The 54,350-nt window shown below is 71.8% G+C and carries 56 protein-coding genes, 1 other RNA gene and 2 pseudogenes (1 of these 59 running past the window's edge); 28 read left to right on the plus strand and 31 right to left on the minus strand.

The window, feature by feature from the left end; translation table 11 throughout:
- From D3273_RS16475 to ribD, 3 genes are all read right to left on the minus strand, one after another.
- A partial coding sequence (locus D3273_RS16475) for a GAF domain-containing protein (RefSeq protein WP_281011303.1) occupies positions 1–1,082 on the minus strand: 1,082 nt, incomplete at its 3' end.
- A gap of 32 nt (positions 1,083–1,114) precedes the next feature.
- On the minus strand, positions 1,115–2,179 hold the full coding sequence (gene ribA, locus D3273_RS16480) for a GTP cyclohydrolase II (protein WP_245501215.1): 1,065 nt from the start codon (positions 2,177–2,179) through the stop codon (positions 1,115–1,117).
- Positions 2,180–2,205: 26 nt separating this feature from the next.
- The gene (gene ribD / locus D3273_RS16485) at positions 2,206–3,225 is read right to left on the minus strand and encodes a bifunctional diaminohydroxyphosphoribosylaminopyrimidine deaminase/5-amino-6-(5-phosphoribosylamino)uracil reductase RibD (RefSeq protein ID WP_245501216.1); all 1,020 of its coding nucleotides are present in this window, start codon (positions 3,223–3,225) and stop codon (positions 2,206–2,208) included.
- 206 nt (positions 3,226–3,431) lie between these two features.
- Here ribD and hpf point away from each other — a divergent pair, with 206 nt between their 5' ends.
- Both hpf and D3273_RS16495 read left to right on the plus strand, forming a co-directional pair.
- Complete coding sequence (gene hpf / locus D3273_RS16490) at positions 3,432–4,061, plus strand: ribosome hibernation-promoting factor, HPF/YfiA family (RefSeq protein WP_129227992.1); 630 nt, start codon at positions 3,432–3,434, stop codon at positions 4,059–4,061.
- Positions 4,062–4,161: 100 nt separating this feature from the next.
- Positions 4,162–4,629, plus strand: coding sequence for a PTS sugar transporter subunit IIA (locus D3273_RS16495; RefSeq protein ID WP_129227993.1), 468 nt, complete (start codon positions 4,162–4,164; stop codon positions 4,627–4,629).
- Between the two features lie 78 nt (positions 4,630–4,707).
- Here the strand turns inward: D3273_RS16495 and D3273_RS16500 are convergent, their stop codons facing one another.
- Positions 4,708–5,592: a methyltransferase domain-containing protein gene (locus D3273_RS16500; protein WP_129227994.1), complete on the minus strand. Its 885-nt coding sequence runs from the start codon at positions 5,590–5,592 to the stop codon at positions 4,708–4,710.
- Between the two features lie 142 nt (positions 5,593–5,734).
- On the opposite strand from D3273_RS16500, the gene D3273_RS16505 reads away from it, so the two are divergent.
- From D3273_RS16505 to D3273_RS16515, 3 genes are all read left to right on the plus strand, one after another.
- Positions 5,735–6,886, plus strand: a complete 1,152-nt coding sequence (locus tag D3273_RS16505; protein WP_245501217.1) for an SPL family radical SAM protein — start codon at positions 5,735–5,737, stop codon at positions 6,884–6,886.
- A gap of 159 nt (positions 6,887–7,045) precedes the next feature.
- Complete coding sequence (purL, locus tag D3273_RS16510) at positions 7,046–9,274, plus strand: phosphoribosylformylglycinamidine synthase subunit PurL (protein WP_129227995.1); 2,229 nt, start codon at positions 7,046–7,048, stop codon at positions 9,272–9,274.
- 6 nt (positions 9,275–9,280) lie between these two features.
- Complete coding sequence (locus D3273_RS16515) at positions 9,281–9,511, plus strand: BolA family protein (protein ID WP_129227996.1); 231 nt, start codon at positions 9,281–9,283, stop codon at positions 9,509–9,511.
- A gap of 35 nt (positions 9,512–9,546) precedes the next feature.
- On the opposite strand, the gene D3273_RS16520 is transcribed toward D3273_RS16515, so the two are convergent.
- Positions 9,547–10,020 carry a hypothetical protein gene (locus D3273_RS16520; protein ID WP_129227997.1) on the minus strand — a complete coding sequence of 158 codons (474 nt, stop codon included), beginning with the start codon at positions 10,018–10,020 and terminating at the stop codon, positions 9,547–9,549.
- A gap of 241 nt (positions 10,021–10,261) precedes the next feature.
- Between D3273_RS16520 and grxD the strand changes: the two genes are divergently transcribed.
- The 3 genes from grxD to D3273_RS16535 all read left to right on the plus strand — a co-directional run bounded on the left by grxD (position 10,262) and on the right by D3273_RS16535 (position 14,088).
- Positions 10,262–10,603: a Grx4 family monothiol glutaredoxin gene (gene grxD, locus D3273_RS16525; RefSeq protein ID WP_129227998.1), complete on the plus strand. Its 342-nt coding sequence runs from the start codon at positions 10,262–10,264 to the stop codon at positions 10,601–10,603.
- A 161-nt stretch (positions 10,604–10,764) separates the two neighbouring features.
- A complete protein-coding gene (locus D3273_RS16530; protein ID WP_129227999.1) occupies positions 10,765–12,117 on the plus strand; it encodes an ABC1 kinase family protein in 1,353 nt (450 codons plus the stop codon).
- 129 nt (positions 12,118–12,246) lie between these two features.
- Positions 12,247–14,088 carry a glycoside hydrolase family 15 protein gene (locus D3273_RS16535; RefSeq protein WP_129228000.1) on the plus strand — a complete coding sequence of 614 codons (1,842 nt, stop codon included), beginning with the start codon at positions 12,247–12,249 and terminating at the stop codon, positions 14,086–14,088.
- A gap of 8 nt (positions 14,089–14,096) precedes the next feature.
- Here the strand turns inward: D3273_RS16535 and D3273_RS16540 are convergent, their stop codons facing one another.
- Positions 14,097–14,879, minus strand: a complete 783-nt coding sequence (locus D3273_RS16540) for an SDR family NAD(P)-dependent oxidoreductase (protein ID WP_129228001.1) — start codon at positions 14,877–14,879, stop codon at positions 14,097–14,099.
- A gap of 63 nt (positions 14,880–14,942) precedes the next feature.
- Positions 14,943–15,707, minus strand: a complete 765-nt coding sequence (locus D3273_RS16545; RefSeq protein ID WP_129228002.1) for an SDR family NAD(P)-dependent oxidoreductase — start codon at positions 15,705–15,707, stop codon at positions 14,943–14,945.
- 152 nt (positions 15,708–15,859) lie between these two features.
- Between D3273_RS16545 and D3273_RS16550 the strand changes: the two genes are divergently transcribed.
- From D3273_RS16550 to D3273_RS16560, 3 genes are all read left to right on the plus strand, one after another.
- On the plus strand, positions 15,860–16,516 hold the full coding sequence (locus tag D3273_RS16550; protein ID WP_129228003.1) for a thiamine phosphate synthase: 657 nt from the start codon (positions 15,860–15,862) through the stop codon (positions 16,514–16,516).
- Positions 16,513–17,532, plus strand: coding sequence for a tetratricopeptide repeat protein (locus D3273_RS16555; protein ID WP_129228004.1), 1,020 nt, complete (start codon positions 16,513–16,515; stop codon positions 17,530–17,532). The genes D3273_RS16550 and D3273_RS16555 overlap by 4 nt, the downstream gene beginning before the upstream one ends.
- Positions 17,533–17,693: 161 nt before the next feature.
- Entirely contained in the window at positions 17,694–18,488 is a 795-nt protein-coding gene (locus tag D3273_RS16560) for an inositol monophosphatase family protein (RefSeq protein ID WP_129228005.1), read from the plus strand.
- A 63-nt stretch (positions 18,489–18,551) separates the two neighbouring features.
- Here the strand turns inward: D3273_RS16560 and D3273_RS16565 are convergent, their stop codons facing one another.
- Positions 18,552–19,478: a flagellar motor switch protein FliM gene (locus tag D3273_RS16565; RefSeq protein ID WP_129228006.1), complete on the minus strand. Its 927-nt coding sequence runs from the start codon at positions 19,476–19,478 to the stop codon at positions 18,552–18,554.
- Between the two features lies 1 nt (position 19,479).
- A complete protein-coding gene (gene motA, locus D3273_RS16570; protein ID WP_129228007.1) occupies positions 19,480–20,361 on the minus strand; it encodes a flagellar motor stator protein MotA in 882 nt (293 codons plus the stop codon).
- A 232-nt stretch (positions 20,362–20,593) separates the two neighbouring features.
- On the opposite strand from motA, the gene D3273_RS16575 reads away from it, so the two are divergent.
- From D3273_RS16575 to D3273_RS29230, 4 genes are read left to right on the plus strand one after another with little or no spacing between them, the layout of a single operon-like run.
- Positions 20,594–21,460, plus strand: a complete 867-nt coding sequence (locus tag D3273_RS16575) for a DUF1217 domain-containing protein (RefSeq protein ID WP_245501218.1) — start codon at positions 20,594–20,596, stop codon at positions 21,458–21,460.
- Positions 21,461–21,467: 7 nt separating this feature from the next.
- Positions 21,468–22,193 carry a flagellar basal-body rod protein FlgF gene (gene flgF, locus D3273_RS16580; protein WP_129228008.1) on the plus strand — a complete coding sequence of 242 codons (726 nt, stop codon included), beginning with the start codon at positions 21,468–21,470 and terminating at the stop codon, positions 22,191–22,193.
- Positions 22,190–23,518 carry a flagellar protein export ATPase FliI gene (fliI, locus tag D3273_RS16585; RefSeq protein WP_129228009.1) on the plus strand — a complete coding sequence of 443 codons (1,329 nt, stop codon included), beginning with the start codon at positions 22,190–22,192 and terminating at the stop codon, positions 23,516–23,518. The genes flgF and fliI overlap by 4 nt, the downstream gene beginning before the upstream one ends.
- A gap of 8 nt (positions 23,519–23,526) precedes the next feature.
- The gene (locus D3273_RS29230; protein WP_245501228.1) at positions 23,527–24,162 is read left to right on the plus strand and encodes a hypothetical protein; all 636 of its coding nucleotides are present in this window, start codon (positions 23,527–23,529) and stop codon (positions 24,160–24,162) included.
- 14 nt (positions 24,163–24,176) lie between these two features.
- Here D3273_RS29230 and D3273_RS29235 read toward each other — a convergent pair.
- Positions 24,177–24,917 (minus strand): annotated as a pseudogene (locus tag D3273_RS29235) (transposase); the annotation flags it as partial.
- A gap of 162 nt (positions 24,918–25,079) precedes the next feature.
- Between D3273_RS29235 and D3273_RS16600 the strand changes: the two are divergent.
- Positions 25,080–26,099: a helix-turn-helix transcriptional regulator gene (locus D3273_RS16600; protein WP_129228012.1), complete on the plus strand. Its 1,020-nt coding sequence runs from the start codon at positions 25,080–25,082 to the stop codon at positions 26,097–26,099.
- Positions 26,100–26,122: 23 nt separating this feature from the next.
- Here the strand turns inward: D3273_RS16600 and D3273_RS29240 are convergent.
- The 4 genes and pseudogenes from D3273_RS29240 to D3273_RS16615 form a co-directional block, all read right to left on the minus strand.
- Positions 26,123–26,259: pseudogene (locus D3273_RS29240) on the minus strand (IS630 family transposase); the annotation flags it as partial.
- Between the two features lie 46 nt (positions 26,260–26,305).
- Positions 26,306–26,734 carry a GNAT family N-acetyltransferase gene (locus tag D3273_RS16605; protein ID WP_207210799.1) on the minus strand — a complete coding sequence of 143 codons (429 nt, stop codon included), beginning with the start codon at positions 26,732–26,734 and terminating at the stop codon, positions 26,306–26,308.
- Positions 26,735–26,739: 5 nt separating this feature from the next.
- A complete protein-coding gene (locus tag D3273_RS16610) occupies positions 26,740–27,399 on the minus strand; it encodes a DsbA family protein (protein ID WP_129228013.1) in 660 nt (219 codons plus the stop codon).
- 138 nt (positions 27,400–27,537) lie between these two features.
- Positions 27,538–28,074, minus strand: a complete 537-nt coding sequence (locus D3273_RS16615; RefSeq protein ID WP_129228014.1) for a DUF721 domain-containing protein — start codon at positions 28,072–28,074, stop codon at positions 27,538–27,540.
- Positions 28,075–28,146: 72 nt separating this feature from the next.
- Between D3273_RS16615 and mutY the strand changes: the two genes are divergently transcribed.
- Complete coding sequence (gene mutY, locus D3273_RS16620; protein ID WP_129228015.1) at positions 28,147–29,247, plus strand: A/G-specific adenine glycosylase; 1,101 nt, start codon at positions 28,147–28,149, stop codon at positions 29,245–29,247.
- Here the strand turns inward: mutY and D3273_RS16625 are convergent.
- The 5 genes from D3273_RS16625 to D3273_RS28310 all read right to left on the minus strand — a co-directional run bounded on the left by D3273_RS16625 (position 29,194) and on the right by D3273_RS28310 (position 34,300).
- Positions 29,194–29,388 (minus strand): hypothetical protein, encoded by a 195-nt coding sequence (locus tag D3273_RS16625; protein ID WP_129228016.1) that lies wholly within the window; start codon positions 29,386–29,388, stop codon positions 29,194–29,196. The two genes, mutY and D3273_RS16625, sit on opposite strands and share 54 nt — an antisense overlap.
- Before the next feature lie 322 nt (positions 29,389–29,710).
- The gene (locus tag D3273_RS16630; RefSeq protein ID WP_245501219.1) at positions 29,711–30,550 is read right to left on the minus strand and encodes an RMD1 family protein; all 840 of its coding nucleotides are present in this window, start codon (positions 30,548–30,550) and stop codon (positions 29,711–29,713) included.
- A gap of 141 nt (positions 30,551–30,691) precedes the next feature.
- Positions 30,692–31,654 carry a bifunctional riboflavin kinase/FAD synthetase gene (locus D3273_RS16635; RefSeq protein ID WP_129228018.1) on the minus strand — a complete coding sequence of 321 codons (963 nt, stop codon included), beginning with the start codon at positions 31,652–31,654 and terminating at the stop codon, positions 30,692–30,694.
- 119 nt (positions 31,655–31,773) lie between these two features.
- Positions 31,774–34,083, minus strand: coding sequence for a putative bifunctional diguanylate cyclase/phosphodiesterase (locus tag D3273_RS16640; RefSeq protein WP_245501220.1), 2,310 nt, complete (start codon positions 34,081–34,083; stop codon positions 31,774–31,776).
- 52 nt (positions 34,084–34,135) lie between these two features.
- On the minus strand, positions 34,136–34,300 hold the full coding sequence (locus tag D3273_RS28310; protein ID WP_165359528.1) for a hypothetical protein: 165 nt from the start codon (positions 34,298–34,300) through the stop codon (positions 34,136–34,138).
- Positions 34,301–34,530: 230 nt separating this feature from the next.
- On the opposite strand from D3273_RS28310, the gene selD reads away from it, so the two are divergent.
- The 4 genes from selD to D3273_RS28315 all read left to right on the plus strand — a co-directional run bounded on the left by selD (position 34,531) and on the right by D3273_RS28315 (position 38,792).
- Complete coding sequence (gene selD / locus D3273_RS16645; protein WP_129228019.1) at positions 34,531–35,574, plus strand: selenide, water dikinase SelD; 1,044 nt, start codon at positions 34,531–34,533, stop codon at positions 35,572–35,574.
- Between the two features lie 21 nt (positions 35,575–35,595).
- On the plus strand, positions 35,596–36,477 hold the full coding sequence (locus D3273_RS16650) for a putative selenate ABC transporter substrate-binding protein (RefSeq protein ID WP_129228020.1): 882 nt from the start codon (positions 35,596–35,598) through the stop codon (positions 36,475–36,477).
- Between the two features lie 5 nt (positions 36,478–36,482).
- A complete protein-coding gene (locus tag D3273_RS16655) occupies positions 36,483–37,145 on the plus strand; it encodes an ATP-binding cassette domain-containing protein (RefSeq protein WP_129228021.1) in 663 nt (220 codons plus the stop codon).
- Between the two features lie 72 nt (positions 37,146–37,217).
- A complete protein-coding gene (locus tag D3273_RS28315; RefSeq protein ID WP_165359529.1) occupies positions 37,218–38,792 on the plus strand; it encodes a PhnE/PtxC family ABC transporter permease in 1,575 nt (524 codons plus the stop codon).
- A 172-nt stretch (positions 38,793–38,964) separates the two neighbouring features.
- Here D3273_RS28315 and D3273_RS16665 read toward each other — a convergent pair whose 3' ends face one another.
- Positions 38,965–39,255, minus strand: a complete 291-nt coding sequence (locus D3273_RS16665) for a hypothetical protein (protein WP_129228022.1) — start codon at positions 39,253–39,255, stop codon at positions 38,965–38,967.
- Between the two features lie 99 nt (positions 39,256–39,354).
- Between D3273_RS16665 and D3273_RS16670 the strand changes: the two genes are divergently transcribed.
- Positions 39,355–39,546 (plus strand): hypothetical protein, encoded by a 192-nt coding sequence (locus tag D3273_RS16670; protein ID WP_129228023.1) that lies wholly within the window; start codon positions 39,355–39,357, stop codon positions 39,544–39,546.
- A gap of 54 nt (positions 39,547–39,600) precedes the next feature.
- Here the strand turns inward: D3273_RS16670 and recR are convergent, their stop codons facing one another.
- The 4 genes from recR to ffs all read right to left on the minus strand — a co-directional run bounded on the left by recR (position 39,601) and on the right by ffs (position 42,687).
- Positions 39,601–40,206: a recombination mediator RecR gene (gene recR / locus D3273_RS16675; RefSeq protein ID WP_129228024.1), complete on the minus strand. Its 606-nt coding sequence runs from the start codon at positions 40,204–40,206 to the stop codon at positions 39,601–39,603.
- A 129-nt stretch (positions 40,207–40,335) separates the two neighbouring features.
- Positions 40,336–40,659 carry a YbaB/EbfC family nucleoid-associated protein gene (locus tag D3273_RS16680; RefSeq protein WP_129228025.1) on the minus strand — a complete coding sequence of 108 codons (324 nt, stop codon included), beginning with the start codon at positions 40,657–40,659 and terminating at the stop codon, positions 40,336–40,338.
- A 13-nt stretch (positions 40,660–40,672) separates the two neighbouring features.
- Positions 40,673–42,514, minus strand: a complete 1,842-nt coding sequence (locus D3273_RS16685; RefSeq protein ID WP_428977787.1) for a DNA polymerase III subunit gamma/tau — start codon at positions 42,512–42,514, stop codon at positions 40,673–40,675.
- Between the two features lie 76 nt (positions 42,515–42,590).
- An RNA gene (gene ffs, locus D3273_RS16690) (signal recognition particle sRNA small type) lies at positions 42,591–42,687 on the minus strand.
- A gap of 527 nt (positions 42,688–43,214) precedes the next feature.
- On the opposite strand from ffs, the gene D3273_RS16695 reads away from it, so the two are divergent.
- On the plus strand, positions 43,215–43,688 hold the full coding sequence (locus D3273_RS16695; RefSeq protein WP_129228026.1) for a hypothetical protein: 474 nt from the start codon (positions 43,215–43,217) through the stop codon (positions 43,686–43,688).
- Between the two features lie 37 nt (positions 43,689–43,725).
- Here D3273_RS16695 and D3273_RS16700 read toward each other — a convergent pair whose 3' ends face one another.
- Entirely contained in the window at positions 43,726–44,412 is a 687-nt protein-coding gene (locus tag D3273_RS16700; protein ID WP_129228027.1) for a hypothetical protein, read from the minus strand.
- A 448-nt stretch (positions 44,413–44,860) separates the two neighbouring features.
- Between D3273_RS16700 and D3273_RS16705 the strand changes: the two genes are divergently transcribed.
- Together D3273_RS16705 and D3273_RS16710 are read left to right on the plus strand one after the other, a co-directional pair.
- On the plus strand, positions 44,861–45,607 hold the full coding sequence (locus tag D3273_RS16705) for an SDR family oxidoreductase (RefSeq protein ID WP_129228028.1): 747 nt from the start codon (positions 44,861–44,863) through the stop codon (positions 45,605–45,607).
- Positions 45,608–45,626: 19 nt separating this feature from the next.
- Entirely contained in the window at positions 45,627–46,628 is a 1,002-nt protein-coding gene (locus tag D3273_RS16710) for a WD40 repeat domain-containing protein (protein ID WP_129228029.1), read from the plus strand.
- A 60-nt stretch (positions 46,629–46,688) separates the two neighbouring features.
- Here D3273_RS16710 and D3273_RS28810 read toward each other — a convergent pair whose 3' ends face one another.
- Positions 46,689–47,216: a hypothetical protein gene (locus D3273_RS28810; protein WP_207210800.1), complete on the minus strand. Its 528-nt coding sequence runs from the start codon at positions 47,214–47,216 to the stop codon at positions 46,689–46,691.
- Positions 47,217–47,419: 203 nt separating this feature from the next.
- On the opposite strand from D3273_RS28810, the gene D3273_RS16720 reads away from it, so the two are divergent.
- Complete coding sequence (locus D3273_RS16720) at positions 47,420–48,157, plus strand: aspartate/glutamate racemase family protein (RefSeq protein WP_129228030.1); 738 nt, start codon at positions 47,420–47,422, stop codon at positions 48,155–48,157.
- 16 nt (positions 48,158–48,173) lie between these two features.
- On the opposite strand, the gene D3273_RS16725 is transcribed toward D3273_RS16720, so the two are convergent.
- Together D3273_RS16725 and gluQRS are read right to left on the minus strand one after the other, a co-directional pair.
- The gene (locus D3273_RS16725; protein ID WP_129228031.1) at positions 48,174–48,872 is read right to left on the minus strand and encodes a 4'-phosphopantetheinyl transferase family protein; all 699 of its coding nucleotides are present in this window, start codon (positions 48,870–48,872) and stop codon (positions 48,174–48,176) included.
- 16 nt (positions 48,873–48,888) lie between these two features.
- Positions 48,889–49,803: a tRNA glutamyl-Q(34) synthetase GluQRS gene (gene gluQRS, locus D3273_RS16730; RefSeq protein ID WP_129228032.1), complete on the minus strand. Its 915-nt coding sequence runs from the start codon at positions 49,801–49,803 to the stop codon at positions 48,889–48,891.
- A gap of 69 nt (positions 49,804–49,872) precedes the next feature.
- Here gluQRS and D3273_RS16735 point away from each other — a divergent pair, with 69 nt between their 5' ends.
- On the plus strand, positions 49,873–50,565 hold the full coding sequence (locus D3273_RS16735; protein ID WP_129228033.1) for a DNA-3-methyladenine glycosylase family protein: 693 nt from the start codon (positions 49,873–49,875) through the stop codon (positions 50,563–50,565).
- Between the two features lie 123 nt (positions 50,566–50,688).
- Complete coding sequence (locus D3273_RS16740) at positions 50,689–51,366, plus strand: alpha/beta hydrolase (RefSeq protein ID WP_129228034.1); 678 nt, start codon at positions 50,689–50,691, stop codon at positions 51,364–51,366.
- Between the two features lie 64 nt (positions 51,367–51,430).
- On the opposite strand, the gene D3273_RS16745 is transcribed toward D3273_RS16740, so the two are convergent.
- The 3 genes from D3273_RS16745 to D3273_RS16755 all read right to left on the minus strand — a co-directional run.
- Positions 51,431–52,879, minus strand: a complete 1,449-nt coding sequence (locus D3273_RS16745; protein WP_165359530.1) for a porin — start codon at positions 52,877–52,879, stop codon at positions 51,431–51,433.
- Between the two features lie 564 nt (positions 52,880–53,443).
- Entirely contained in the window at positions 53,444–54,004 is a 561-nt protein-coding gene (locus D3273_RS16750; protein WP_129228036.1) for a type 1 glutamine amidotransferase domain-containing protein, read from the minus strand.
- Positions 54,005–54,163: 159 nt separating this feature from the next.
- Positions 54,164–54,350: the 3' portion of a DUF427 domain-containing protein gene (locus D3273_RS16755; protein ID WP_129228037.1), read on the minus strand. It continues 167 nt past the right edge of the window; the window shows 187 of its 354 coding nt (coding positions 168–354); its start codon lies beyond the right edge, outside the window; the stop codon is at positions 54,164–54,166.

Genomic DNA, 54,350 nt, shown 5'->3' on the forward strand with positions numbered 1-54,350 from the left:
TAGCCGATCACGGCGGACAGCGGCGTGCGCAGCTCGTGGCTCATGTTGGCGATGAACTGGCTCTTGGCGCGGTTGGCGCCTTCGGCGGCCTCGCGCGCCGCTTCGAGCCGCGCTTCGGCGGCGCGCTGCTCGGTGATGTCGGTGTGGACGCCGACCCATTCGCGCACCGCGCCCGTGGTCTCGTCGACGACCGGCACGGCGCGGATCGCGAAGGTGCGGTAAAGCCCGGAGCGCACCCGCACCCTGTGCTCGAACACGAAGGTTTTGCGCTCCGCCAGGGACTCGCGCCACGCGTCCACCGTGGGCTGGGCGTCGTCGGGCAGAAGCGCCGCCGCCCAGCCGTCGCCCTCGTATTCGGCGAAGGTTTGGCCGGTGAGCCCTTCCCAGCCCTCCTGCGGGTCGACCATGCGGCCGTCGGCGTCGGTGGTCCACAGCACCCCCTGCACGGCCGCGATGGCGGCGCGGAAGCGCGCTTCCGAGCGGCGGCGCTCGCGGTTCTCCGCGTCGAGCGAGCGGAACAGGCGGGCGTTGTCGATCGCCACGGCGGTCTGGGCGGCGAAGCCGACGATGAAGCGCTCCTCGCGCTCGGTGAAGCGCGCCGGCTCGGGGTGGCCGAAGAGCAGCGCCCCGGTGATGCCCGCCGTGCGCGACACCACCGACACCGCCATGTAGCTGCGCACCGGCAGATGGCCCTTCGGCATGCCGCCCATCGAGCCGTAGCGGGGGTCGTTCGGCACGTCGTCGGAGCGGACCACGCCCTCGTTGCGGAAGCTCGGGCGGAACAGCGACGTTTCGCGCGGCAGGCCGAAGCGCGTGAAGGCGGTCAGCGGCGCCCCCGTCAGGCTCGCGAGCTTCCACAGCTCGGGCTCGCCGGGTGCGGTCGCCACGCGCTCGAAGAAGGAGCCGTATTTGGCGCCCGTCAGCCGCGTCCCGGTGTCGATGATCGACTGGGTGAGGGTGTCGAGGTCGAGGTCCGCCGCCAGCGTGATGTTGAGCTGGCTCAGCTGCTCCATCTCGTAGGCGAGCCGTTCGGGGGACGCGTCGGGCGACGCGGGAGCGCTGTTCAGGTCGACGTCGGACACGCTGGCTCCTGCGGGATGATCCGCTCGCGGTTTCACTGTTCGGACACGGCCTTCACACCCGCGAGGTCGTGCCCGAGCTTGATGCGCTTGGTTTCGAGATAGGTCGCGTTATGGGGGTTCGGGCCGATGCGCAGCGCGCGGCGCTCCGCCACGGCGACGCCGTATCGCTCCAGGGCCGAGCGCTTGCGGGGGTTGTTGGACAGGAGCCGCAGCCGCGCGATGCCCAGCGCGGCCAGGATCTGCACCGCGATGCCGTAGTCGCGCATGTCGGCGGGAAAGCCGAGCTCGGCGTTGGCTTCCACGGTGTCGAGGCCGCGCTCCTGCAGCGCATAGGCGCGGATTTTGTTGGCGAGGCCGATGCCGCGCCCCTCCTGGCCGCGGAGGTAGACCACGACGCCGCCCTGCGGGTCTTCGCCGATCTGCTTCAGGGCGCCCCGCAGCTGGTCGCCGCAGTCGCAGCGCAGCGACCCCAGCGCGTCGCCGGTCAGGCATTCGGAATGGAGCCGCACCAGCGGCTCGGGGCCGAACGGCCCGAGGCCGCCGGGGCGGCGCACCAGGGCCAGGTGCTCGGTGCCGTCGAGCAGCCCCCGGAACGCGTGCACCTCCAGGGGCTGGTCGGAATACAGCGACGGCAGCTGCGCCGACGCGACCTCCTCGACGATGGTTTCCGTGGCCAGGCGGTGCGCCACCACGTCCTGGATCGACAGGCGCGGCAGGCCGAGCCGCGCCGCGAAGGCCCGGGCCTCGCCGGCCCGCGCCAGCACGCCGCCGGGCAGCGCCGCGGCGCGCAGGACGGCCGGGCCGGCGACGCCCGCAGCCGCCACGAGGTCGTGCGCGGCCTCGACGGGCTCGGGAACCAGCAGCACCCCGCCGGTGCGGGGCGCGGCCCGGACGACCTCGATGCCCTGCGCCACCGGGCCGACGTCCGCGTGCGGTGCCACGGCGACCATGATGTCGCCGCGCCCGTGGCGCGACACCGCGTCGAGGTGCAGCGGCGACGGCGCGACGAGATGGGCCGCGCCGTCGCGCGCCTCGTCGGTCAACAGCACCGTGCCGCCCGCCCGCAGGCCGGCCACCGCGTCGTCCCAAGCCGCCATGAATCCTCCCGTGCCCCGACCGGCCATCACGCCAGCTCCAGGGTTTCGACCGCGCCGTCGGGCCGGCGGACCTCGGCCCGGTCCGGCGCCGAGCCTTCGCCCTTGCGGATCACCACCCACTCGTCCCAGAGCCCCGCCGCGGCGACGCTCGCCAGCACGGCGGGCCCGGCCTCGACCAGGACCTCGAGGGCGCCCGCGGCGCCGAGCCGGTCCAGCGCCGATCCGATGTCATCGACCGCGAAAGCGTCGAGGTTACGCGCCGCCGCGGCTTCGAGCCAGGCCGGGGGCACGCGGCCGCGGCGGTCCAGCACGGCGAGCTGGCGCCGGCGGCCGGGATGGTCCGGCACGCGGCGGACGTCGAAGCCCGGGTCGTCGCCGAGCACGGTGCCGGAACCAGTGAGGACCGCGTCGGCCCGCCGGCGCAGCGCGTGGGCGAGGCGCAGCGCCGGCTCGGACGTGAAGGTCTTGGCGCCCGGGGGCGGGATCATCGAGCCCGCGGGGTCGAGCGCCTGCTTCACGGTGACGAAGGGGCGGCCCGTGGTGGCGCGCTTGCCGAACGGGGCGACGAGGCTCCGGCACCGCGCGGCGAGGTCGGCGCAGCCGGGGACGTCGTCGGCCAGGGACACGTCGAGGCCGGCGCGGGCGAGGCGCCCGGCGCCGCCGCCCGCCACAGCGGGGTTGGGATCGACGGCGCCGATCACCACGCGGCGCGCGGGCGTCGACAGGATCGCTTCCGTGCAGGGCGGGGTGCGGCCGTGGTGGTCGCAGGGCTCCAGCGTCACCACCACGGTGTGGATGCGCCCCGCCGTGCCGGCGGCCCGCGCGGCCGCGATGGCGCCCGCTTCGGCATGGGCGGTGCCGGCCCGGCGGTGGGCGTCGAGCGCGAGCACGCGGCCTCCGGCATCGAGCAGGCAGCAGCCGACGGTGGGGTTGGGCGCCGTGGCGCCGCGGAACCGGCCCGCGGCATCGATCGCCAGCCGCAGCGCGGACGGGATGTCCTGCGGGGCGTCGGGCGGGGCGGGGATGAAGGGATCCGGGAACGGCAAGGGACGGGGCCCCAGGGGCGATGGAGGGATCCCGCGCCGGACGGCGGCCCGCGATGACGGTGCTGAACTAGTGCGCCCCCGACCGCGCCGCAACCCGGCGCCCCCCGGGCGGCCCGGAACCAATGCGGAGGGCCCGCCGTAGACTGCGACATCTCGGCACCTCCGGTGGAGGGCCGGGGGACGAGGCCATAGGGGGAGGACGGGTCATGGTGCTGCGCGTGTCGGGCAAGAACCTGGACATCGGCGAATCCCTGCAGGTCCACGCGCGGGAGCGCGTCGGCGCCGCCCTGGCCAAGTATTTCGACCGCGAGGCCACGGGCCACGTCACGCTGCAGCCGGACGGCTCCGCCTTTCGCGCCGACATGGTGCTCCACCTGCCCGCCGGCATCACGCTCCAGTCCGAAGGGCATGCCCACGACCCCTACGCCACGGTGAACCAGGCCGTGGAGCGGCTGGAAAAGCGCCTGCGCCGCCACAAGCGGCGCTTGAAGGACCGCAGCGCCCAGCGCGCCCGGCCGGACGCCACCCTGGTGGACGCGCCCGAGCCCGACGACCTCGCCGCGTCCGCGATGGTGAGCTACCGGACGCTCGAAGCCCCCGCCGGCGAGGAGGTGGAGGCCGACTTCAGCGCCACCGTGGTGGCGGAATCGGGCGTCGCCGTGAGGACGCTGTCGGTGTCGGCGGCGGTGCTGGAACTCGACATGTCGGGGGCCCAGGTGTTGATGTTCCGGCCGAGCGCCGCGGGCGAGCTCAACGTGGTGTATCGGCGCAGCGACGGGCATATCGGCTGGATCGATCCGTCGAAGCCCGCCGGGGGGTTGGCCGACCGCCCCTGACCCGTGCTATGCGGTGCCCCGCTCCGGCGGCGGGCCACCGTGCCGGGATGGCTGGCACGGAAGTTGCCGCGTGGTGGCACGCCGCCTACAGGTTCACGTGATGCCGCTCAACGATCTGATCACCGCCGATGCCATCCTGCCGGCGCTGCGCGTGAACACCAAGAAATCGGCCCTGCACGAGATGAGCGAGCGTGCCGCCGCCGTGTCGGGCCTGGGCGCGCGGGAAATCTACGACGCCGTGCTGCAGCGGGAGCGGCTGGGCTCGACGGGGGTCGGCAACGGCATCGCGATCCCCCATGGCAAGCTGGTCAACTGCGGCAGGATCGTCGGCGTCTTCGCCCGGCTGGAACGGCCGATCGAGTTCGAATCGCTCGACGGCGCGCCGGTGGACCTCGCCTTTCTCCTGGTGGCGCCGGAAGCCTCGGGCGCCGACCACCTCAAGGCGCTGGCCCGCATCGCCCGCGTGCTGCGCGAGCCCCGCATCGTGGCCAAGCTGCGCGCCACGCGCGACGCCGCGGGCCTGTACGGCGTCCTCACCCAGCAGCAGGCCTCCACCAACGCGGCCTGACGCCGCCCGGGCGGGCGGCAGTCGTGAACCACCGGCGACGGCTCCACCGGAGCCGTCGCCGGTGGTTCACGACGGTTTCTAGCCCTTCGCCTTCAGGGCGGCTTCGAGCGACATGGCGGCCGAGCCGGGCTTCAACGGCTTCTGCTGGCTGTCGTGCGGCGCCCAGCCGGACAGCCACACCGCGTCGAAGGTGGCGCGCAGCCGCCCGTCGGGGTCCGAGAAGCGCGTCGCGTAGACGTCGGCGGCCCGCGCCAGCACGGCGCGGGGCATCGGCCCGCGGTGGCGCAGCGCGAGGGCGTTGGTGGCCCCCATGGCGCGCAGGTCGCCGAACAGGCGGCCGAGGTCGCGGTAGCGCACCACGAGAGGCTCCGTGTCGGTCACGGGCAGCGCGAAGCCGGCCCTCTGCAGCAGGCCGCCGAGGTCGCGCAGGTCCGAGAAGGGCGCCACCCGCGGGCTCGCGCCGCCCCGCACCTCCGATTCCGCCACCGACAGCGCCGTGCGCAGCTCGTTGAGGGTGCCGCCGCCGAGGAGGCAGCACAGGAACAGGCCGTCGGGCTTCAGCGAGCGGCGCGCCTGCACGAGCGCGCCCGGCAAGTCGTTGACGGCGTGGAGCGACAGGCACGACACGACGAGGTCGAAGCTCGCGGGCCCGAAGGGCTGGCGCTCCTCGTCGCCCACGACGGCGGCGAAGCGCCCGACGCCCAGGGCGCCCGGCACGGGCGACAGGCGGACGATGTCGGCCCCCGGCAGCGCGGCGGCGAGCGCCAGGGCGACGTCCGGGCGCGGGCTGCCGAGGTCGAGCACGCGGCGGAAGTCGCGCTTCACCACGCTCAAGCGCTCGACGAGGTCCTCCGCCGCGCGGGCGACGAGGAAATCCTCGGCGCCCGAAGCCGCGGCGCGGGCGAGGCGGCGCCGGATCAGGGCGCGGTCGAAGATCGTCGGGGCTTGGGGCTGGGCGGACATGCCGTTTCCGTTGGATCGCTTCGCGATGCGGAAACGGGCTCCGCTCAGGCGCCGCGCGGGCTTGGTGACCCGATATGGCGCCCGGCTCGCCAGCGTCAAAGGGCTGCGGCGCCCGGCTCCGGCCGTCGCGCGTTGGCGCGGCATGGACACCGCCCCCACCGCCCCGGCGCCGCACCTGTTCGCGGGCGCCGCCGCTCCCCTGCTCCACCCGGACGCGCTGCCGCCGCTGCGCCACCACCGCCTGTGGCGGCCGAAGCGCGTGCTCGTGACGCGGGGCGCCAGGGCCTTCCCGCGGGCGCTCGCGATGGCGGAGCGCGCCGCCGCGCTCGGCGCCGAGGTGGTGGAACTGCCCAACGACCGGCTGACGGGCTTGGCGTCCGGCGAAAGCCCCGCCGCCGACTACCGGCTCGCCAAGAACACGATGGCGATCGTGGTGGCCTCGGCGGCGAAGCGCCGGCTGCAGCCGATCCCCCCTTCCGCCGACTGGCGCTTCGACCTCGCCGAGGGCTGCCCGGCGCATTGCCAGTATTGCTATCTCGCGGGCTCGCTGGCCGGCCCGCCCATCACCCGCGTCTACGCCAACGTCGAGGAGATCTTCGACGGGCTCGCCGCCTACGTGGGCCAGGGCACGGTCACGTCCGCGTCGGCGGAGCGCTCGGGCGAGGGCACGACCTTCGAAGCCTCCTGCTACGCCGATCCGCTCGGCGTCGAGCACCTGACGGGGTCGCTGTCGGAAGCGGTGAGCTTCTTCGGGCGGTGGGACGCGCCCGTGCAGCTCCGCTTCACCACCAAGTTCGCCGACGTGTCGCCCCTGCTCGGGCTGGAGCACCGCGGGCGGACGCGCGTGCGGATGTCGGTCAACGCCGCGCACCTCATCCGCTTCGAGGGCGGCACCAGCCCCCTGCCCGAGCGGCTGCGCGCGCTGGGGCAGCTCGCCCGCGCGGGATACAGGGTGGGGCTGACGGTGGCGCCGATCCAGCCCGTCGACGATTGGCGCACCGGCTACGCGGCGCTGTTCGCCGACGCGGCGCGGGAACTCGCGGGCGCGCCGGACCTGGACCTCACGGCCGAACTCATCACCCACCGCTTCACGCCGAAATCGAAGGGCGTGCTGCAGGGCTGGTACCCGGCCTCCAAGCTCGAGATGGACGAGGAGAAGCGCTCCCGCAAGCTGACCAAGTTCGGATCCGTCAAGCACGTCTACCCGGCCGCCACCATGAAGGAGATGCGGGCGGAGCTGACGGGGCTGCTCGGGCGGCACCTGCCGCAGGCGAAGGTGCTCTACTGGACGTGAGGGGGCATCCGGCCGCGACCGTCGACGGCCCGGAGTCAGCGTCCGAGAAGGTCGGGCTGGTCGCGGCGAAGCTGGCCGGCCGAGCCCGGCCGCCCATCGCCTTGCCTCGGGGGCGTCTCCGCCGTAACGCTCCCCCGAGCATCTCACGGAGACCACCCCTTGGCGCGCCCGGACCCCGCGATCACGCCCGACATCGTCGCGGCCCACGGCATCAAGCCCGACGAATACGAGCGGCTCGTCGCCCTGATCGGCGGCCGCACCCCGACCTGGACCGAGGTCGGCATCGTGTCGGCCATGTGGAACGAGCACTGCTCCTACAAGTCGTCGCGCCTGCACCTGCGCGGGCTGCCCACGGCGGGGCCGCGCGTCATCCAGGGCCCGGGCGAGAACGCCGGCGTGGTGGACATCGGCGACGGGCTCGCCTGCGTGTTCAAGATGGAAAGCCACAACCACCCCTCCTTCATCGAGCCCTACCAGGGCGCGGCGACCGGGGTGGGGGGCATCCTGCGCGACGTGTTCACCATGGGGGCGCGGCCGGTCGCCTGCCTGGACGTGCTGCGCTTCGGCTCGCCCGACCACCCGAAGACGCGCCACCTCGTGGCGGGCGTGGTGGCGGGCATCGGCGGCTACGGCAATTCCTTCGGCGTGCCGACGGTGGGCGGCGGCATCGCCTTCGACCCTTCGTATAACGGCAACATCCTCGTCAACGCCATGGCGGTGGGCCTCGCCCGCACGGACGGCATCTTCTATTCCAAGGCCACGGGGGTGGGGAAACCCATCGTCTACCTCGGCTCGAAGACGGGCCGCGACGGCATCGGCGGCGCCGCCATGGCGTCGGCGGCCTTCGACGACGACGCCCTGGCCAAGCGCCCGACCGTGCAGGTCGGCGACCCCTTCGCCGAGAAGCTGCTGCTCGAAGCCTGCCTCGAGCTGATGCGGACCGGCGCCGTCATCGCCATCCAGGACATGGGCGCCGCCGGCCTCACCTCCTCGGCGGTGGAGATGGGCGCGAAGGGCGACCTCGGCATCGAGCTCGACCTCGACGCCGTGCCGTGCCGCGAGCCCGGCATGACGGCCTACGAGATGATGCTGTCGGAAAGCCAGGAGCGCATGCTCATGGTGCTCGACCCGGCCAAGCAGGCCGAGGCCGAGGCGGTGTTCCGCAAGTGGGAACTCGACTTCGCCGTCATCGGCAGGACGACGGACACGCTGCGCTTCGTCATCAAGCACGGCGGGGAGGTGAAGGCCGACCTGCCCATCAAGGAGCTCGGCGATCAGGCGCCGCTCTACGACCGGCCCCACGTCGAGGCGCCGAAGCGCGCGGTGCTCGCCCCCTCCGACGTGCCGGCGCCGATGCGCGACGGCGCGGCGCTGCTCCACCTCCTCGGCACGCCCGACCTCGCGTCCAAGCGCTGGGCCTGGCAGCAATACGACCACCTCATCGGCGGCAACACGATCGTGGGCCCCGGCGGCGCCGACGCCGCGGTGGTGCGCGTCGAGGACGGGCCGAAGGGCCTGGCGCTGACCGCCGACGTGACGTCGCGCTATTGCGCGGCGGACCCGTTCGAGGGCGGCAAGCAGGCCGTGGCGGAAGCGTGGCGCAACCTGTCGGCCGTCGGCGCCCTGCCGCTGGCGCTCACCGACAACCTCAACTTCGGCAACCCCGAGAAGCCCGAAGCCATGGGCGAGCTCGTTGGCTGCATCCGCGGCATCGGGGAAGCCGCCCGCGCGCTCGACTTCCCCATCGTGTCGGGCAACGTGTCGCTCTACAACGAGACCGGCGGGCGCGGCATCCTGCCCACCCCCACCATCGGCGGCGTCGGCCTCGTCGACGACGTGGCGCGGGTCGCCCGCTCGGCCTTCGCGGCTGGCGGCGAAGCGGTGCTGCTCGTCGGCGAAACCCGCGGCTGGCTCGGCCAGTCGCTGTACCTGCGCGACGTGTGCGGCCGGGCCGAGGGCGCGCCCCCGCCCGTCGACCTCGCCGCGGAGCGCCGCCACGGCGATTTCGTCCGCGCCCTCGTGCGGGACGGCCGCGTGTCCGCGGTCCACGACCTGTCGGACGGCGGGCTCGCGGTGGGGCTCGCCGAGATGACGCTGGCGAACGGCATCGGGGTGAAGCTCGACACCGGCGCGCTCGGCGGCCTCCCGTCGCATGCGGCGCTGTTCGGCGAGGACCAGGGCCGCTACCTCGTGAGCTGCACCGAGGCGCAGGCCGACGCCATCCTGGAGCGGGCCGGGGACGTGCCGGTCGACCGCATCGGCACCACCGGCGGCGCGTCCTTGATCCTGCCCGGCGAGGCCGCCATACAGGTGAGCGAGATCCGGCGCGTGCGCGACGAATGGATGCCGCGCTTCATGGCGGGCGGCATGGCCCAGGCTGCGGAGTAGACCACGATGGCGATGGAAGCGGCCGAGATCGAGCGGCTCATCAAGGAATCCTTCCCCGACGCCCGCGTGGAGATCCGCGACCTCGCGGGCGACGGCGATCACTACGCCGCCACCGTGGTGTCGCCGTCCTTCAAGGGCATGAGCCGGGTGAAGCAGCACCAGGCCGTCTACGCGGCGCTGAAGGGCAACATGGGCGGCGTGCTCCACGCCCTGGCGCTGCAGACCGCGGCGGAATAGCCGCGGGGCGGAGGCGGGCCGGGCCCGCCTCGCCTTCAGTGGACGATCAGGATCTGCACCACCGTCCTCAGCAGCATCCTGACGTGCCGCTCCGACATGGCGAACGGGCGGTCTTCGCGGTTCAGGTTGTCCTGCCGCCACCCCTTCGTCTGCCGGACGCTGCAGAACGTGCGGCCGTCCCTGGCCATCCTGAAGAGCAGCTGCGTCCCCAGCGCCCCGTCGCCCCGGGCGATGTGGATCGACACTTCGGGGAGCCAGGCGCGGAGGCGGACCACGTCCTCGACCTCGACGGTGATGCCGAGCTCCACGGACCGCCGGGCATAATTCCCGGCCAGGCCCCGCAGCAGCGCCATGCAGGCGGGCCAGCGCGACCGCGCTTGCGATTGCATCAGGCCGAGGTCCATCGCCTGCGACCGCCGGTCTTCCCGGGCCCGCTGCGCCGCCAGGGCGGAGTCCCGGGTCGCCTTCATCCGGACGAGGGCGGCCACGTCGTGTTCCGCTCCTGCCATCTCACCCTCACCCGCCGCGGACTGGAGGGGGATGATCAGCGCGCCAACGGTGAAGTTTGCGTTATACCGGCGGCGGAGAGTTTCGACCGCCGGCGGCGCGAAAGCGCGCCGCCGCCCGGTACGGGCGGCGAAGCCGGTGGAGCGACCCGCCCATGCTCCCTGGTGCCGATATTCCGCCGGTCCTATATGATGCGGCAAAGCGGGGCGGCCGGGTCGCAACGCGAGGCGAAAGGACGACACCATGCCCAGCGCACACGAGACGATCGACGCCGAGGTCAAGAGCAACGACGTCGTGCTCTTCATGAAGGGCACGCCGCAGTTCCCCATGTGCGGGTTCTCGGGCCAGTGCGTGCAGATCCTCGACTACCTCGGCGTGCCCTACAAGGGCGTCAACGTGCTCGAGGACGCCGAGCTGCGCCAGGGGATCAAGGAATACACCAACTGGCCGACGATCCCGCAGCTCTACGTCAAGGGCGAGTTCGTGGGCGGCTGCGACATCGTCCGCGAGATGTTCCAGTCGGGCGAGCTCGCCACCCACATGGCCGACGCCGGCCTGCCGGTGAAGCAGGCCGCCGCCGGCTGACGACCGCCGCCGCTCCCCGCGGCGTGAACCCGACGGGCCGGCACCGGCCCGCCCGTCGGCGGCATGGCGGGCCCCGCGACACTTGGCGTGCCGCGCGGCCTCGACTTCCGGGGTGCGGCGCAACACATCTGGGATCCGTTTCCCTCCGGCTGCGAACCCCGATGACCGACCAGGAACAGAACCGCTTCTCCGCCCGCGCGGCCCGCTATGCCCGCGTGGGTGCCAACGTCGGCGGGGTGGCGGCGAGGATGGCCGGGTCGCGGTTCTTCGGCGGCGAGGGCGACGCCGCCAATGCGGTGGCGCTCACCAAGGCGCTCGGCGGCCTCAAGGGCCCGCTGATGAAGGTGGCGCAGCTCCTGTCCACCATCCCGGACGCGATCCCGGCCGAATATGCCGAGGAACTCGCCAAGCTCCAGAACGAGGCCCCCCCGATGGGGGCCGCCTTCGTGCGCCGCCGCATGGCCGCCGAACTCGGCCTCGACTGGCAGAACCGGTTCCAAAGCTTCGACTTCAAGCCAGCCGCCGCGGCGTCGCTCGGCCAGGTGCATCGCGCCGTGTCGCCCGACGGGCTGCCGCTCGCCTGCAAGCTGCAATATCCCGACATGGCCTCGGCCGTCGAGGCCGACCTGAAGCAGCTCGACCTGCTGCTGGCGATCCAGCGGCGCATGAGCCCCGCCATCGACGCGCGCGAAGCCATCAAGGAGATCGGCGCCCGCCTGCGCGAGGAGCTCGACTACAAGCGCGAAGCCAAGCACGCCGCCCTCTACGCGCTGATGCTCGACGGCGTCGACCAGGTCAGGGTGCCGAAGGTCGAGACGGAGCTGTCCACCGACCGCCTCCTCACCATGGAATGGCTCGACGGCCGCAAGCTCCTGTCCTTCAAGGACGAGCCGCTCGACGTGCGCAACCGCATCGCGATCGCGATGTTCAAGGCGTGGTGGGTGCCGTTCAGCCATTACGGCGTGATCCACGGCGACCCGCACCTCGGCAACTACACGGTGCGGACCGATGCGGCGACCGGCGAGGTCGCGGGCATGAACCTGCTCGACTACGGCTGCATCCGCGTGTTCCCGCCGAAGTTCGTCGGCGGGGTGGTCGACCTCTACGAGGGCCTGCGCCACGGCGACGGGGACCGCATCGTCCACGCCTACGAAACGTGGGGGTTCAAGAACCTCAGCCGGCCGCTCATCGACACGCTGAACATCTGGGCGGGCTTCATCTACGGGCCGATCCTCGACGACCGCGTCCGCACGGTGGCGGACGGCGTCGAGCCCGGCCAGTACGGCCGCAAGGAGGCCTTCCAGGTCCACCAAGCGCTGAAGCAGCACGGCGGCATCACGGTGCCGCGCGAGTTCGTCTTCATGGACCGGGCCGCGGTGGGCCTCGGCGCCGTATTCCTGCACCTGAAGGCCGAGCTGAACTTCTTCGCGCAGTTCAACGAGGCCATCGGCGGCTTCGACCAGAACGTCCTCGCCGACAAGCAGGCGGCGGCGCTCCGCACGGTCGGCCTGTGACGGGACGCGCCGCCTGCCGCGGCACGGCGCCAGCTTCCGGGGACGGGCGGGGGTCGAGCGCGGTGTCGCGGGGCGGAACCTCGGCGTCGCGCGACGTTTGACACCCGCCACCCTCCCGGACCTCGCCCCATGCCCGCCCAGACCGACGACCTCGACCCCGCCGAGGAGCGCCGCGCCTTCGCGCTGCAGGACTATGCGGCGCTGGGCGACGGCCGCTCGGTGGCGTTGCTGGCGCCGGACGGCGCCGTGGCCTGGTGGTGCGTGCCCAACATCGATTCCGCGCCGCTGTTCGACACGCTGCTCGACCCCGATGCGGGCGGCTCCTTCGTGTTTCAGCCGGCCGATCCGTTCAGCGCCGAGCGGCGATACCGCGAAGACAGCAACGTGCTGGACACGACCTTCACCTGCGCGTCCGGGGTGGCGCGGGTGACGGAATCCATGAACAGCACGCTGGCGGGCCGCCTGCCCTGGTGCGAGCTGGCGCGGCGGGTGGAGGTCGTCTCGGGCTCCGTGCGGATGCGGGCCAAGCTGGTCTTCGGCACGCGCGGCGACGAGGTGTCGCCGTGGCTGCAGCCGAACCCCAACGGCTGCATCTTCCACGTCGGGCCGGTGCTGGGCCTGTTCCGCGCCACCCCCAACATGGCGATCCTGCGCGAGGAGGACCGGACGATCGTGGCGGAAGGCACGCTCCACGCGGGCGAGCGGGGCCTGGTGGCGATCGTGGCGGGTGAGGACGAGCCGCTCGGCGTTCCGCCGACCGCCGACATGGACGCCCGCATCGACCTGTCGGACGAGGCGTGGCGCTCCTGGGCGCACGGGTTGCGCTACGACGGACCGCACCGCGAATCCGTGCGGCGCAGCGCCCTGATGCTGAAGCTGCTGCTGTTCTCGCCCTCCGGCGCCATCGCGGCGGCCGCCACGACGTCGCTGCCGGAGCGCATCGGCGGCCCCAAGAACTACGATTACCGCTACGCCTGGATCCGCGACGCCAGCTACACGCTGGCGGCCTTCCTGCGGCTCGGCGTCATCCCGGAAAGCAAGGCGGCCTTCACCTGGCTGATCCACCGGCTCGGCGAAACGGGCGCCAAGGTGTGCTACCGGCTCGACGGCGCCCCGGTGCCGCCCGTGCGTGAGATCGACCTGCCGGGCTACGGGGGATCCCGCCCCGTGGTCACCGGCAACCTCGCCGCCGACCAGCACCAGCACGGCATCTACGGCGACATCTTCGAGGCGGCCTCGCTGTTCGTCGGGGCCGGCAACGTGCTCGACGGGCCGAGCGGCTTCGTTCTGTCCCGGCTCGCCGACGAATGCGCCGACCGGTGGCGCCAGAAGGACGCCGGGATGTGGGAGCTGCAGGATCCGCAGCACTACACCATGTCCAAGGTGAGCTGCTGGCAGGCGCTGGCGCGGGCGGTGGAGCTGGCCGAGGCCGGCCACATCCCTTCGAGCTGCGTGCCGCGCTGGTCGCGCGAGCGCGACCGCGTCGCCGCCTGGGTGGACGAGCACTGCTGGTCCGAGCGGAAGCGGGCCTACACGTTCCACGCCGGCACGGAGCGCCTCGACGCTTCGCTGGCGCTGGCGGCACGGTTCGGCTTCGAGCGGCCCGAGCGCCTGTCCTCGACCCTCGACGCCATCCGGCGCGAGCTCGGCACCGGGCCGCACCTGTGGAGCCGGGGGCCGTGGCTCCACCGCTATTCGGGGGCCGAGAAGGAGGAAGGCGCCTTCCTGGCCTGCACGTTCTGGCTGGCGGAAGCCTATGCGGAGCTCGGGCGGCGCGACGAGGCCGTCGCGCTGATGGACGAGGCCTTGGCGGCCCTGCCGTCGGGCGTCGGCGTGCTCGCCGAGATGGTGGACCCGAAGACGGGCGACTTCCTCGGCAACCTGCCCCAGGGCCTCAGCCACCTAGCCCTCATCCACGCCGCCATCTCGCTCGACGGGGGGATCCGGCGCGGCGGCGATGGGCGGGGGTGAGGGGCGGCTCACGCCACCGTGTATCCCCCGTCGATCACCAGCACCTGCCCGGTGTGGTAGTCGGACGCGCGGCTCATCAGGTAGACCGCGATGCCGCCGAAGTCCTCCGGCCGGCCGAAGCGGCGGGCCGGGATGCGCGGCAGGCTGTTCGCCACGAACTTCGGGTTGGCCATCAGCCCCGCCGTCATGTCGCTCTCGATCCAGCCCGGCAGGATGGCGTTGGCGGTGACGCCGTGGCGCGCGAGCTCCACCGCCAGGGCCCGCACCAGCGCGTTCAGCGCCCCCTTGGTGGCGCCGTAATGCTCGTTGCGGGCGGCGCCGAGGATCGACGCCACGCTCGACGTCGCGACGAGCCGCCCGAAGGCGTCGCCGCCCGCGGCCCGCTCCGCCATGTGGCGGCCCGCCGCCCGGAAGGCGTTCACGACGCCGTCGAGGTTGACCGCGAAGGCGTCGCGCCATTCGGCGGGCTCGCGCTCCAGGAAGGAGCGCCGCCCCCCGCCCGAGATCCCGGCGTTGGCGAACACCCCGTCGACCCGGCCGAAGCGCGCCAGCACGGCGTCGAAGCCCTCCTGCACGGAACCGGGATCGGCCACGTCGCAGAGCCGCGCGTCGACCGAAGCGCCCCCGGCCGACAGAGCCGCCACCGCGGCGGCGTTCTTGCCCGCGTCGCGGCCCCACACCGACACGGCGCAGCCGGCCGTCACGAGCGCCCGCGCCATGCCGAGCCCGATGCCGCCGTTGCCGCCCGTCACGATCGCCACCCGGCCGCCGAGGTCGAAGGGTCCCGCCATGATGCTCTCCTCGCGGGGCTCCGCCCCACCCACGCCGAAGGCCGGAGGCCTCGAATCCGATGTTCAGATCGTCACGCCGCCGTCGATGACGATCGCCTGGCCGGTGCAGTAGCGCGACGCGTCGGAGGCCAGGAACACGGCCGCGCCGGCGATCTCGTCGGGCTCGCCGATGCGGCCGAGCGGCGTGCCCTTGAGCCGCTCCGCCAGCGCCGCCTCGTCTTCCCACAGCGCGCGGGCGAAATCGGTGCGGATCAGCCCGGGACAGATGCAGTTGACCCTGACGTTGCGCGCCCCGAACTCCACCGCGTAGTTGCGGGCGAGCTGCAGGTCGGCCGCCTTCGACACGTTGTAGGCGCCGATCACCGGCGAGCCGCGCAGCCCCCCGATCGACGACACGACCACGATGGAGCCGCCCCCGCGCGCCGCCATGCCGGGCGCCACGCGCTGGATCAGCCAATGGTTGGACAGCACGTTGTTGTCGAGGATCTTGCGGAACTGCGCGTCGCCGATCCCCGCGAGCGGCCCGTAATAGGGGTTCGAGGCCGCGTTGCAGACCAGCACGTCGACCGGCCCGAAACCCGCCTCCGTCTCGTCCACGAGGCGCGAAAGGTCGTCCTTCGACGAGATGCTGGCCTCGACCGCCAGGGCCCGGCCCGGCCCGCGGGCGGCTTCGACCTCGTCGACGACGGCCTGGCAGGCGTCTCGGTGGCGGGACGACACCACCACGCGGGCGCCGTGCTCGGCCAGCCGCAGCGCGACGGCGCGCCCGATCCCGCGGGACGCCCCCGTCACCACCGCGACCTTGCCGGTGAGATCGAACAGCGACATGGGGGCCTCCCGGGCGACGGGCTTCGGACGGCCCGCGATCCGGGGAGGATGCCCGCTCCCGCGCGCCGGGTCGAGGGCCCGGCCCGCGGGAGTCGCGGTTTCGCCGGAATCCGTGCAGATAAGCGCGTCGTCCTTTCGCGAAGCCCCGTCCCATGACCGAACCCCGCACCCGGCTCTTCCTCGTCACCGCACCGGCGTCCTCCGCCGAGGCCGCCCGGCCCGCGATCGAGGCCGCGCTCGGCGCCGGCGACGTCGCCTGCGTGCTGCTGCGCCTCGCCGCGTCCTCCGAGCGGGACCGCAAGGAGGTGGTGCGGGCGCTGGCCCCCCTGGTCCAGGACCGCGGGGCCGCGCTGCTGCTCGAGAACCCGCGCCTCGTCGCCCACACGGGCGCCGACGGCACCCACGCGGCGGGGGCCGACGACGCCCTCGCGGCGGCGCTCGACAGCATGAAGCCGGACCGCATCGCCGGCGCCGGGGGGCTCGGCTCGCGCGACGACGCCATGCGGGCCGGCGAAGCGGGCGCCGACTACGTGATGCTCGGCGACGCCGGCTTCGCCGCCGAGGGGCCCGCGCCCGCCGACGTCCTCGACGAGGTCGGCTGGTGGGCGGAGATCTTCAACGTGCCCTGCGTGGGCTTCGCCCGCTCGCTCGCCGAGGTCGAAGGCCTGGGCCTGACGGGGGCGGAGTTCGTGGCGCTCGGCGCGGCCGTTTGGGACGACCCGCGCGGCCCGGCGGCCGCCGTCGCCGAAGCCCGGGCCGCCCTCGACCGCGCCGAGGCCGCGCTCGCCGCCGAAGAGGTCGAGGCTTGAGCCGGCGCTCCTCCGCCCTGCTGATCCTCCTCGCGGCGTCGCCCGCCGCCGCGGCGCCGCCGCCGCTCTTCGCCGGGGGAGCCGCGGTCGCTCCGCCGGCCGCCGCCGCGGCGCCCGTCCCCTTCCTGCCTTCCACAACGAGCCCCGGCGCCGCTTCGGCCCCCGGCCGCCCGGGCGTGCCCGAATCCGACAAGCCGTACGGCGCCTTCCAGCGCGGCTACTTCGCCACCGCGCTGGCACAGGCGACCGAGCGCCTGGCCAAGGACCCGAAGGACGGGGCCGCCATGGAGCTGATCGGCGAAATCTACAGCCAGGGCCTCGCCGTGCGCGAGGACGCCGCCGAAGCGGACCGCTGGTTCAAGCTGGCCGCCGACAACGGCGACCGCCAGGGCAGCTTCTCCTACGGCCTCGCGCTGCTGCGCGGCACGGGCGTGCCGAAGAGCGTGCCGGCCGCCCTGCCCTACCTCGAGAAGGCGGCCGCGGCGGGCCATCCCGGCGCGCTCTACAACCTCGGCGTCGTGACGCTCCAGGCCGACGTGAACACGCGCGACTACGTCAAGGCCGCATCCTATTTCGCGCGCGCCGCCGACCTCGGCGACGTCGACGCCACCTACGCGCTCGGCAACCTGTACAAGGCCGGCGAGGGGGTGCCGCGCGAGCCCGCGCGCGCCGCGTCCCTGTTCAAGGCTGCGGCGGACCAGCGCGACGTCGCCGCCCAGCTCGACTACGGCATCGCGCTGTTCAACGGCGAGGGCGTGCCCCGGGACGAGGCCGCGGCCGCGCGCTACTTCCGCATGGCCGCCTATGCGGGGAACCCCGTGGCGGCGAACCGGCTGGCGCGGCTCTACGCGGCGGGCCGGGGCGTGCGCCGGGACGGCGTCGCGGCCGCGCGCTGGCACCTGCTCGCCCGCGCCGCCGGCGTGTCCGACCCCTGGCTCGACGGCGTGCTGGCGGGCCTCGCCCCGGCCGACCGGGCCAAGGTCGAGGACGGGCTGCACGACACGCTGGCGAACTGAGGCGAGGCCGGCGCTCCCGCGGGCCGCGGGCCGCCGGCCCCGGCGCCCGGCCGGGACGGGCTGGTCTGCGGCGCCGAGGCTTGCCCCACCGGCGCTTTCGGTCCACTTGCGGAGGCAAGGCGCACGACCCCACCCCCTCCTTTCCCCCCGCAGGCCCTTCGATGATCCGCTCCGCCCTGATGAACGTCATGACCGCCGCCGTGCTCAAGGCCGGGCGCGGGCTGAAGCGCGACCTCGGCGAGATCGAGAACCTGCAGGTGTCCGTGAAGGGGCCCGGCGATTTCGTCACCGCCGCCGACAAGCGCGCCGAGAAGACGATCTTCGAGGAGCTGTCCAGGGTCCGGCCCGGATACGGCTTCGTCATGGAGGAGGGCGGCCGCGTCGAGGGCACGGACCGCAGCCACACCTGGCACATCGACCCGCTCGACGGCACCACCAACTTCCTCCACGGCGTGCCGGTCTTCGCCGTGTCGGTGGGGCTCGAACGCGAAGGCCAGATCGTCGCCGGCGTGGTCTACAACCCCGCCACCGACGACATGTATTTCGCCGAGCGCGGCCAGGGCGCCTACCTCAACAACCGCCGCCTGCGCGTCGCGGCGCGCCGCGACATCGCCGAAGCGCTCGTGGGCTGCGGCATCCCGGCGCTCGGCCGGGCGTCGCTGCACCCGCGCTTCAAGGCCGAAATGGCCGAGGTGATGGCGCGGGCCGGGGTGCTGCGCCGCTTCGGCGCCGCGGCGCTCGACCTCGCCTACGTGGCGGCCGGCTCCTGCGACGCCTATTGGGAGCGGGGCGTGAAGTCCTGGGACGTGGCGGCGGGCGCGCTGCTGGTGCGCGAGGCCGGCGGCTTCGTGACCACGGTCGACGGCGGCGACGACCTGCTCGGCGCGGGCTCGATCCTCGCCGGCAACGAGCACATGCACCGCGTCATGCTCGACATCCTGCGCCGCGTGCGCTGACCCGCGGGCCGGTCGCCGGAGCGCGCCGCGACGGAGATGCGCCGGCATCTCCGCCGCCCGGCTTCAAAGCTCCGCCAGGGCCGCCGGCACGGGTTCGTCGATCCGCACCGTGTAATGGCCGCCGGATTGGCCGAGGTCGCAGCGGAACAGGTCCCGCCCCTCGCACACGAGCCGCACGTCCTGCGCGGCGTCGCGCGGCAGCGTCACCACTTGGCCGACCTTCAGCGCCGCCAGGGCGCCCAGCGTCATCCGGTCGAGCTCGACGAGGGCGGACAGCGTCATCGGCGCCCGTGACACCTGCCCTTCCAGCCGCTCCGACCAGCGCGGGTCCGTGTTCTCCGGCTCGTCGGCGGGCAGCACCGCCAGCCGCTCGGCGAAGCCGTCGAGCGCCGCGCGGGCGGCCACGAGGTCGATCTCGGCCGTCCGGCCGAGCGCCCGGAGCGTCAGCGTCGCCACCACCACGGCGGCGTTGGGGCGCCCCAGGAAGGCGAGGTCGGGTTTCTGCTGCACGCGCTCGAAGACGAAGGACGAGGGCAGGACGTCGGCGAAGCCGGCCTTGAGCGCGTCCGTCGCCTGCACGGCGATCACTTCCGCGATGCGCCGTTCGACCGCCGTCAGCGGCCCCGTCGGCGCGCCCTCCTCGTCGCCGTCGTCACCGCCGAACAGGGCTTCCACGACGGCGGACACGAAGGCCCGGTCGAACTGCAGCGCGATCTCCGTCCCCCAACCGGGCGCGTCGAGCACGGCGAACACGGGCTCGCGCCCGCGGCGCAGCGGCAGGGATGCCACCCGCGCCTCCGCCAGCCCCGAGAAAGCGAAGGCGGCCGGCGCCGCGGTGAGCGCCCCGAAGCCGTCCGTCCAGGCGGCGGCGACGAGGCTCATCGCTTCCCCGAACAGCGGCATGCGGGCGCCGAGGCTCGGGGCGGCCCGGTCGAACCAGCGCCGCGGCGCCTGGGAGGACGGGTCGAGCGGGGTCGAAAGCGCCGTCACGTCACGCCGCCTTCTTGGCGGGCTCGGCCGCGCCGCCGCCCATGGTCTCGTTCTCGACCTCGTCGATCGACGGCCGGCTGTAGGACGAGATGGTCTTGCGGCCGTGTTCCAGCGCGATCAGCGGCACCGCGCCGTTCATGAAGGCGAGCAGCGACTGCTTGATGATGACGTAGAGCCGGGCGCGCTTGTCGCGGTTGACCTTGACCATGGTGGCGAGCGGCCCGACCAGCCCGTAGGACAGGAAGATGCCCGCGAAGGTGCCGACCAGCGCCGCGCCGATCAGCTCGCCCAGCACCTCGGGGGGCTGGTCGAGCGACCCCATGGCGTGGACGATGCCGAGCACCGCCGCCACGATGCCGAGCGCCGGCAGGCCGTCGGCCGTGCCCTGCAGCGCCTGGTAGGGCTTCAGCTTGTCGCGCATGATGGTGTTGATCTCCTCGTCCATCAGCGACTCGATCTCGTGGCTGCGCGCGTTGCCGATCATGATGAGCCGGCAATAATCGCAGATGAAGGCGGTCAGGTCGGTGTCGGCCAGCACCTTCGGGTACTTCTGGAAGAAGGCCGATTCCTTCGGGTTGTCGATGTGGCCCTCGACCTCGTTGCGGGCGTTGCCGCGCAGCTCCTTCATCAGCGTGTACATGATGCCGAGCAGGTCGAGGTAGTCGCGGCTCTTGGGCGCCTTGCCCATGATGGACTGGCCGATGGCCTTGCCGGTGTCCTTGATGGTGTTGAGCGGGTTGGCGATGATGAAGGTGCCGAGCGCCATCCCGCAGATGATGATCAGCTCATAGGGCTGCCAGATCACACCCAGGTGGCCGCCGGCCGCGACGTAGCCGCCGATCATGCAGCCCAGGGCCACGACGATGCCGATGATGAAACTCAAGGGATGACCTCCGACGGCGCGCCGGAGCGGGCGCGGACCTCGTCGGGTCGAGGAAGCCCGAAGCCGCTTGCGCGGGGCTGGCACGAAGTCCGGGCCGGGCTCGCCGCGGGTCCGGCGTGGACACCCGCGCCCGGCCCCGCGCCAGCCTCGGGCAAGACGCCGGGGCGAGGTTGGCCGGAGAAGGCCGGCGCCCCGCGCGGGCCGCCGCCATCGGACCCCGGAGGGACGGACCGTGATCTCCACCACCGCCGCCTATCTCGCGGTTTCGAACAACCTCGGCCGCCAGCAGGCCGCCACGGCGGCGCAGGGCGACGTGAAGAGCGCCACGAACTACTACCTCGCCAACATCGGCAAGGTGACGAGCGTGTCCCAGTTCGTCAACAATTATCAGTTGTTTTCCTATGCCATGAAGGCCTTCGGCCTGTCCGACATGACCTATGCCAAGGGCCTGATGACCAAGGTGCTGAACGGCGGCGTGTCGAGCAGCACCGCCCTGGCCAACACGCTGAGCGACCCCCGCTACAAGGCCTTCGCCACCGCGTTCAACTTCGCCGCGAACGGCGCATCGGCCACCACGACGACGGCCGCCACGACCGGCACGACGGCGAAATACATCGAGCAGACCCTCGAGGACAACCAAGCCAAGACCAACCAGGGTGTTTCCAACGCCCTCTACTTTTCCCGCCACGCGTCGTCGATCACGTCGGTCTACGGCCTGCTCGCCGACTCGACCATGCTCGGCGTGGTCGAGACCGCCTTCGGCATCTCGTCGACGCTGGGCCAAAGCGACATCGACACCCAGGCGGCGCTGCTCACCAAGGTGGTGCCGATCGCCGACCTGCAGGATTCCACGAAGGTGGCGAAGATCATCAAGCGCTACACGGCCCAATACGACGTCGCCAACGCCACCACCGCCAGCAACGTGCTGCTGGCCGACACGTCGGACGCGACGACGTCGATCCTCGACGCCGCCAACGGCGTCGGCACCACCTATGCCGCAGATTCGGTGCTGAACCTGTTCGATTCGAGCTCGTCCACGCAGAGCGGGGTCAGTTCCAGCCTGCTGCTCAGCCTCGCCAAACTCAACAAGGGGGGCTGAGGGCGCCATGCAGTCGAGCTTCTACGTCGGCCTGTCGGGGCAGATGACGGTCGAGCGGCGCTTGACCACCATCGCGCAGAACATCGCCAACATGAACACCGCCGGCTACAAGGCCGAAGGCGTGACGTTCGACACCGTCCTGTCGCAGACGGGCGAAACCCCCGTGGCGTTCAGCGCCAACGGCGCCGACTACATCGACCGCTCGGGCGGCGAACGGGTGAAGACCGACAACCCGCTGGACGTGGCGGTGCAGGGCGACGCCTGGTTCGGGGTCAAGACCGCGCAGGGCACCGTCTACACCCACGACGGCCGCATGCAGATGTCGCCGACGGGCCAGCTCCTGACCGTCAACGGCGACGCCGTGCTCGACGCCGGCGGATCCGGCCTGATCCTCGATCCCGCGGGGGGCGCCCCCACCATCTCGTCCGACGGCATGATCACCCAGAACGGCGCGCAGATGGGCGCCATCGGCCTGTTCTCGATCGACCCCTCGGCCCACCTCACGCGGGCGGCGGGATCCGGGGTGATCCCCGACCAGGCGGCGACGCCGGTGCTCGACTTCGCCGCCACGGGCGTGCTGCAGGGCTTCGTCGAGAATTCCAACATCAACCCGGTGCTGGAGATCACCAAGCTCATCAACGTGCAGCACAACCTCGACGGCGTCACCCAGGCCAACCAGACCGCCGACACCAGCCTGCAGGACGCCATCAAGGCGCTGGGGAGCCAGTCGTGAACGCCGTCGCGCGCCTGGGCGCCGCGGTGCGGGGCGCCCTCGCCGAGGAGCCGCTCGTGCGGTGCTCGGGGGTCGTCGCCGACGTGGCGCCCACCGCCTACCGCGTCGCCGGCCTGTCGCCCTTCGTGCGCCTCGGCGACACCGTGGCGTTCGACGCGGGCGGCGGCGAGGAGCGGGGCGAGATCGTCCGCGTCGGCCGCACGGGCGCCACCGTGAAGCCCTTCGGGGCCGGGGCGGAAGCGCGGCTGGGGCTCAAGGTCCGCCGCACCGGGCCGCTGCGCTTCTCGCCCGACGTGTCGTGGCGCGGCCGCGTCATCGACGCCCTGTGCCGCCCGGTCGACGGCTTGGGCGAGCTCGTCACCGGCCGCACCCCCATGTCGGCCGACGCGGAGCCGCCGCCCGCGCTGAAGCGCGCCCGCGTCAAGGGCGCCCTGAAGACCGGCGTCAAGGCGCTCGACATCTTCTGCCCGATCTGTCCCGGCCAGCGCATCGGCATCTTCGCCGGCTCGGGCGTCGGCAAGTCGACGCTGCTGGCCATGCTGGCCGACGCCAAGGGCTTCGACACCGTGGTGATCGCGCTCGTGGGCGAGCGCGGGCGCGAGGTGCGCGAGTTCATCGAGGAAGCGCTGGGCGCCAACCGGCCCCGCGCCGTGACGGTGGTGGCGACCGGTGACGAGAGCCCGATGATGCGGCGCCTCGCCCCCAAGACGGCGATGAGCGTCGCGGAATGGTTCCGCGACCGGGGCGACGCCGTGCTGCTCATCGTCGACAGCGTGACGCGCTACGCCCATGCGGCGCGCGACGTGGCGCTGGCGGCGGGCGAGCCCGCGGTGGCGCGCGGCTACGCGCCGAGCGTCTTCTCCGACCTGCCGAAGCTGCTGGAGCGCGCCGGCCCCGGCCTCGAAGGCTCGGGGTCGATCACGGGCGTGTTCTCCGTGCTGGTCGACGGCGACGACCACAACGACCCCGTGGCCGACACGATCCGCGGCACGCTCGACGGCCACATCGTGCTGGACCGCAAGATCGCCGCCCAGGGGCGCTACCCCGCCATCGACCTCGGCGTGTCGCTGTCGCGCCTCGCCCATCAGGTGTGGACGCCCGAGCAGCGCGTGCTGGTCGGCAAGATGCGCGAGCTGATCACCCGGTTCGAGGACACGCGCGACCTGCGCGCCATGGGGGCCTATCGCGCCGGCTCGGACGGCGACCTCGACCAGGCCGTGCTGATGGTGCCGCGCATCTACGAAGCCCTGGTGCAGTCCCCCGGCACCAAGCCCAGCGAAGACGCCTTCCGCGACCTCGCCAACGCCCTCCAGAAGCAGAGATGAGCGTCCCCATGCCGTCCGCGAAGCCGCGTTCCGCCGACCACCTGCGCCTCGTGACACCCGCCACCGCCACGGCCGGGATGGCCGCCAAGCCCCAGGCCGTGGCGGCGGCCCCCATGACCGCCATCGCCCGCCCGCTCGGCGACTGGCTGTGGCACGGGCTCGGGATCGGCGCCGCGACGGCCTCGGCCGGCTTCGCCACCTACGCGCTGATCTTCTCGACCGGCGAGGTCGTGCCGTCGGGCAACTTCAACGTCTTCGCCCGCTACGACCGCCTGTACCAGGCCGCCGGCGCCCAGCACGCGGGACCGAAGTCCCCGGCGCCGGCCCCCACCGAAACCGCGGACAACGGCGGCGTAGACTTCGCCCCGACCGGATCCGTCGGGGCCGCTGCGGCGCCGGGCGGCGCCACGGGCTCCGCCGGGGCAGCCCGGCCCCGCCGGGCCCCCGACGGCCCGGCCCTGCCGAACTTCACGCTGCGCGACGTCTTCGACGGCAAGGCGCTCGTCGAGTCCCGCTCCAGCCTGTCGGTGGTCAAGCCGGGCTCGATGCTCGACGGCGCCGGCGAAGTGCTGTCCATCGAGAAGCGCGGCGAGCGCTGGGTGGTGCTGACCCAGAACGGCGTCATCGCCGGGCAGAAGCGCTGAGCGGGGGCCGACCCTGCCGCGGTGCGCAGCAGGGCTTCGAGCTTGGCGAAGGCTCGCTCGATCGGCTCGAAGTCGGGACTGCAGGCCGGAAGGTAGCGCAGCTGCGCTCCTGCCGCCTCGATCGTTTGGCGGACGCCGGCCACCTTGTGGGCGGCGCGGTCGTCCATCACCACCGTGTCGCCCCGTTCGTGGCACCGTCCATGAGATCGATCGCGAGGGGGCCGCTCGCCCGCAGCGCGGCCGTGACGGTGGTGGCCTTGTCGTGGCCGTGCGGCTACGCCCGGCCATAGCGCCGCTCCATGTTGGTGGCGGTCGCGTCGAGGAAGACGACGCGCTCGGGGGCGAGGTCGACTTGCCCCTCGAACCAGGCTTCGCGCGCCTCATCACGTCCGGACGGTTCTGCTCGGCGGCGTGCGGATCCCTCTTTTCCGGGTGATGCCGTGGCGCCGGAAGAAGCGCGGCAGCCCGCTCAGGCTCGCGGTAGCCCCGCTTTTACCCAACACGTCCCGCACCTCGCGCAGAAAGACCTGCGGCCGCGCCGCGCAGGCCTGCAGGATCAGCGCCGCATGGGCCTCGATCCGGTGCGAGTGCCGGTCGCCGCCCATCGGTTCGGCGGCGATCCCGCCCTCGGCCCGGAACCGCGCGTGCCAGCGGATCGCGCTCGCCTTGGCGACCCCGAACCGCTCCGCAGCCTGCCCGCACGAGGCGCCCGCCGCGATGGCGGCGATCCCCCGCTCGCGCAGGTCCAGCGACAAGGCTCGTGCCCTCCGTGGTCACGACACCATGAAACCCCACCGGCAGTCCGCCCGCTACTTCGGTCGACTCAGATCGAAAGGCAGCGGCTCTAGGTTAGATTTTTGCCTTTCGCGCGGTGAACACCTATACGACCTCTAGGGCCTGCTCATCGAAGTTTTATCATGCAAACATCAGACATCAACGCGCGTCGGAATATTCACCAGGTTTTCTCCTTCACTGCGAATACGCCCTTGCAGGTTGAGAAATTCAACAAAATTGTTGGTATTCCAGTCGAGTTTCGACCCCTAGAGGGTCTTATGCCGTCGTTCGTGATCGAAGGTGGGCAGACTGAAATAATGGGTCTTTGGCACACGTCATTTCAGACCGGCTTCCACGCGATTCCTAAATTTGATGCCGATGTCGTCACGATCCGCTTTGTGACTGATGGCGCTATGGTGTGCCGTGAGCAGCGCCTTGAGCATATTGGCCAACCCCATAAAGCCATGATGGTCATGCTTGATTGCATGCGGGATGCAGAATTTTCGTCTGGATTCGCCGCTATCAGTGCCTCCGTGACCCGATCTGCTCTCAACAAGGCGCATTTTGTAGTTGAGGGTGAAGACACCGATTTGCCCACGCCCGACTTTATTCCTTTGGTGGATGCAACTCTTGAGCCGCTTCAAAATCTAAAAACAACAATGGAACAGGTTTTTAGAAGGCTAAGAACTGGAGTCGAGATTACAGACCTCTTGTTTCCTCTCTTTGAGGAAGTTTTGATGTATCGTTTACTGACGATATGGCCACGGTCCAGCAAAAACCACTTATCAAATAATCCTAATTGCCCGAACAAAGCATTAAATATGACAGTTTTGTATATCGAGGAAAACCTTCATACAAAAATTTTATTATCGGATATATCTCGGTATGTCGGGGTTGGAGTTCGCAGCATACAGGGCTCGTTCAAGAAAGCATTTCAAAAAACTCCCATACAGTACATTACGGACAGACGTTTATATTGCGTCCGTATCGATCTACAAGCATCTCCCTTGAGTGATATATCTATCGCCGATATCGCATCTCGATGGGGCTTTGTCCATATGAGCGATTTCAGCCGTCGCTATCGCGTGCGTTTCGGGGAAGCTCCAAGCGATACAAGACGGCAGAGGCGTTTGAGCCGCTGCCTTTCGAACGGGGTTGGCTGAGGTGGCGGTCGCGGTCTCGTCGAGAAGACGACACGCTCCGGGTCGAGGTCGACTTGCCCCTCGAACCGGGCCTCGCGCGCCTCCATCACGTCCGGACGGTTCTGCTCGGCGGCGTGCAGATCCCTTTTTTCCGGGTGATGCCGTGGCGCCGGAAGACGCGCGACGGGCTCGCGCCCGATGAGGTCGCTCTGCCCTGAGCGGGCGCATCAGGCCGACAGGTCCTTCCGCATCCAGACCTGACGGTGGCCGGGCGGGTCGTCCTCCAGCGTGCCGAAGACCGTGTAGCCGTGCCGCTCGTAGAAACTCTGGGCCTGGAACGAGTAGGTGTAGAGGCGGGCGCGGCGGCAGCCGCGCGCGACCGCTTCCGCTTCGGCGGCGGCGAGCACCCGTCCGCCCCATCCGCCCTGCCGCAAGGCATCGGGCAGCCAGAAGCAGTCGAGGTACAGCCACCCCCAATTGGTGGATCCGGTGACGCCGCCCACGGCCCGGCCGGCGCCGTCCCGCAGGAAGACGCAGAGCGGCCGCCGGTCGTAGGGCAGCGACCGCTCGACGTTGAAGGCGACGAGCTCGCGCTCGATCAGCGCGACGTCGCCCGCGTCGGGCGCGTCGGTCGGGGCGAGGGCGAGGCCGTCCAAGGGGATCAGCTCTTGACGAGCGGCTCCAGGATCTTGTCGAGGTCCCCGACGCTCAGCTCGCCGGGATGCTTCACGCCGTTGATGAAGAAGGTCGGCGTGGCGTCGACGTGGAACTCCTTGCCGGCCGCGTCGCGCTCGGCGTTGACCTTGTTGTAGAGCGCCTGGTCCTTCAGGCAGGCTTCGAAGGCGTCGTGGGTGATGCCGGCCTGCTTGACGGTGTTCTCCAGCGCTTCCACGGGCTTGTCGACGAAGGCCCAGTTCTTCTGCTGGTCGAACAGCAGGTCGGTGATGGCGTTGCGCTTGTCCGGCCCGGCGCAGCGGCCCAGCATGAAGCCCGCCGTGGCGAGCGGGTCGAGCGGGAACTCGCGCAGCACGAACCGGACCTTGCCGGTGTCGATATATTTGGACTTCAGGGTCGGCCAGGATTCGGCGTGGAAGGCCGCGCAATGCGTGCAGGTCATGGACGCATATTCGATCATGGTGACGGGCGCGTCCTTCGAGCCCATCCACAGGTCGGGCAACGGCGGCTCGGCCATCAGCTGGGCGACCGGCACGGTCTGGTCGGCGGCGGAAGCGGGCGCCGCTGCGGCGAGGCCCGCCAGCCCGGTCAGGGCTGCGGCGAGGGCCAGGACGGCGCGACGGCGGGGAAGGACGGGACCGCGCATGGGAACCTTTCGAGGCTGGCGACGGCGCCGTCGCGGGAACTGAGCCGTCTTTAATGCAGATCGGGGCGGGAGGAAATCCGCCGCTCGCGCCGCATCCGCGCGACCGCCCCGCGAGGCGGCGTCCGGCGAAACGCGGCCTCAGCGCGCTTTCAGGCTGCGCGCCCCGAGCCGCACCAGCGCGTCGCGCAGGCCCTCGTCGTCGATGCCGCCCGTGAGGTCGCGCGCCGCCGCGATCGCGGCCGGCTTCGGCGGCGGGGTGGGCGCCGCCCGGGCGGGCCGGCCCGCCAGGGGCGCCTGGCGCAGCGCCAGCTTGCCGATGCAGCGCCAGCCGAGATGGGCGTTGATGCGTTCGATGAGCAGCGGCGCGAGGTGCTGCAGTTCGAGCGCGAAGGCACCCTCCACGCGCACCACCAGGGTGGCGGGCGGGCGCCCGCCGCCGGGCTCGGGCGGGTCGTCGGCGCCGGGTTTCGGCATCTTCGAGGACGCGCCCTTGCGGGGCCATTTGATCTCGACCGGCTCGGCGAAGGCGGCGACGCGGGGGCCGGCGATGTCGGCCCAGCCCGACACGATGTCGACCTCGCCGAAGCCGAACCGGGCCAGCGACGGCGCGATGCAGCCGTCGACCCAGTCGGCCAGCGGCCGCCCGCCGTATCTCGTCCGCCCCGCCCCGGCCATCCCCGCGCTTCCCTCGCCCAGTCGGGGCTGTTAGCCCTCGGGTCCCCGCCGCCCGGACCTTACCGGAAACCCATGCCCGCGTCCCCCGCCGTCACCGCCGCGCTGCTCAGCTGGTACGACCGCCACCGCCGCGCCCTGCCGTGGCGCGCGGTGGGCGGGGCCGAGCCCGACCCCTACGCGGTGTGGCTGTCCGAGGTGATGCTGCAGCAGACCACGGTGGCCGCCGTGAAGGGCTTCTACGCCCGCTTCCTCGCCCTGTGGCCGGACGTCGCCGCGCTGGCGGCGGCGCCGCGCGAAGCGGTGCTGAAGGAATGGGCCGGCCTCGGCTACTACGCCCGCGCCCGCAACCTCCACGATTGCGCGGCCGCCGTCGTCGAGCGCCACGGCGGGCGCTTCCCCCGGACGGAAACGGAGCTGCGCGCCCTGCCCGGCATCGGCGACTACACGGCCGCCGCGGTGGCGGCGATCGCGTTCGGCGAGGTCGCCACCGTGGTCGACGGCAACGTCGAGCGGGTGATGACGCGGCTGCACGCGGTCGAAACGCCGGTGCCGGCGGCCCGGCCGGAGATCCGGCGGCTGACGGCGGCGCTGGTGCCCCGCGCCCGGCCGGGCGACTTCGCCCAGGCGACGATGGACCTCGGCGCCACGATCTGCACGCCGCGGTCGCCGGCCTGCGCGATCTGCCCGCTGACGGCGTCCTGCGCCGCGCGCGCCGCCGGCACCCAGGCGCTCTACCCGCGCAAGCTGCCCAGGAAGGCGGTCCCGCGCCGCTTCGGCGCCATGGCGGTGGTGGAGCGGGCGGACGGGGCCGTGCTGGTTCGCACCCGGCCCTCGAAGGGGCTGCTCGGCGGCATGACGGAATTCTTCGGTTCGGACTGGGGGCCCGCCGCGCCGGCCGCGTCGGAGATGGCCGAGGCCAGCGGGGCCGCGCTGGAGCGCGTCGGGCAGGTCGAACACGTCTTCACGCATTTCGCGCTGACGCTCGACGTGTACCGGGGGCGCTCGCGGTCGGGGGCTGCGCCGGAAGGATGCCGGTGGGTGGGGCCGGCGCAACTCGCCCGCGAGCCGATCCCCAACGCCTTCGCGAAGGTGTGGGATGCCGCGGCGGGCGGGACGGCCTCAGCCGTCGTCCCGGTCGCGGCGGACGGCCTGGGTCTCGTAGGCCTCGAATGAACCGATCAGCAGCGTCGCCGACAGGGCGAAGACCGCGAGGCAGACGCCCGACAGCGTCCCGCTCATCGGCGTGACGTGGCCGAACCCCAACGCGGCGGAACCGACGCAGAGCGCCGCCAAGGCCATCATCCAACGCAGCATGGAAAGAACTCCGCGGGCCTCGCCCGTCGCGGTCTGTCCTATCCGCAATGCGGCTGATCGGACAGAGTTCCACGCGCTATACCTGGTTTTATCGTCTACGCGATGTTAAGCGGTCGCGTTCATACGGTTGTCATCGATTGCTTATAGAATTGGCAGAATGCCCGATCTCAGACAGGCCCGTCTGATCTGTCTTTCATCACACCCTGCCTGCCGAGGCGGCAGCATTTCGCGGCATCCGTCCGACGGCTCGGCCACGCGGATGTCGGCTTCGCCCGAACGCCGCGCGGGCTCGTGACCCGGCTCCATCGGTTCGCAGCGCGGATCAGGCGTGACGGAAGAAGACCATCTGGGCGAGGGTGAGCAGGATCTCGGTGACGATCAGCGCCACGACGGCGATCTCGAGCCCCGTGGTGCGGTCCGCCTCGATGACGTCGGTCAGCGCGCGGGCGGTCTCGACGATGACGTCGAGCTTGCGCTTCAGCGCGGTGGTGCGCTCCTTCAGCTCGTATTCGTCCTCGACGCGCGCGTAGAGCCGCTCGAGGTCGGGCCGGTCCCAAAGGACGTCGGGCTTCTCCTCCACGGCGACGCGGCCGGACAGGCGGTGCTGGACGAGCAGCGCCTGTCCGATCAGCCGCAGCATGGCGCGTCGCGTGCCGGGCGGGCGGCCGGTGCGCGACAGGCCCAGCGCGAAGGGCTCGATCACGTCGAGCACGGCGTTGACTTCGCGCTCGTCGCGCGCGAGCGACACCGACTTGGCGAGGGCGTCGGCGAGCACGAGCAGCCGCGCGGCCGACAGGTCGCGCACCTGGATGGGGCCGCCCGGCGACACCTGGTCCGCCCCCTCGGGCGCCACTTCGAGCACGGCCGTCTCGTCGTCGACGCGCTCGCGCTCGCCCGACACGCGCGGGCGGATCTGGCGCAGCACGTCGTCCTCCTCCAGCGGCGTCAGCCCCACCAGAACGGCGACGCCGAAGCGGTACAGCGCCACGAAGCCGGTGGGGCCGACCGAGAAGGCGAGCGGGTTGGTCGACAGCGTGTCGGGCCGCTCCAGCCCCGCGGCGTCGAGCCGGGCGCCGAGCGCCAGGGCGCGGAGCGTGACGCGATGGACGATGGGCTTCGGGACCGTGAGGGCGACGTCGGACATGGCGGGGTTGTAGCCCATCGGGCGACCCGGGGCACGCCCGGCGAAGCCGGCGGCTCGCGGGGCGCCCTAAGCAGGATCGCGTGGGCTCGCCCACGCGATCCTGCCATTTTTCCCTGTGAAGAGGAGCAGACATTCGTGGGCCAACCCACGAATGTCTGCTTAGCCCGCCAGCATCGACCGCGCTTCCGCGGCGTCGAGGTTCATGCGCACCACCAGCGCGTCGGCGGAGTCGAACCGTTCCTCGCCGCGGATCCAGCCGACGAAATCCACCTCGATGTCCTGCCCGTACAGGTCGCCGGAAAAGTCGAACAGGAAGGATTCCAGCAGCGGCGCGCCGTTGTCGAAGGTCGGGCGGCGGCCGTAGGACGCGACCCCGCCGTATTCGCCCGAGGAGGTGCGGACCTTCACGGCATAGATGCCGTGGGCGAGCCTGGCGGCAGGGTCGAGGCGGAGGTTGGCGGTCGGGAAGCCCAGCGTGCGGCCGAGCTTCTCGCCGTGCACCACCTGCCCCAGCACGAAATGGTGCCGGCCCAGCAGCGTCGCGGCGCGCGACACGTCGCCGGCTTCCAGCGCCCGGCGGACCGCGGTCGACGACACGGCGGCGAGGTCGCCCCGCGCGTCCGCCACGATCTTGTCGATCACCGCCACGGCGAAGCCGTGCCGCACCCCGGCGTCGACGAGGTAGGCCGGCGTGCCCGCCCGCCCCTTGCCGAAGTGGAAGTCGTAGCCCACCACGGCGGCCGCGATGCCGAGGCGGCGCACCAGCACGTCGGCGACGAAGTCCTCGGCGCCCAGCGACGCGAAGCCCGAATCGAAGCTGCGCACCACCATGCCGTCCACCGTGCCGAGCCGGCTTAGCGCCAACGCCTTGGCGGCCGGCGGCGTGATGCGGAAGATGGTCGGCACGCCGGCGAAATAGTCGCCCGGATGCGGCTCGAAGGTCAGCACCGCCGTGGGTCGCCCGAGTTCGGCCGCCAGCGCCCGCGCCCGCCCGATCACGGCCTGGTGGCCGCGATGCACGCCGTCGAAATTGCCGATCGCCACCACGGCCCCTGCGAGCCCCGCGGGCGGGCTCTCGGGATCCTCGGCGACGATGAAATGGGGAGGGAGCGGCGCGATCAATCGGTGAACCGGGACGGGGGCGACGCGTGGCTTCTACCGCATTTCCGCGCCCCGGCACCACCACCTTGCGGGCCGTCGCGGGTTCGTGGCCGGCCGGCCCTCCCGGTGACGGCCGCCCGTCAGGCGGCCCGGCCCGGCCCGGCCTCGCCGAGGCCGAGCTGGTCGGCCGCCAGCGGACGGCTGAACAGGTAGCCCTGCAGCTCCTCGCAGCCGGTCAGGCGGAGCTGTTCCGCCTGCTCGGTCGTTTCGACGCCCTCGGCCGTGATGGTCATGCCGAGCCCCTTGGCGATGTCGCGGATGGCGCGGACGATGACGCGGTTGTCGTCGCGCGACGTCAGGTCCTGGACGAAGGAGCGGTCGATCTTGATCTTGTTGAACGGGAAGCGGCGCAGGTAGCTCAGCGACGAATAGCCGGTGCCGAAGTCGTCGAGCGCCACCCGCACCCCCATGGCGCGGATCTGGCGCAGGATGTCGAGCGCCGCGTCGGCGTCGTCGATCAGCACCGTTTCGGTCACCTCCACTTCGAGCCGCCACGGCGCCAGGCCCGAGCGGGTCAGCGCTTCCAGGATGGTGCCCGGGAGCGAGCGGTCCCGGAACTGCAGCGGCGACACGTTGACGGACACGCGCTGCCCGGCCTCCCAGCGCGCCGCTTCGGCGCAGGCCCGCTCGATCACCCAGGCGCCGATCGGCCCGATGAGCCCCTGCTCCTCGGCGAGCGGGACGAAGTCGGCGGGCGACACCAGGCCGCGCACCGGGTGCCGCCAGCGGATCAGCGCCTCGCACCCCGTGACGGCGCCCCCTTCGGCGCTGACGTAGGGCTGGAAGTGCAGCACGAACTCGTCGCGGCCCAGCGCGCCGCGCAGGTCCTGCACGAGGCGCTCGCGCTCCTGCAGCTTGCGGTCCATCTCGGGCTCGAAGAACCGCACCGTGCCGCGCCCCTCGGCCTTGGCGCGGTAGAGCGCCGCGTCGGCGCTCTTGAGCAGGGCGTCCTCCGTGTCGCCGTCCGTCGGCGCGAAGGCCACGCCGACGCTGACGCCGACCGTCACGCCTTCGCCCAGTACCAGGAAGGGCTCGGCCAGCCGCGCGACGACCTGCCGGCACAGGGCCTCGACGGCCCCGAGCCCGGACGGCCGCTCGACCAGCACGACGAACTCGTCGCCGCCGAAGCGCGCCACCAGCGCGTCCGGCCCGACGGCCGCGCGCAGCCGCTCCGCCACCGCGACCAGCAGCGCGTCGCCGACGGGATGGCCGTAGCGGTCGTTGACGGGCTTGAACCCGTCGAGGTCGAGGGACACCACCGCGGCGCCGGCACGCTCGGGGCGGAGCAGCGCGCGGGCCAGCGCGGCACAGAACGACGCGCGGTTCGGCAGGTCGGTCAGGGCGTCGTGGTGGGCAAGGTGCTCCACCCGGGCCTGGGCGAGCCGCGTTTCGGTGATGTCCCCGGCGACGCCGCGGTATCCCGCGAAGGCGCCGCTCCCGTCGACGGTGGGCCGCCCGGACAGGGTCCACCAGCGCGGCTCGATCCCGGCGCGGAGCGGCACCACGAGGTCGCGGAAGGGGCGACGCGCGGCGACGTGGCGCCCGAGTTCCGCGAGCGCCACGGCGTTGCCGGGCGTCGCGGGATCGGCGAGCAGGTCGTCCAGCGCCCGGCCCGCGATGGCGTGCGCGGGACGGGCCAGGACCTGGGCGAAGCGCGCCGAAGGGTCGCGAAGCCGGGATCGCGCGTCGGTTTCCCACAGCCAGTCGCTCGTCTGCTCCTCGAAGTCCCGGAGGAGCAGGCCGATCAGGTCGCCCTGGCGCTCGAGATCGAGCCTCTGGCGCACCCCGGCGGCGAAGAGCCCGGCCTGCTGGCGCGCGTTGCGCAGGGCGAGCACGCAGCCCGAAGCGAACATGGCGGCGAGGCACAGGTGCCACAGGCTGTGCCCGCCGGCCAGGATCCCGCCGACCGACAGCGCGAGGGTGACGCCCACGAAGGCGACCGCGGCCGGGAACACGGCGGCGAAGACGATGCTGCCGCCCCAGAACACGCCGGTCAGCAGGCACACCACCGTGGCGAGCGCCAGGCCCGTGGCGTGGGCCAGGATCCACGCCAGGGCGCCGTTGAGGAGGAGGGCTGCGAGCACGGCATCGACGACGCTCCGGCGCGGCGAACGCCGGTTGAAGGGATGGTCGGGTTCCCGCATCGCGCGGTTCAGCAGCAGCACCCGGTGGAGGGACAGCACCAGCAGGACCGCGCACCACGCCACGAGCCCGACGCCGACCTCCCGCCACAGCGAAAGCGTCATCACCACCGCACAGGCGGCGTTGGCCCCGAGCATGGCCGGGCTGAAGCGGGTGACGGTGGCGAGCTGGAGGATGCGGACATGCTCCGCATCGGCATCGGCCGTGGGGTGGGCACCGGCATCGCTCGGGCGCATGGACTTCGGCATCGGCGGGATCGCTTCGGGCGGCAGGCGAAGGGCGGGCGGGCGGCGGGGTGCCTCAGGACTCGTGGTCGACGCCGGCCACGCGGACGCCGGTCGAGGTCGAGCGCGGCATCGGGGCTGCCCGGACAGGAGCCGGCGACGCCGGCTGCGGAAGGTCGGCCGCGGCGGCGGCCGAAGAGAAAGCGACGGCGACGAGGGCCACCAGCGACGAGCGCGACATCGAACAGGACCTTTGAGCGGAGCCACCGGGGCCGATGGCTCCACCCTGGGCGGAAACTCCATGACGTCGTATGAAGCCCGCGCCGCCCTGGCGCCCATGCCGCACCCGTGAACAGGGTGAAACTGCGCCATGCTGAATCGAGTCTGATCGACCCCGGCCGCCGCCGGCTTCACCGCCGCCCCGATCTCCCCTATTATCGCGTCCCGACTTCGCCTTTGGGGGAAAGCGCCATGGACGCCCCGTTCCGCCTGACGTCGCTCGCCCACGGCGGCGGCTGCGGCTGCAAGCTGGCCCCCTCCGTCCTGCGGGACATCCTGGCGAAGATGCCGGAGGCCAGGCCCTACGCCGCCATGATGGTCGGCATCGAGACCGGCGACGACGCCGCCGTGTACCGGCTGAACGACGCCCAGGCGCTCATCGCCACCACCGACTTCTTCACCCCCATCGTCGACGACCCGCGCGACTTCGGCCGCATCGCCGCGACCAACGCCCTGTCGGACGTCTACGCCATGGGCGGCACGCCCATCTTCGCCTTGGCGGTGGTGGGCATGCCGATCGACAAGCTGCCGGTCGAAACCATCCAGGAGATCCTCGGCGGCGGCGCCTCGGTCTGCGCCGACATCGGCATCCCGGTGGCGGGGGGGCATTCCATCGACACGCCCGAGCCCGTCTACGGCCTCGTGGCGCTGGGCCTGGTCCATCCGGACCGGGTGCTGCGCAACGTGGGCGCGAAGCCGGGCGACAGGCTGGTGCTCACCAAGGGGCTCGGCGTCGGCATCCAGGGCGCCGCGCTGAAGCGCGGCGCCCTGTCGGACGAGGGGTATGCCGCCATGGTGGCCTCCACCACGCAGGTCAACGTGCTGGGTGCCGACATGCCGGCGCTGCCCGGCGTCCGCGCCATGACGGACGTCACCGGCTTCGGCCTGCTCGGCCACGCGCTGGAGATGGTGCGCGGCTCCGGCCTCGGCCTGTCGATCGACTTCGCGGCCCTGCCGCTGCTCGACGGGGTCGCCGACCTCGCCGCCGCGGGGATCAGGACCGGAGCCTCGACGCGCAACTGGGCGAGCTTCGGCGCCGAGGTGAAGCTCGGGCCGGCCCTCCCCGCCTGGGGGCGCGACCTCCTGTGCGACCCGCAGACGAGCGGCGGCCTGCTCGTGGCGGTGTCGCCCGACGGCCTCGAGGCCGTGCTGGCCAAGGCCCGCGAGCGCGGCTTCGGCCGCGCGTCCGTCATCGGCACCTTCAACGCGGGCGACGCCACCGTCACGGTCGCCTGACACCCTGGGACACATGCCACGATGAAGCTCGCAGCCCAGTTCACGATCGCCGCCGCGCTGCTGGGCTTCGCCCAGGCGGCCGCGGCGGCACCGGCCGCCGACAAGCCGGCCTTCGTGTTCACCGCCATCCCCGACCAAGACGAGACGCGCCTCGCCGAACGCTTCGGCAAGGTCGCCGCCTACCTCGAAGGGAAGCTCGGCGTGCCGGTGCGCTACGTCCCGGTGAAGAGCTACCCGGCGGCGGTGACCAGCTTCGTCAACGGCGACGTGCAGCTCGCCTGGTTCGGCGGCATCACCGGCGTGCAGGCCCGCGCCAAGGTGCCGGGCTCCCAGGCCATCGCCCAGGGCGCCGAGGACACCGCCTTCAAGAGCTACATGATCGCCAACGCCGCCACCGGGCTGAAGAGCGCGCCCGACATCCAGAAGGCCATCGCGGGCCACACCTTCACGTTCGGCGCCCGCACGTCGACATCGGGCCGCGTGATGCCGGAATACTACCTTCGCCGGACGTTCGACGACAAGGCGCCCGAGCAGGTCTTCCCCCGCGTCGGCTTCTCGGGCGACCATTCGCGCACGATCCAGCTCGTGCAGTCCGGCGCCTACGACGTCGGCGTGGTCGACTATTCGGTGTGGGACCTCGACCGGAAGGCCGGGGTGGTCGACGAGTCCAAGGTGTCGGTGATCTGGCAGTCGCCGCCCTTCCCCGACTACCAGTGGACGATCCGCGGCGACGCGGACGCCACCTTCGGGGCCGGCTTTACCCAGAAGGTGAAGGACACGCTGGTCGGCATCGCCGATCCCGCCATCCTGGCCCCCTTCGGCCGTTCGAAGTTCGTCCCCGCCGACAACGCCGAATACGCCCCGGTCGAGGTGGTCGCCAAGGCAGCCGGCCTCCTGAACTGACCCCCATGGCCGAGGCCGCGATCCACCTCCGGGAACCGGCCGTCGGCTACGCGGGCCGCGTCGTGCTGCGCGACATCGACCTGACGATCCTGGCCGGCGAGCGTGTGGCGCTGCTCGGACGCTCGGGTGCCGGCAAGTCGACGCTGCTGAACCTCGTCTACGCCCGGGCGGGGGGCCGCGCCGCCCTGGTGCCGCAGGGCGCCGCCCTGGTGCGGACGCTGAGCGTGTTCCACAACGTCTACATGGGCCGGCTCGACCGCCACTCCGCCCTGTTCAACCTGCGCAACCTCGTGTGGCCCGTCGGGGCCGAGGTGGAAGCGGTGCGGGCCGTGCTGCGGGACGTGGACCTCGAGCCCGAAATCTTCCGCCCCGCCGGCGAACTGTCGGGGGGACAGCAGCAGCGCGTGTCGGTGGCGCGGGCCCTCCACAACGGCCGGCCCATCGCGGTCGGCGACGAGCCGGTGTCGGCGCTCGATCCCGTGCAGGGCGCGGCCGTGCTGGGGCGGCTCGCGGCACGGCACGAAACGCTGGTGCTGGCGCTGCACGACGTGCGCCTGGCGCTGGCCCACGCGACGCGCATCCTGGCCCTCGACGGCGGCGCCGTGGCGCTCGACGCCCCTGCGGCGGAGCTGACCCCCGCCGACCTCGCGCGGTTCTACGAGGGGTGACGCGATGGCTGTCGCGGCCGGCCGCGTCGCTCCCCATCCCGAGCGGGGGCCGGAGGTGAGGAGCACCGCGCCATGGTGTGGCGCGTGAGCGTCGCGCCGCTCCGCCCGCCCCTCGACGCGCTGCGCCTGCGCTTCGGCCGCGCGCGGCTCGGCTTCGCCAACACGAGCCTCGCCTTCCTGGTCGGCGGCGCCGTCGCGCTCGCTTGCGGCGACCTCGCCGTCACGGCTTCGCACCCCTGGGGCGAGATGCTGCGCCTGCTGCGCGGCCTCGCCACGCCGGACCTGCTGGCGGTGGACGGCCGGGCGCTGGCCGACACGGTGGCGTTCGCGGTGCTGGGCGTGGGCGCGGGAGGAGCGGCGGGCTTCCTCATGGCGCTGTTCTTTCCGCGGCGGCGCGCCGTGCGGGCGCTCTGCGCCGTCCTGCGCTCGATCCACGAGCTGTTCTGGGCGCTGCTCCTGATGCAGGTGCTGGGGCTCGGGCCGCTGACCGGCGTGCTCGCCATCGCGCTGCCCTACGCGGGCATCTTCGCCAAGGTGTTCTCCGAGATCATCGAGGAGGCGGACCTGTCGGCCCTGCGGGTGCTGCCCGAGCGCACCGGCACGGTGTCGGCCTTCCTGTTCGCCCGCCTGCCCGACCTCGCGGGGCAGTTCGGCCATTACGCGATGTACCGGCTCGAATGCGGGCTGCGCTCCACGCTGGTGCTGGGCTTCATCGGCCTGCCCACGATCGGCTTCGAGCTCGACACCGCCTTCAAGCGGGGCGAGTTCAGCCAGGCCGCGGCGCTGCTGTTCTGCTTCTACGGCCTCGTGGCGACGCGGCGCCTGTGGGCGCGGGGCTGGACCGTGCCGCCCCTCCTCGTCGGGGCCCTGCTGGTGATCCCCGCCGGCCTGCCGGCCGGGCACGTCCTGGACAACCTCGTCCGCTTCGCCACCCGGGATGTCGTGCCGGTGCCGCTGCGCGGGGCCGACCTGTCCACGGCGGCGCCCTGGGACGCCTTCGCCCGCTGGCTCGGCGACCTCCTCGTCCACCAGGTGCTGCCCGGCGCGCTCGACACGCTGATCCTGTCGCAGATCGCGCTCTGCGGCACCGCGATCCTGTCGCTCGTCCTGTTCCCTCTGGTGTGCCGCCGCTTCGCCGGGCGCTTCGGCCGGCCGGTCGGCCGCGCGCTGCTGGTGGTCGTGCGCTCGACGCCCGACTACATGCTGGCCTACGTGCTGCTGCAAACGCTGGGGCCGTCGATGCTGCCCGCCGTGATCGCTCTGACGCTGCACAACGGCGCCGTCGTGGCATACCTGATGGGGCGGCAGGCCGACGCCCTGCCCTACCGGAGCGACGCGCCGCGGGGGCCCGACCTCTATTTCTACGAGACGCTGCCGCGGCTCTACGGCCAGTTCCTCGCCTACGCGCTGTACCGCTGGGAGATCATCCTGCGGGAAAGCGCCATCTTCGGCATCCTCGGGGTGGCGACGCTCGGCTTCTACGTCGACGGCGCCATCTCGGAGCTGCGGCTCGACGTGGCGGTGGTCCTGATCCTGGCCACGGCCGGCCTGTCGATGGCGGTGGACGCGCTGTCGCGGGCGCTGCGCCGCGCGCTGCGCATCGGGACGCTGCCGGTGCGGCTGTCGGCGCCGCCGCGCGAACCGTGATCCGCCACGCGCCTCGGGTCCGACGGCTCCGGGCTGTCGCCGCGGGTCGCGTCACCGCCTCCCTCTCTCCGTCGTTGAAGGCGTCTTCACGCGGTCAGGTCCCTCGATCCGGTCGCGACCTGCCCCGGCGCGCGCAGGACGGCTCCGCCCGAACGCCGCGCCGGGTCGCGTGTCACGCCAGCTCGGCGGCGGCCGGCGCGGGCACCTCGGGCTTGTGCGGCGTTTCGCCGTGCGGGTCGATCCTGCCGAGATGCCCCTTCAGCAGTTCGGACGCTTCGCCCATGGCGCTCAGCGCGTTGCGCAGCGCTTCGATCTTCTGGTGCTCGGTCATGGGCTCTGAATGGCAGGCGGCCGGCACCACGATGCCGAACGTGCCGAAAGCGCCCACGATCTGCACCTTGGCACTGCCGTCGGCGTGGCGGCTGGTTTCGAAGACGGCGTGCTTGATGTTGGTGGGGGTCAAAAGGTCCTCCGTCGGCGGGCTGGCGTCGCGGCGGCCAACCCGGCATGACGGTGGGGAGTTCGCGTGCCGCGACCTCGAAACATTTCGGCAGGGCCGCGCGTGACCAGCAGCACCATCGTCGGCCTCGTGTTCGGCGTCTTCCTGATCGCCTTCGGGGCGGGGCACGCCAACGGGGCCCGGGGGCGGACCATGTTCCCGGCCGCCTGGATCGACGGGCTGGTGCTGGCCTTCGTCGGGCTGAACGTGCTGATCTTCGCCTATTTCGGCTTCGGGCCCGGCCCCGCGCCCTGAGGATCGCCCACGCGAGGATCGATCTGGGCCGGGCGCGAGCGCGCCCTGCCCGCCTCAGAACGCCGTCCGCGACCGGATCGCGGCCGCGAGCGTCCCCTCGTCGAGGTAGTCGAGCTCGCCGCCGACCGGCACGCCGTGGGCGAGGCGCGTGACCTTGACGCCGAGGTGGGACAGCATGTCGGTGACGTAGTGGGCCGTGGTCTGGCCGTCCACGGTGGCGTTGACGGCGATGATGACCTCCCGCACGTCGCCCCCGGCGACGCGCGACACGAGGCCGTGCAGGTTGAGGTCCGCGGGACCGACGCCGTCGAGCGGCGACAGGGTGCCGCCGAGGACGTGGTATCGCCCCTTCACGACGCCGGCCCGCTCCAGCGCCCACAGGTCGCCCACCGTTTCCACGATGACGAGCTGCGCGGCGTCGCGCCGGTTGTCGCCGCAGATCGAGCAGGGCGAGCGCGTGTCGACGGAACCGCAGCTTTCGCAGGTGACGATGCGCTCCTTGGCGACCCGCAGCGCGTCGGCGAGCGGGCTCAGCAGCTCCTCGCGCTTGCGCATGAGGTGCAGGGCCGCGCGACGCGCCGAGCGCGGGCCGTAGCCCGGCAGGCGCGCCAGGAGCTGGATCAGCCGCTCGATCTCGGGGCCGACGACGCGGTCGGGCATGCGGGGTCCTGAATAGCCGGGTGAGATCGGGTTCCGCCGAGCGGACACGCATGGGTCGACCCACGGGTGTCCGCTTCTCCTGGCAGGGAAGACGAGCCGGAGGGCGTGGGTGGGCCTACGCCATCCGGCTCAGAACGGCAGCTTGAAGCCGGGCGGCAAGGGCAGGCCCGCGGTGGCGCCCTTCATCTTCTCTTCCGCCGCGCGGTCGGCCTTGGCGCGCGCGTCCGCGTGGGCGGCGACGAGGAGGTCCTCGAGGATCTCCTTCTCGTCCGGCTTCAACAGCGAGTCGTCGATCGCCACGCCCTTCAGCGTCCCCTTGCCGGTGAGGGTGACGCGCACGAGCCCGCCGCCGGCGGCGCCCTCGACGTCCAGGGCTTCCAGCTCCTTCTGGATGTCGGCGACGCGGCCCTGAAGCTCCTGCGCCTTCTTCATCAGGCCCATGATGTCGGCCATAATCCCCTCCTCCTCAAAGGTCGTCGTCGGTGAAATCGTCCTCGGCATAGCCGATGTCGTCGTCCGGCGCATCGAGCGCCGCCGCGGCGACGGGCGCGGGCGCCACGGGCTCGATCAAGGACCGCACCGCCACGATCTCGGCGCCGGGAAAGGTGTCGAGCAGCAGGCGCACGGTGGGGTCGGCGGCGATGTCGTCCTTCTCGCTGCGGGCCTTGGCGTCGGCGGTTTCGCGGATGGTCGGCGCGCCGCCCCCCGACACCACCGACACCATCCAGCGCACGCCCGTCCATTCGGCGAGGCGGCGACCGAGGTTGGCGGCGGTGTCGCGCGAGCCTTCGGGCGCGAGCTCGAACTCGATGTGGCCGTCCTCGAAACGCACGAGGCGGACGTCGCGTTCGAGCGCGAGCTTGAGCTGGATGTCGCGCCGCGCCTGGGCCAGCGCCACCACGTCGGCGAAAGCGGCGAGCCCGGCGGAGGGCTGGGGCGCCGCGGCCGGCCGCGCCGACGCCATGGGGGCGCCGTGCGGCACCGGGCCGTGGCGCATCGGCGTGCCCACCGCGACGGCCGCGGCCGAGCCCCCGCCCATGCTGGCGATGCGGGGAACCCCGCCCCCGCCGCCGGGGGGCGGCAGCGACGGGGCGCCGTCGCCGGCCGGCAGGGACATCAGCCGCTTCAGCGCCTCGTCGGGCGTGGGCAGGTCGGCCGCGCAGGCGAGGCGCACCAGGACCATGTCGGCGGCCTGGATCGGGCGCGGCGCGTCCTTGACGTCCGCCAAGCCCTTGACGAGGAGCTGCCACGTCCGCGTTAGGATCGGCAGCGACAGCGCCTGCGCGAAGGCGCCGCCGCGGCGCCGCTCCTCCTCGGTCAGGGCCGGGTCCTTGGCGGCGTCCGGCACCAGCTTCAGCCGCGTCACGAGGTGGACGAAGTCGGCCAGGTCGGACACCACGTGGCCGGGGTCGGCGCCGCTGTCGTGCAGCAGCTTCAGCCCCGTCATGGCGTCGGGCAGGCGGCCGCCCATCACGGCCTCGAACAGGTCGATGATGCGGCCCCGGTCGGCCAGGCCCAGCATGGCGCGGACGCCGTCGGCCCCGACATGGGGGCGGCCGGTGGCGGCATGGGCGGCGCCGTGGGCGATGGCCTGGTCGAGCAGCGACAGCGCGTCGCGCACCGAGCCCTCCGCCGCGCGGGCGATGACCACCAGCGCCTCGTCGTCGATCTCGACGCCTTCGCGGGTGCAGATGGACTTCAGGTGCGCCATCATCACGTCGGCCTCGACGCGGCGGAGGTCGAAGCGCTGGCAGCGCGACCTGACCGTCACCGGGACCTTGTCGACCTCGGTGGTGGCGAACAGGAACTTGACGTGGTCCGGCGGCTCCTCGAGCGTCTTCAGCAGGCCGTTGAAGGCCGCCTTGGACAGCATGTGGACCTCGTCGATGATGTACACCTTGGTGCGCGCCATCACGGGGCGGTAGCGCGAGCCCTCGATCAGCTCGCGCACGTCGTCGATGCCGGTGTGGGACGCGGCGTCCATCTCCACGACGTCGACGTGGCGCGACTCGATGATGGCTTGGCAATGCGTGCCGAGGCCGGGCATGCGGATCGTCGGCGCGTCGATGAGGTCGGCGCCCTCGGCGGCGGGCCGGTGATAGTTCAGGGCGCGGGCCATGATGCGCGCCGTGGTGGTCTTGCCGACGCCGCGCACGCCCGACAAGAGGTAGGCCTGGTGGATGCGGCTGAGGTCGAAGGCGTTCGACAGCGTCCGGACCAGCGCCTCCTGGCCGATCAGGTCGTCGAAATGGGTCGGCCGGTACTTGCGGGCGAGGACGCGGTAGTTGTTGTCGGACGACAAGCGGATCCCCTTCGCGCGGACGGCTGACCTGGCCTTCGAGATGGGGACGGGGCCGGCCGAAGCGAAGCCTCGAGGCGGGCAGAGTAGGAGATTGGACGAAGACCCGCTCGGTCCCGTTAGGGCTGCTTCCTTCCGGATCTGACCCGGTTGGCGGGTGAAACGCCCTTCGCCAACCTCCCGGCGCCTATGTGGCAAAGATCGCGGGCGGGCGCAAGGGTGGGGGCTGGAGGCATGGCGCGACCGGGTGGAAGGTGGCCCGGATCGGTGGCCGCCGCGTCCGCCCTCCAACCCGAGCGCCCCGCGCGGGAGAACGGTGTGCCACTCCGGCCCCTCGGTGAGGACCTGCATCGGACTCGGAGCGGTTCGGCCGGTTCCGGGACGGGACCACCCTCCGGCGGACGATCACGGTGCCTCCGAGCGCTGGAGGACCCGGGGCGGGGTCCCTCATGCGTCTTCTTCGCTTTGGGTATACCAAAATCGAACCCTGTTGCAGGGCAGATTGAGGCTTCTATTGTGATTGAGGTGCTGTGGGATCGTCGATTTAATCCATGGTGCACCGACTCAGAAGGGGTAATGCCGCGAGCCGTCTCTAGGTGCTAAATTGCAACGCTAGGTGCATTATTTCCGACTGACTCGTTGAGCCCCTTGCAGTTTCGATCAACCTCCCGTTAGGCTTTTTATGCTCAACCGAGCATCAGAGATAAGCATGCCGAGGAAAGCCTTTCTGATCGCGGCCGCGATCGTATCCTTCTATGCCGGAGGCGCGATTGCTCAGACGGCGACGCAGACAACCGCTCGCATAACGATCATCAACAATCTCCAGTCGTCGACGCTTACTATCGAGAGTTCGACTTGTAGCAGCACCATTGGCTGCACCATTAACCAGAATAGCGCTGTTGCTGGAAAGAATGCGACGGAGTCCGTCGTCACGAAGAGCAGCAGCAGCGGATTCTGGAACCAGGACTGGGGCGGTACTGTCGGAACGACCGACTACGCCTGCCATTTCAACACGTCGATCGACTCTCAGTTCACTGCCGGCGCGTGCCACAATATCACTGCGACGGCATCACAGAAATCTGGACCCGGCGGGACGAGTCACCCCGCCTGCAATGTGACTGTTCAAAATCAGACGTTAGCGGATTGCAGTAACGGCATGGTGACTTTTACAATATCTCAGTAGTTCTGTGTGGAGAAGCAGGCACTATCGCCTGCTGCTCTCACCAGCTAAATATGAGACCACTACTACTTCCCTTGTAACCGAAGTCTCCAGTCCATATCGTGTTCGGGTTCTTATCGAGGTATGACCGCCAGGCTGTCGAGTTGACTGACGTCGATTCAGAGTTGCCTGAGATATTGCCATCGGCAGATTTGAAAAAGGTTTCCGTGTATTTTGCATCGACATTAAGGCTGGCTGCGTCGCTAACCTTGAGAGTTTGATTATCAAATGCATTTGCAAATTCAGCTGCCTGTTGCCCCTGAAAACCTTCTTGCTCAGCTAAAATCTGTCCGTTTGAAAGATTATCTGTTTCGCCTCCGGCTGTCCTAAAGCTGTTCGCAACCATATTCTGGAATGCATAGTAATTTTGCGCTGCTTCTTCGATGGTGTAGCTTTTTTGGTGATATGGATCTTTAGCGAGGGCCACCTCACCAGTCGTCGATTGTGATCCTGTTTTATCACTTGACGCCTTATCGGACGGCGGCGGAGTTGCTTTTGTGCTTGCGGCGGCGGCGATGATGGAGAACATCGTGTCGCCCGAGAGGGTCTTTTGCGAGGTGGTATCGAACGCCGTCGAGTTAGCGGTGGCGAGAAACGAGCTATTGGTCTCCATGGTTGCATCCATGGTCTTCAGCAGCTTCATCGCCGCAACGGACGAGAACCCAGTCGGCACCAGGTCGTTGATCATACCCGTCATCCGATCACCGGCCGACGACCGCATGTCGCGCAGCACTGGGTTGCCCCTATGGTCGGCTTCATACCGAACACGTGGGCCGACCATCGCCTGTCTGGGTTGCCGAACGCTTTACGAAGCCATGGTGATGTAATGCCGCGCAGACGGATCAGACCCGTAAGGCGCAACTTCGTAAGCTTCCATATGGGTGTACCCTAAGCGAAGTGAGGAAGGTGCTTCGCTTTCAATCCCATGACGGGGTACCCGAAGCGAAGTTTTTCAAACGCACCATTCAAAGCGAAGCAGCTTCCAGTCATCGGGCGGAGGCGTCGCGCCAGCTCCTGAACGGACACGCTCGTCCATCCAGCCGGGATCGCGCCACGACCGCCGCGGCTCGGCGGTTTGACAAGCGTCCCGCCCCCTCCTACCCCCGTCCCCCACGAGAAGCTCGGGGGAGGCCAGGATGGCGGGACGTCTGTTGGGCAAGATCGCGCTGGTGACGGCCGCCGGCCAGGGCATCGGGCGCGCCACGGCGCAAGCCTTCCTGGCCGAAGGCGCCCGCGTGGTCGCCACCGACCTCGACCCGGCCAAGCTCGCCGGCCTCGACGGCGCCGACCGCCGCGCCCTCGACGTGCGCTCGACCGAGGCCGTCGAAGCGCTGGCGCGCGACCTCGGCGGGATCGACGTGCTGTTCAACGGCGCGGGCTTCGTCCACCACGGCAGCGTGCTGGAGTGTTCGGAGGCCGACTGGGACTTCTCCTTCGACCTCAACGTCAAGTCCATGCACCGCACGGTCCGGGCGTTCCTGCCGGGCATGCTGGAGCGCGGGGCGGGGTCCATCGTCAACGTGGCGTCGGGCGCGTCCTCGGTTCGGGGCATCCCCAACCGCTACGTCTACGGGACCAGCAAGGCGGCGGTGATCGGCCTGTCGAAGGCGGTGGCGGCCGATTTCATCAAGCGCGGCATCCGCTGCAACGCCATCTGCCCCGGCACGATCGAGAGCCCGTCGCTCGACGACCGCATCGACGCGCTGGCGGCCTCCACGGGCCAGACGCGGGCCGCCGTCCACCAGGCCTTCGTCGACCGCCAGCCGATGGGCCGCCTCGGCACCGCGGGGGAGGTCGCCATGCTGGCGGTCTACCTGGCGTCGGACGAGTCGCGCTACACGACGGGGACCATCCACCTCGTCGACGGCGGCTTCTCGCTCTGACGCTCACCCGGAACCGCCGATGCCGCCCGCCCCCACCGACAGCCTGTCCGCCAACGTCGCCCCGATCGCGGCCGGCGCCCACGTCACCGCCGCCTGCTTCCTCGGCGACGTCCCGGCCCTGGCGCTCGGCGACGGCACGGTGCTGCTCGGCGCGGACGGAGACCGGCGCGCCGCCGCCCACCCGGACGGCGCCGTGCTCTGCGCCGCCGCCGACCGCGACCGCATCGTGACGGGCGGCGACGACGGCCGCATCGTGGCGACCCGCGCCGACGGCTCGACGGAGGAACTCGGCGCCGGCAAGGGCTGGGTCGACGCCCTCGCCCTGCACCCGAACGGCGCCGTCGCCTGGGCGAGCGGCCGCACGGTCCGGGCCCGCTCGGCCAAGGGCGAGGTGAAGAGCGTCGAGGCCCAGTCCTCGGTGCGGGGCGTGGCCTTCGCGCCGAAGGGCTACCGGCTGGCCTTCAGCCATTACAACGGCGCGTCCCTGTGGTTCCCCAACGCCGCCGAGCCCCCGCAGGCGCTGGACTGGAAGGGCTCGCACCTCGACGTCGTGTGGTCGCCCGACGGCCGCTTCGTCGTCACCACCATGCAGGAGAACGCCATGCACGGCTGGCGCGTCTCCGATTCCAAGCACATGCGCATGTCGGGCTATCCGGCGAAGCCGCGCTCGCTGTCGTGGTCTCCGGACGGCGCCTGGCTCGCCACCTCGGGCGCGGAAGCCTGCGTGGTGTGGCCCTTCGAGGGCAAGGACGGCCCCATGGGCAAGCCGCCGCGCGAATGCGGCGTGCGGTCCGTGCGGGTGTCCCAGGTGGCGTTCCACCCGCGCGCCGGCGTGCTGGCGCTCGGCTACGACGACGGGTTCGTGCTGATGGTGCGGATGAAGGACAATTCCGAGATCCTGATCCGCCGCGAGGACCAGGCGGGCGGCGCCATCTCGGCGCTGGCGTGGAACGCGGCGGGGACCAGGCTGGTCTTCGGCACCCGCAACGGCGCGGCCGGCCTGCTGGCCCTGCCGACATGAAAAAGCCGGGCGCGAGCCCGGCTTCTCCTTCGTCCCCGCCCGTATCCGGGCGGGGGCCGATCACATGGCCTTGTGCATCATGCGGTGGTGCATGGCATGGTGCATGGTGTGGTGACGCATCATGCTCTTGCGCATCATGCCGTTGGTGAAGTGAGCGCGGCGATAAGCGTAGCTGTGCTTCTTCATCATGCGCGAATGGTGCATCATCATGCGATGATGCTTCATCATCATGCCGCGATGACCCATCATGCGATGGTGCTTCATCATCATGGCGTGGTGGCGCATCATCATCCCGTGATGCTTCATCATCATGCCGTGATGCATGGCCGACCGGCGCATCATCGGCTTCTTCATCGTGGCGCCGTGGCGCATCATCGGCTTCCGCTGCATGGGCGCGGCCATCATGGGCTTCTGGTCCATGGGCTTCGGTGCCGTGGCGGCGGGGCCCGTCGGCGACGGCGCGGGGGCGGCCGGGGCGGCGGCGCCAGGGGCCGGTGCAGGGGCGGCGGCACCGGGGGTCGCGGCCTGGGCCATCGCGCTCGTGGCGCCCAGGGCCAGGAACATGCAGCCGGCGATCAATGTCCTCATGGTCGTCATCCTCTCGTCGTTTGTCACAGGGTTCGGACCGCCCGCCCCCGAATGCCGGGGGCGACCTCGCGTCCGATGGAAGCCTTCGCGCCCTGAACGGGCACTGAACTCGCCCGGCGCCCCGCTTGTCGCGCCGCGCCGCGTGGGCCACACGTGCCACAACTACGCCGCAAACGCCCAGCCGACGATCGGGGTCCATCGCCATGCGCATCAAGGTCATCAATCCCAACAGCACCGCATCGATGACGGCGGTGATCGCCGCGGCGGCGCGGGCGGCGGCGTCCGCGGGGACGGAGATCGTGGCCGCCACCTCGCCGTCGGGGCCGGCCTCGATCGAGGGCCATTACGACGAAGCGGTGAGCGTCATCGGCCTCCTGGAGGAGATCCGCGCCGGCGAACGGGACGGCTGCGACGGCTACGTGGTGGCCTGCTTCGGCGACCCCGGCCTGCTCGCCGCGCGGGAAGCCGCGCGCGGCCCCGTGCTCGGCATCGCCGAGGCGGCCATGCATGCGGCGAGCTTCCTCGCCACCGGCTTCAGCGTCGTCACCACCCTCGGCCGCACCCGCATCATCGCCGAGCACCTCCTGCGGAACTACGGCATGGAGCACCATTGCCGACGGGTGCGGGCGACGGAACTCGCCGTTCTGGAGCTCGACGATCCCGCCTCCGACGCCCGCGGCCGGATCCTCGCGGAATGCCGCCGGGCGCTCGACGAGGACGGGTCGGGCGCCATCGTGCTCGGATGCGCCGGCATGGCCGACCTCGCCGCCGACCTGCAGCGCGAGCTCGGAGTCCCGGTGATCGACGGCGTGGGGATCGCGGTGCGCTTCGTCGAAGCGCTGGCGGGCCTGGGCCTGTCGACGAGCAAGCGCGGCGACCTCGCGGCGCCGCTGCCGAAGCCCTTCGCGGGCGCCATGGCCGGGATGGCGTGGCGGGGCTGACGGTCGCGGGTCGCGATCAGGCGAGCCCCGGTCCGGACGACCAAGCCAGGCAGGCCGCGTGGCCCGGGATGCCGCGCAGCCAGCGGGCCTCGAAGCGCCGCAGGTCCGCCGCCAGAACCGTGGCGCCGGCGACGCGGGGGCGGTCGGCGTCGCCCGACAGCACCGAGAAACCGTCGAGCCCGCCGGCGATGCCGCGCCCGTCGGCCTTGAGCAGCGCCTCCTTGGCGGTCCAAACGTCGAAGAACAGGGGCGAGGCGTCCTCGGCGGCGGCGAAGCGCGCGTCCTCAGGGCCCAGCACGAGGCGCGACAGCGGGCGCCAGTCCCAATCCGCCCGCACGGGCTCGACGTCGACGCCGACGCGCCGCAGCGGGGACCAGGCCACGAGGGCGTGGCCGCCGCCGTGCGCCACGTTGAAGTCGAGCGGCGGCGGTCCTCCCGCGTCCAGCGCGGGACGGCCCCGGTCGGACCGCAGGAAGCGGAGCGCCGCCGGCGCGGCGCCCAGCGCGGCGCCCAGCTCCCGCCGCAGCACGGCCCGCGCGGCGGCGAAGCGGAGGGCGTCGACGGCGCGGTGGAAGCGCGCGGCCTCGTCCCGCTCGCCGTCGGACAGGACGTCGAACAGCGGGTCGGACAGCGGCACGGCGAAATCCAGGTCGACCCGGACCACCCGCACGTCCCCCGGGAGCGCGGCGTCGCGATGGGGCGCGACGCGGATCACCGGGACCGCCCCCGCGTCACGCGGGGAGCCCCACCCGGCGCCGGATGTCGGCCGGCGTCAGCCCTTCCCCCCGCAGGTCGCGCAGCGACGGGGCGCCGCGGCTCTTCGACAGCTTCTGGCCGCCCGCGTCGAGCACCAGGCGGTGGTGGTGGTAGCGCGGCGCGGGCAGGCCCAGCAGGCGCTGCAACAGGCGGTGCAGCGCGGTGGCGCCGAACAGGTCGACGCCGCGCACCACGTCGGTGACGCCCTGGGCGGCGTCGTCCACCACGACGGACAGGTGGTAGCTCGTCGGCACCTCGCGCCGGGCCAGGAGCGCGTCGCCCCAGGTGGCGGGGTCGGCGGCGACGTCGCGCGCGGGCGCGTCCCCGCCCCCGCCGTCGCCGCATTCGCGCCACGCGAGCGGCGCCGCATCCTCGGCGAGCGCTTTCGCGACGTCGAGCCGCAGCGCCGCCGGCGAGCCTTCGGCGAGGCGGCGCGCCCGCTCGGCCGGCGGCAGGTGGCGGCAGGTGCCGGGATAGAGCGGCGCGCCGTCGGGGTCGACGGGGCGGGGCCGCCCGTCCGCGGCGGCGCGGGCGGCGCTCGCCGCCAGCACGGCGCCGCGCGTGCAGAAGCAGGGGTAGACGAGGCCGCGCGCCGCGAGCCGGTCGAGCGCGGACCGGTAGAGCGGGAAATGCTCGGACTGCCGCCGCGGCGGCTCGGGCCAGGCCACGCCGAGCCATCCGAGGTCGTCGACGATGGCGGCCGCGTAGGCTTCCCGGCAACGCTCGCGGTCGATATCCTCCAGCCGCAGCAGCAGGGTGCCGCCGGCGGCCGCGGCCGCGTCGCGGTTGATCAGCGCCGACAGGGCGTGGCCGAGGTGGAGCAGGCCGTTGGGCGAAGGGGCGAAGCGGAACACGCGGGCTCCGCCCCGCTCGGCCTCATGGTCCGTCACACCCGCCACCGTCCCGTCGCTCCCCGGCTCCCCTGCCCGGCAGGTTCGCACGGCGCGGGGGGATCGGTCATGGGGGAAATGACGCAGGACCCGCGCGCCGCCGCGGCCATCGACGGCGAAGGGGACCTCGACCGCGCGCTCGCCGCCCTGGCGGAGCGCGACCCCGGGCTCGTCGCCCACCTCGTCGCCGTCGGCGGCCGGCCGCCGCTGCGCCGCCGGGCGCCGGGCTTCGAGGGCCTGGCCGCCCTGGTGGTGTCGCAGCAGGTTTCGACCGCCAGCGCGGCGGCGATCTTCGGCCGCCTCCGCGCGGCGCTCGACCCCCTCGACGCGCCGGCGCTGCTCCGCGCCGACGACGCCGTGCTCCGGGCGGCGGGGCTGTCGACCGGCAAGGTGCTGACGCTGCGCGCCGCCGCGGCCGCGGTGGCCGAGGGCCGGCTGGCGCTCGACGCGCTCGCGGCGCTCCCGGCCGAGGCGGCGGCGGCCCGCCTCACCGCGCTGCGCGGCATCGGACCCTGGACGGCGCAGCTCTACCTCCTGTCCTGCCTCGGCCACGCCGACGCGTGGCCGCCCGGCGACGTCGCGCTCGAGGAAGCGGCGCGCCTGGCCTTGAAGCTCGATGCCCGGCCGGACCGGGCCGCCCTGGCGGCCATCGCCGAGCGCTGGCGCCCGTACCGCGCCGTCGCGGCGCGGCTGCTGTGGAGCTACTACCGCGCCGTGAAGGGGCGCAGCGGGCTCGGCATCGGGCTGGGGGACGGGGGGTGATCGGGGTCCGGCTCGCTTCGACCCGGACGGCGATACGGCATCGAGGACCGCCGACCCAACCTTGACCCGTCCGCCGCGAGCGCCGATGTCCGGCGCATCGACACCCACGACGAGGATCCCGCCTTGGCCCCCATCGACGGCCCGCGCCTGCCGGCGCGCTCCCGCCACACCCGACAGCTCGTGGTCTTCCTCCACGGCTACGGGGCAGACGGCAACGACCTGATCGAGATCGGGCGGCAGTGGCAGGCTTGGCTGCCCGACGCCGAGTTCGTGGCGCCGCACGCGCCCGAGCGCTGCACGCAGGCGCCCACGGGGCGGCAATGGTTCCCGCTGACGATGCGCGATCCCGCCGAACGCTGGACCGGCGTCGTCAAGGCGCGCCCGACGCTCGACGCCTTCCTCGACGCGGAACTGGCCCGCACGGGGCTCGACGACGGGAAGCTGGCCCTGGTGGGCTTCAGCCAGGGCACCATGATGGCGCTGCACACGGGGCTGCGGCGCGCGCGGGCGCCGGCCGCGATCCTGGGCTATTCGGGCCTGCTGGTGGGCCCGGAACACCTCGGCGAGGCCACGGCGCGCGCCGCCGCGGGGCGGCCGCCGGCCGTGCTGCTGGTGCACGGCGACCGCGACACCGTGATCCCGGTCGACGCGCTGTTCGACGCCGCCGAAAGCCTCGGCAAGGCCGAGATCCCGGCGCAGTGGCACCTGTCGATGGGCGTCGCGCACGGCATCGACGGCTCGGGCCTGACCCATGGCGGCCAGTTCCTGGCGCAGAGCTTCGGGCGGCCGACGCCGCGCTGATCCGCTCCGAACGCAGAAAGCCCGGCTCGCGCCGGGCTTTCGAAGGTGTTCGGAGAAGCGTCGATCAGAAATCGCGCTCGACGCGGAGGCGAGCCTCGAAGGCATCGGGGTTCTTCGACACGCCGACGGGCAGCGCCGTCGCGGCCTGGTTGACGTTGTGAGCCAGCGTCTGGTTGATCTTGGCATAGTCGAACTCGAGGCCGAACTCGAGGTTCTTCGCGGGATCCCACAGGAACTGGTTGCCGATCTTGTACTGCTCGGCGAAGCCGAGGCCGCCCTGCGTCCAGTCGATCCGGCCGGCGCGGCCATAGGAGGTCTGCTCGTAGGAGCCGAAGATCACATCGTGGAAGTTCGGCGTGAAGTAGTGGTTGAAGGCGGCCATGACGGAGAAGCCCTCGCCCTTCTGCAGCGTGAAGGCGCCGTTGGCCGTGCCGGGCGTGCGGATCGCGATGGCGTCGCGGTCGATGTGCTGGAAGCCGCCGAGGTAGGCCGAGCTGAACCCCTGATTGATGTAGTAGGCAGAGTCCTGATACAGGTAGGCGCCGTTCTGGTAAGCGCCTTCGACCCAGAGGTCGTCGCCGGCGGCCAGCATCGGCAGTTTCAGGCGGACGCCCCCCTGGACCGCGAAGCCGTCCGCGTCCTGACCGGAGAAGCCTTGGCCGCCAGTGCCGGCGAAGGGGCCGGACTCGGCCTGGATCTCGTGATAGGCGGCCGACAGCTGGGCGGAGCCCCAGGCCTGGTCGTAGCGCAGCACGCCGACGAGATCGGGGATGGTTTCACCGGCGTAGCGGACCGATGAGGTCGTCGCCTGGGTGCCACCGGTGATGTAGCCGAGACCCTGCGCGCTCAGATTGCGGGCGTTGCGGTCCTCGATCGAGAAGGTCGCCGACAGGCCACCGCCGACCTGATAGGTGTAGGCGAGGACGTTCTGCGCCAAGTCGGAGTTGGCGATACCTTCGTAGTTGTAGTTGTCGGCGTAGAAGTCGAAGAACGACTGGACGCGGCCGGCGGTGATGCCGGCGAACTGGATGAAGCCGCGGCGCAGCGTGGCGTTGTTGCCGCCGGAATTGGTGATGGTGCTGGCGCCGCCGGACAGGCCGCCCTCGGCGTAGGTGCCCTGCACGCGGTCGATCTGGTACTGGATGAAGGCGCGCAACGTGCCGTAAGCGGTCTGGGTGCGGGTGTCGACACCGAGGCGGACGCGCGCGAGGAAGCCGCTCTCATCGCGGTCGCGGGCCGGGACGATGATGCGATTAGCTGCGTTGGTCGCCGTGCCGACCGGGGCCAGCGTGCGCGAGTTGCTGATGAAGACGCCTTCGATGCGGACCTGAGCGCCGATGCTGATGCAGGTGTCCGTGCCGGGGATGTAGAAGAAGCCTGCGCCGGTCCAATCGCAGACGCGGACGTAGTCGACCGGGGCCGCCTTGGCGACGGGCAGGTCGGCGGCCTGGGCGAGGCTGGCTGCGCTGATCAGGGCTGCGGTACCGAGCAGCAGGCTCTTCGCGAAAGTCATGTGGTGCATCCGTCGGTCGAAGCGTTGATCGGTCGGGCGCCACGAGGGGGCGCCGCAAAACCGCCGTTGAATGAGACCTATCCAGACACACTTAGCTGAAAATGAGTTTTGAAGTAACGAGGACCGCTTTGCGGTTTTGCCCGGGCAACGAGTCTGGCGATGTTGCCCCTCCGCAACACCGGTGCAGGGGTCAAAAAAGTGGCAATCCTAAACGCCGTTCATCTCGCGCCCGTGACGGTCTCGTAAAATCAATTTTATAAAGGCGGCAGCGCCATTCTACCTCGCGCGCTGCCATTGTCTGATTTCAGGACGCGTCCTTTTGCGCCATGGATGCAACTCAGGGACTCTGCCCGGTGTCCGCCAGGTCCGGCCGCGACCGTCCGCAGGTCCGCGGCGCGGGGCCGCCGATCGTGCGGCGGTCCCGTTGTCGCGCGCCCCGGCACCCTCCGCGGCGACGCCCGTTCACGGTCAACGGCCGCATCGTGCCCGCCCCGGAGCGCCCCTCGGAAGACATCAGGGAAACGTTTCCCCGCCTCGGCCCGGAAGCCGCTCGTTCGCGGCTTTTCAGCCCTCGTCCTCCTCGGCGTCCTCGCCGAACATCTCGATCATCTGCCTGCAGAACTCGGGAATGTCGTCGGGCTTGCGCGAGGTGACCAGGAGCCCGTCGCGGACGCAGGCCTCGTCGACCCATTCGCCGCCGGCGTTCTCGATGTCGGTGCGCAGCGACGGCCAGGAGGTGAGCTGCACGCCTTCGACCGCGTCCGCCTCGATGAGCATCCAGGGCCCGTGGCAGATGGCGGCGATCGGCTTGTCGCTGTCCACGAAGTGCTGGACGAACTCGACCGCGTCCTCGCTCATGCGCAGCTTGTCGGGGTTGGTGGTGCCGCCCGGCAGCACCAGGGCGTCGAACATCTCGACGTCGACGGACAGGTCGAAGTCGACCGGGATCTTGTCGCCCGGGTTCACATCCCCGTTCATGGCCTGGATGGTGCCCGTCTTGAGCGATACCACCTTCACGTCGGCGCCCGCCGCCTTCAGGGCCTTCATGGGCTCCAGGATCTCGACCTGCTCGACGCCGTCCGTCGCCAGGATCGCCACCTGTAACCCTTCGAGATCGGTGGACATGGTCAATGCTCGCTGTTGCGCGCGGGGCCTCCCGCACGGTGAGCCCCAACGCGCGAAGCCCCGTCGTCGATCCGGTGGAAACGCCGAGCGGTGCCCGTCTGGCGCCGCCGCGGGGAAGCCGCCGCGCGGCGTCCCCGCCGATCGGACGGGAGCCTCGTGTCAACCCTGCCGGATGTCGACCTGGTCCGGATAGAAGGCGAGGTGGCCCGCGATGGCGGACACGCCCGGCAGCGGCGCCTCGTAGCTCCACACCGCGTTCTGCGCTTCGCGACCCTCGGCCGCGAGGGTGAAGTAGCTCGCTTCCCCCTTGAACGGGCAATGCGTGTGGCGGGGCGTCGGCGTGAAG

This window comes from Lichenibacterium minor, assembly GCF_004137685.1.
Taxonomy (GTDB): Bacteria; Pseudomonadota; Alphaproteobacteria; order Rhizobiales; family Beijerinckiaceae; genus Lichenihabitans; species Lichenihabitans minor.

What these genes read in the sequence shown, in the direction of transcription:
- ribA (WP_245501215.1), bottom strand. Translation starts at nt 2,179, where the DNA reads ATGGCGGCTTGGGACGACGCGGTGGCCGGCCTGCGGGCGGGCGGCACG.
- hpf (WP_129227992.1), top strand. Translation starts at nt 3,432, where the DNA reads ATGGTGCTGCGCGTGTCGGGCAAGAACCTGGACATCGGCGAATCCCTG.
- D3273_RS16495 (WP_129227993.1), top strand. Translation starts at nt 4,162, where the DNA reads ATGCCGCTCAACGATCTGATCACCGCCGATGCCATCCTGCCGGCGCTG.
- D3273_RS16500 (WP_129227994.1), bottom strand. Translation starts at nt 5,592, where the DNA reads ATGTCCGCCCAGCCCCAAGCCCCGACGATCTTCGACCGCGCCCTGATC.
- D3273_RS16505 (WP_245501217.1), top strand. Translation starts at nt 5,735, where the DNA reads ATGGACACCGCCCCCACCGCCCCGGCGCCGCACCTGTTCGCGGGCGCC.
- D3273_RS16515 (WP_129227996.1), top strand. Translation starts at nt 9,281, where the DNA reads ATGGCGATGGAAGCGGCCGAGATCGAGCGGCTCATCAAGGAATCCTTC.
- D3273_RS16520 (WP_129227997.1), bottom strand. Translation starts at nt 10,020, where the DNA reads ATGGCAGGAGCGGAACACGACGTGGCCGCCCTCGTCCGGATGAAGGCG.
- grxD (WP_129227998.1), top strand. Translation starts at nt 10,262, where the DNA reads ATGCCCAGCGCACACGAGACGATCGACGCCGAGGTCAAGAGCAACGAC.
- D3273_RS16530 (WP_129227999.1), top strand. Translation starts at nt 10,765, where the DNA reads ATGACCGACCAGGAACAGAACCGCTTCTCCGCCCGCGCGGCCCGCTAT.
- D3273_RS16535 (WP_129228000.1), top strand. Translation starts at nt 12,247, where the DNA reads ATGCCCGCCCAGACCGACGACCTCGACCCCGCCGAGGAGCGCCGCGCC.
- D3273_RS16540 (WP_129228001.1), bottom strand. Translation starts at nt 14,879, where the DNA reads ATGGCGGGACCCTTCGACCTCGGCGGCCGGGTGGCGATCGTGACGGGC.
- D3273_RS16545 (WP_129228002.1), bottom strand. Translation starts at nt 15,707, where the DNA reads ATGTCGCTGTTCGATCTCACCGGCAAGGTCGCGGTGGTGACGGGGGCG.
- D3273_RS16550 (WP_129228003.1), top strand. Translation starts at nt 15,860, where the DNA reads ATGACCGAACCCCGCACCCGGCTCTTCCTCGTCACCGCACCGGCGTCC.
- D3273_RS16560 (WP_129228005.1), top strand. Translation starts at nt 17,694, where the DNA reads ATGATCCGCTCCGCCCTGATGAACGTCATGACCGCCGCCGTGCTCAAG.
- flgF (WP_129228008.1), top strand. Translation starts at nt 21,468, where the DNA reads ATGCAGTCGAGCTTCTACGTCGGCCTGTCGGGGCAGATGACGGTCGAG.
- D3273_RS29230 (WP_245501228.1), top strand. Translation starts at nt 23,527, where the DNA reads ATGCCGTCCGCGAAGCCGCGTTCCGCCGACCACCTGCGCCTCGTGACA.
- D3273_RS16600 (WP_129228012.1), top strand. Translation starts at nt 25,080, where the DNA reads ATGCAAACATCAGACATCAACGCGCGTCGGAATATTCACCAGGTTTTC.
- D3273_RS16610 (WP_129228013.1), bottom strand. Translation starts at nt 27,399, where the DNA reads ATGCGCGGTCCCGTCCTTCCCCGCCGTCGCGCCGTCCTGGCCCTCGCC.
- D3273_RS16615 (WP_129228014.1), bottom strand. Translation starts at nt 28,074, where the DNA reads ATGGCCGGGGCGGGGCGGACGAGATACGGCGGGCGGCCGCTGGCCGAC.
- mutY (WP_129228015.1), top strand. Translation starts at nt 28,147, where the DNA reads ATGCCCGCGTCCCCCGCCGTCACCGCCGCGCTGCTCAGCTGGTACGAC.
- D3273_RS16625 (WP_129228016.1), bottom strand. Translation starts at nt 29,388, where the DNA reads ATGCTGCGTTGGATGATGGCCTTGGCGGCGCTCTGCGTCGGTTCCGCC.
- D3273_RS16630 (WP_245501219.1), bottom strand. Translation starts at nt 30,550, where the DNA reads ATGGGCTACAACCCCGCCATGTCCGACGTCGCCCTCACGGTCCCGAAG.
- D3273_RS16640 (WP_245501220.1), bottom strand. Translation starts at nt 34,083, where the DNA reads ATGCCGAAGTCCATGCGCCCGAGCGATGCCGGTGCCCACCCCACGGCC.
- D3273_RS28310 (WP_165359528.1), bottom strand. Translation starts at nt 34,300, where the DNA reads ATGTCGCGCTCGTCGCTGGTGGCCCTCGTCGCCGTCGCTTTCTCTTCG.
- selD (WP_129228019.1), top strand. Translation starts at nt 34,531, where the DNA reads ATGGACGCCCCGTTCCGCCTGACGTCGCTCGCCCACGGCGGCGGCTGC.
- D3273_RS16650 (WP_129228020.1), top strand. Translation starts at nt 35,596, where the DNA reads ATGAAGCTCGCAGCCCAGTTCACGATCGCCGCCGCGCTGCTGGGCTTC.
- D3273_RS16655 (WP_129228021.1), top strand. Translation starts at nt 36,483, where the DNA reads ATGGCCGAGGCCGCGATCCACCTCCGGGAACCGGCCGTCGGCTACGCG.
- D3273_RS28315 (WP_165359529.1), top strand. Translation starts at nt 37,218, where the DNA reads ATGGTGTGGCGCGTGAGCGTCGCGCCGCTCCGCCCGCCCCTCGACGCG.
- recR (WP_129228024.1), bottom strand. Translation starts at nt 40,206, where the DNA reads ATGCCCGACCGCGTCGTCGGCCCCGAGATCGAGCGGCTGATCCAGCTC.
- D3273_RS16680 (WP_129228025.1), bottom strand. Translation starts at nt 40,659, where the DNA reads ATGGCCGACATCATGGGCCTGATGAAGAAGGCGCAGGAGCTTCAGGGC.
- D3273_RS16695 (WP_129228026.1), top strand. Translation starts at nt 43,215, where the DNA reads ATGCCGAGGAAAGCCTTTCTGATCGCGGCCGCGATCGTATCCTTCTAT.
- D3273_RS16700 (WP_129228027.1), bottom strand. Translation starts at nt 44,412, where the DNA reads ATGATCAACGACCTGGTGCCGACTGGGTTCTCGTCCGTTGCGGCGATG.
- D3273_RS16705 (WP_129228028.1), top strand. Translation starts at nt 44,861, where the DNA reads ATGGCGGGACGTCTGTTGGGCAAGATCGCGCTGGTGACGGCCGCCGGC.
- D3273_RS16710 (WP_129228029.1), top strand. Translation starts at nt 45,627, where the DNA reads ATGCCGCCCGCCCCCACCGACAGCCTGTCCGCCAACGTCGCCCCGATC.
- D3273_RS28810 (WP_207210800.1), bottom strand. Translation starts at nt 47,216, where the DNA reads ATGAGGACATTGATCGCCGGCTGCATGTTCCTGGCCCTGGGCGCCACG.
- D3273_RS16720 (WP_129228030.1), top strand. Translation starts at nt 47,420, where the DNA reads ATGCGCATCAAGGTCATCAATCCCAACAGCACCGCATCGATGACGGCG.
- D3273_RS16735 (WP_129228033.1), top strand. Translation starts at nt 49,873, where the DNA reads ATGGGGGAAATGACGCAGGACCCGCGCGCCGCCGCGGCCATCGACGGC.
- D3273_RS16745 (WP_165359530.1), bottom strand. Translation starts at nt 52,879, where the DNA reads ATGACTTTCGCGAAGAGCCTGCTGCTCGGTACCGCAGCCCTGATCAGC.
- D3273_RS16750 (WP_129228036.1), bottom strand. Translation starts at nt 54,004, where the DNA reads ATGTCCACCGATCTCGAAGGGTTACAGGTGGCGATCCTGGCGACGGAC.